The sequence below is a fragment of the Duganella sp. sic0402 genome, assembly GCF_019219065.1.
Lineage (GTDB): Bacteria > Pseudomonadota > Gammaproteobacteria > Burkholderiales > Burkholderiaceae_D > Rugamonas.
The window spans coordinates 1-57,072 of the sequence record NZ_JAHUWK010000005.1 but is presented as its reverse complement, the minus strand read 5'-3'; the positions used below and the strand labels follow the sequence as shown (position 1 = coordinate 57,072).

At 63.0% G+C, this 57,072-nt stretch carries 52 protein-coding genes (1 of these 52 only partly in view); 26 read left to right on the top strand and 26 right to left on the bottom strand.

Annotation, left to right across the window (positions count from 1 at the left end; translation table 11 throughout):
- The 5 genes from KW842_RS14255 to KW842_RS14235 all read right to left on the bottom strand — a co-directional run.
- Positions 1-244: the beginning of a tetratricopeptide repeat protein gene (locus KW842_RS14255; RefSeq protein WP_218304774.1), read on the bottom strand. It extends 728 nt beyond the left edge of the window; 244 of the gene's 972 nt are visible here — the first part of the coding sequence; the start codon lies at positions 242-244; the stop codon falls past the left edge of the window.
- A 48-nt stretch (positions 245-292) separates the two neighbouring features.
- Positions 293-1,129 (bottom strand): phage tail protein, encoded by an 837-nt coding sequence (locus tag KW842_RS14250; RefSeq protein WP_229223697.1) that lies wholly within the window; start codon positions 1,127-1,129, stop codon positions 293-295.
- A 35-nt stretch (positions 1,130-1,164) separates the two neighbouring features.
- Positions 1,165-1,929, bottom strand: a complete 765-nt coding sequence (locus KW842_RS14245; RefSeq protein WP_218304773.1) for an efflux RND transporter periplasmic adaptor subunit — start codon at positions 1,927-1,929, stop codon at positions 1,165-1,167.
- Entirely contained in the window at positions 1,926-3,473 is a 1,548-nt protein-coding gene (locus KW842_RS14240) for a TolC family protein (protein WP_218304772.1), read from the bottom strand. The genes KW842_RS14245 and KW842_RS14240 overlap by 4 nt, the downstream gene beginning before the upstream one ends.
- A gap of 344 nt (positions 3,474-3,817) precedes the next feature.
- Positions 3,818-6,988, bottom strand: a complete 3,171-nt coding sequence (locus KW842_RS14235; protein WP_218304771.1) for an Rne/Rng family ribonuclease — start codon at positions 6,986-6,988, stop codon at positions 3,818-3,820.
- A gap of 666 nt (positions 6,989-7,654) precedes the next feature.
- Here KW842_RS14235 and KW842_RS14230 point away from each other — a divergent pair.
- From KW842_RS14230 to KW842_RS14215, 4 genes are read left to right on the top strand one after another with little or no spacing between them, the layout of a single operon-like run.
- Entirely contained in the window at positions 7,655-8,638 is a 984-nt protein-coding gene (locus KW842_RS14230) for an RluA family pseudouridine synthase (RefSeq protein WP_218304770.1), read from the top strand.
- Positions 8,639-8,648: 10 nt separating this feature from the next.
- Positions 8,649-9,308 carry an HAD-IIIA family hydrolase gene (locus KW842_RS14225; protein WP_218304769.1) on the top strand — a complete coding sequence of 220 codons (660 nt, stop codon included), beginning with the start codon at positions 8,649-8,651 and terminating at the stop codon, positions 9,306-9,308.
- Positions 9,308-9,673, top strand: a complete 366-nt coding sequence (locus tag KW842_RS14220) for a Rieske 2Fe-2S domain-containing protein (RefSeq protein ID WP_218304768.1) — start codon at positions 9,308-9,310, stop codon at positions 9,671-9,673. The genes KW842_RS14225 and KW842_RS14220 overlap by 1 nt, the downstream gene beginning before the upstream one ends.
- Before the next feature lie 24 nt (positions 9,674-9,697).
- A complete protein-coding gene (locus KW842_RS14215) occupies positions 9,698-10,696 on the top strand; it encodes a S49 family peptidase (RefSeq protein WP_218304767.1) in 999 nt (332 codons plus the stop codon).
- Between the two features lie 174 nt (positions 10,697-10,870).
- On the opposite strand, the gene KW842_RS14210 is transcribed toward KW842_RS14215, so the two are convergent.
- Positions 10,871-11,167, bottom strand: coding sequence for a hypothetical protein (locus tag KW842_RS14210; protein ID WP_229223696.1), 297 nt, complete (start codon positions 11,165-11,167; stop codon positions 10,871-10,873).
- 124 nt (positions 11,168-11,291) lie between these two features.
- Between KW842_RS14210 and KW842_RS14205 the strand changes: the two genes are divergently transcribed.
- The 10 genes from KW842_RS14205 (at position 11,292) to motD (ending at position 22,009) form a co-directional block, all read left to right on the top strand.
- Positions 11,292-12,008, top strand: coding sequence for a pseudouridine synthase (locus KW842_RS14205; RefSeq protein WP_218304766.1), 717 nt, complete (start codon positions 11,292-11,294; stop codon positions 12,006-12,008).
- Positions 12,005-12,982, top strand: coding sequence for a fumarylacetoacetate hydrolase family protein (locus KW842_RS14200; protein WP_218304765.1), 978 nt, complete (start codon positions 12,005-12,007; stop codon positions 12,980-12,982). The genes KW842_RS14205 and KW842_RS14200 overlap by 4 nt, the downstream gene beginning before the upstream one ends.
- 118 nt (positions 12,983-13,100) lie before the next feature.
- Positions 13,101-14,291 (top strand): flagellar biosynthesis protein FlhB, encoded by a 1,191-nt coding sequence (gene flhB, locus KW842_RS14195; RefSeq protein WP_218304764.1) that lies wholly within the window; start codon positions 13,101-13,103, stop codon positions 14,289-14,291.
- Positions 14,288-16,411, top strand: coding sequence for a flagellar biosynthesis protein FlhA (flhA, locus tag KW842_RS14190; protein WP_218304763.1), 2,124 nt, complete (start codon positions 14,288-14,290; stop codon positions 16,409-16,411). Before flhB ends, flhA begins: the two co-directional genes overlap by 4 nt.
- A gap of 43 nt (positions 16,412-16,454) precedes the next feature.
- Positions 16,455-17,396 carry a transposase gene (locus KW842_RS14185; protein WP_218304762.1) on the top strand — a complete coding sequence of 314 codons (942 nt, stop codon included), beginning with the start codon at positions 16,455-16,457 and terminating at the stop codon, positions 17,394-17,396.
- Positions 17,397-17,525: 129 nt separating this feature from the next.
- On the top strand, positions 17,526-18,977 hold the full coding sequence (gene flhF, locus KW842_RS14180; RefSeq protein WP_218304761.1) for a flagellar biosynthesis protein FlhF: 1,452 nt from the start codon (positions 17,526-17,528) through the stop codon (positions 18,975-18,977).
- Positions 18,970-19,767, top strand: coding sequence for an antiactivator of flagellar biosynthesis FleN protein (locus tag KW842_RS14175; RefSeq protein WP_218304760.1), 798 nt, complete (start codon positions 18,970-18,972; stop codon positions 19,765-19,767). Before flhF ends, KW842_RS14175 begins: the two co-directional genes overlap by 8 nt.
- 19 nt (positions 19,768-19,786) lie before the next feature.
- Positions 19,787-20,518 carry an RNA polymerase sigma factor FliA gene (locus tag KW842_RS14170; RefSeq protein ID WP_218304759.1) on the top strand — a complete coding sequence of 244 codons (732 nt, stop codon included), beginning with the start codon at positions 19,787-19,789 and terminating at the stop codon, positions 20,516-20,518.
- The gene (locus KW842_RS14165; RefSeq protein ID WP_218304758.1) at positions 20,500-21,246 is read left to right on the top strand and encodes a flagellar motor protein; all 747 of its coding nucleotides are present in this window, start codon (positions 20,500-20,502) and stop codon (positions 21,244-21,246) included. Before KW842_RS14170 ends, KW842_RS14165 begins: the two co-directional genes overlap by 19 nt.
- Before the next feature lies 1 nt (position 21,247).
- On the top strand, positions 21,248-22,009 hold the full coding sequence (gene motD / locus KW842_RS14160) for a flagellar motor protein MotD (protein WP_218304757.1): 762 nt from the start codon (positions 21,248-21,250) through the stop codon (positions 22,007-22,009).
- A 69-nt stretch (positions 22,010-22,078) separates the two neighbouring features.
- Here motD and KW842_RS14155 read toward each other — a convergent pair whose 3' ends face one another.
- The 3 genes from KW842_RS14155 to flgA all read right to left on the bottom strand — a co-directional run bounded on the left by KW842_RS14155 (position 22,079) and on the right by flgA (position 23,674).
- The gene (locus KW842_RS14155) at positions 22,079-22,555 is read right to left on the bottom strand and encodes a flagella synthesis protein FlgN (RefSeq protein WP_218304756.1); all 477 of its coding nucleotides are present in this window, start codon (positions 22,553-22,555) and stop codon (positions 22,079-22,081) included.
- A 7-nt stretch (positions 22,556-22,562) separates the two neighbouring features.
- Positions 22,563-22,880, bottom strand: coding sequence for a flagellar biosynthesis anti-sigma factor FlgM (gene flgM / locus KW842_RS14150; RefSeq protein WP_218304755.1), 318 nt, complete (start codon positions 22,878-22,880; stop codon positions 22,563-22,565).
- A gap of 86 nt (positions 22,881-22,966) precedes the next feature.
- A complete protein-coding gene (gene flgA / locus KW842_RS14145; protein WP_218304754.1) occupies positions 22,967-23,674 on the bottom strand; it encodes a flagellar basal body P-ring formation chaperone FlgA in 708 nt (235 codons plus the stop codon).
- 154 nt (positions 23,675-23,828) lie between these two features.
- Here flgA and flgB point away from each other — a divergent pair, with 154 nt between their 5' ends.
- The 11 genes from flgB (at position 23,829) to flgL (ending at position 34,657) form a co-directional block, all read left to right on the top strand.
- Entirely contained in the window at positions 23,829-24,257 is a 429-nt protein-coding gene (gene flgB, locus KW842_RS14140; protein ID WP_218304753.1) for a flagellar basal body rod protein FlgB, read from the top strand.
- A 2-nt stretch (positions 24,258-24,259) separates the two neighbouring features.
- Positions 24,260-24,670: a flagellar basal body rod protein FlgC gene (flgC, locus tag KW842_RS14135; RefSeq protein ID WP_160990680.1), complete on the top strand. Its 411-nt coding sequence runs from the start codon at positions 24,260-24,262 to the stop codon at positions 24,668-24,670.
- A gap of 22 nt (positions 24,671-24,692) precedes the next feature.
- The gene (locus KW842_RS14130) at positions 24,693-25,388 is read left to right on the top strand and encodes a flagellar hook assembly protein FlgD (RefSeq protein ID WP_218304752.1); all 696 of its coding nucleotides are present in this window, start codon (positions 24,693-24,695) and stop codon (positions 25,386-25,388) included.
- Between the two features lie 29 nt (positions 25,389-25,417).
- Positions 25,418-26,968 carry a flagellar hook protein FlgE gene (locus tag KW842_RS14125; RefSeq protein ID WP_218304751.1) on the top strand — a complete coding sequence of 517 codons (1,551 nt, stop codon included), beginning with the start codon at positions 25,418-25,420 and terminating at the stop codon, positions 26,966-26,968.
- A gap of 8 nt (positions 26,969-26,976) precedes the next feature.
- Positions 26,977-27,717 carry a flagellar basal-body rod protein FlgF gene (flgF, locus tag KW842_RS14120; RefSeq protein ID WP_218304750.1) on the top strand — a complete coding sequence of 247 codons (741 nt, stop codon included), beginning with the start codon at positions 26,977-26,979 and terminating at the stop codon, positions 27,715-27,717.
- Between the two features lie 69 nt (positions 27,718-27,786).
- Positions 27,787-28,578, top strand: a complete 792-nt coding sequence (gene flgG, locus KW842_RS14115; RefSeq protein ID WP_218304749.1) for a flagellar basal-body rod protein FlgG — start codon at positions 27,787-27,789, stop codon at positions 28,576-28,578.
- An 11-nt stretch (positions 28,579-28,589) separates the two neighbouring features.
- Positions 28,590-29,246, top strand: a complete 657-nt coding sequence (locus KW842_RS14110; RefSeq protein WP_218304748.1) for a flagellar basal body L-ring protein FlgH — start codon at positions 28,590-28,592, stop codon at positions 29,244-29,246.
- Positions 29,247-29,251: 5 nt separating this feature from the next.
- A complete protein-coding gene (locus KW842_RS14105) occupies positions 29,252-30,370 on the top strand; it encodes a flagellar basal body P-ring protein FlgI (protein WP_218304747.1) in 1,119 nt (372 codons plus the stop codon).
- Positions 30,371-30,381: 11 nt separating this feature from the next.
- Complete coding sequence (flgJ, locus tag KW842_RS14100; protein WP_218304746.1) at positions 30,382-31,350, top strand: flagellar assembly peptidoglycan hydrolase FlgJ; 969 nt, start codon at positions 30,382-30,384, stop codon at positions 31,348-31,350.
- Positions 31,351-31,402: 52 nt separating this feature from the next.
- Positions 31,403-33,358, top strand: a complete 1,956-nt coding sequence (gene flgK, locus KW842_RS14095; RefSeq protein ID WP_218304745.1) for a flagellar hook-associated protein FlgK — start codon at positions 31,403-31,405, stop codon at positions 33,356-33,358.
- Positions 33,359-33,394: 36 nt separating this feature from the next.
- On the top strand, positions 33,395-34,657 hold the full coding sequence (flgL, locus tag KW842_RS14090) for a flagellar hook-associated protein FlgL (RefSeq protein WP_229223695.1): 1,263 nt from the start codon (positions 33,395-33,397) through the stop codon (positions 34,655-34,657).
- Positions 34,658-34,728: 71 nt separating this feature from the next.
- Here the strand turns inward: flgL and KW842_RS14085 are convergent, their stop codons facing one another.
- From KW842_RS14085 to fliF, 14 genes are all read right to left on the bottom strand, one after another.
- The gene (locus KW842_RS14085) at positions 34,729-42,675 is read right to left on the bottom strand and encodes an iron-regulated protein frpC (protein WP_218304744.1); all 7,947 of its coding nucleotides are present in this window, start codon (positions 42,673-42,675) and stop codon (positions 34,729-34,731) included.
- 86 nt (positions 42,676-42,761) lie between these two features.
- Positions 42,762-43,604 (bottom strand): flagellar biosynthetic protein FliR, encoded by an 843-nt coding sequence (gene fliR / locus KW842_RS14080; RefSeq protein ID WP_218304743.1) that lies wholly within the window; start codon positions 43,602-43,604, stop codon positions 42,762-42,764.
- A gap of 9 nt (positions 43,605-43,613) precedes the next feature.
- On the bottom strand, positions 43,614-43,883 hold the full coding sequence (fliQ, locus tag KW842_RS14075) for a flagellar biosynthesis protein FliQ (RefSeq protein WP_218304742.1): 270 nt from the start codon (positions 43,881-43,883) through the stop codon (positions 43,614-43,616).
- 9 nt (positions 43,884-43,892) lie between these two features.
- Positions 43,893-44,678, bottom strand: coding sequence for a flagellar type III secretion system pore protein FliP (gene fliP, locus KW842_RS14070; RefSeq protein ID WP_218304741.1), 786 nt, complete (start codon positions 44,676-44,678; stop codon positions 43,893-43,895).
- A complete protein-coding gene (gene fliO / locus KW842_RS14065; protein ID WP_218304740.1) occupies positions 44,668-45,270 on the bottom strand; it encodes a flagellar biosynthetic protein FliO in 603 nt (200 codons plus the stop codon). Before fliO ends, fliP begins: the two co-directional genes overlap by 11 nt.
- Positions 45,267-45,704, bottom strand: coding sequence for a flagellar motor switch protein FliN (gene fliN / locus KW842_RS14060; protein WP_218304739.1), 438 nt, complete (start codon positions 45,702-45,704; stop codon positions 45,267-45,269). Before fliN ends, fliO begins: the two co-directional genes overlap by 4 nt.
- Positions 45,705-45,719: 15 nt before the next feature.
- Positions 45,720-46,703 carry a flagellar motor switch protein FliM gene (fliM, locus tag KW842_RS14055; protein WP_218304738.1) on the bottom strand — a complete coding sequence of 328 codons (984 nt, stop codon included), beginning with the start codon at positions 46,701-46,703 and terminating at the stop codon, positions 45,720-45,722.
- Between the two features lie 25 nt (positions 46,704-46,728).
- Positions 46,729-47,244, bottom strand: a complete 516-nt coding sequence (fliL, locus tag KW842_RS14050) for a flagellar basal body-associated protein FliL (RefSeq protein ID WP_218304737.1) — start codon at positions 47,242-47,244, stop codon at positions 46,729-46,731.
- 202 nt (positions 47,245-47,446) lie between these two features.
- Entirely contained in the window at positions 47,447-49,072 is a 1,626-nt protein-coding gene (locus KW842_RS14045) for a flagellar hook-length control protein FliK (RefSeq protein ID WP_218304736.1), read from the bottom strand.
- Between the two features lie 59 nt (positions 49,073-49,131).
- Positions 49,132-49,572 carry a flagellar export protein FliJ gene (fliJ, locus tag KW842_RS14040; RefSeq protein ID WP_218304735.1) on the bottom strand — a complete coding sequence of 147 codons (441 nt, stop codon included), beginning with the start codon at positions 49,570-49,572 and terminating at the stop codon, positions 49,132-49,134.
- Between the two features lie 34 nt (positions 49,573-49,606).
- Complete coding sequence (fliI, locus tag KW842_RS14035; RefSeq protein ID WP_218304734.1) at positions 49,607-51,034, bottom strand: flagellar protein export ATPase FliI; 1,428 nt, start codon at positions 51,032-51,034, stop codon at positions 49,607-49,609.
- 4 nt (positions 51,035-51,038) lie between these two features.
- A complete protein-coding gene (locus tag KW842_RS14030) occupies positions 51,039-51,806 on the bottom strand; it encodes a flagellar assembly protein FliH (protein WP_218304733.1) in 768 nt (255 codons plus the stop codon).
- Positions 51,806-52,804 carry a flagellar motor switch protein FliG gene (gene fliG, locus KW842_RS14025; protein ID WP_110844722.1) on the bottom strand — a complete coding sequence of 333 codons (999 nt, stop codon included), beginning with the start codon at positions 52,802-52,804 and terminating at the stop codon, positions 51,806-51,808. Before fliG ends, KW842_RS14030 begins: the two co-directional genes overlap by 1 nt.
- Positions 52,797-54,539, bottom strand: a complete 1,743-nt coding sequence (fliF, locus tag KW842_RS14020) for a flagellar basal-body MS-ring/collar protein FliF (RefSeq protein WP_218304732.1) — start codon at positions 54,537-54,539, stop codon at positions 52,797-52,799. Before fliF ends, fliG begins: the two co-directional genes overlap by 8 nt.
- 184 nt (positions 54,540-54,723) lie before the next feature.
- Here fliF and fliE point away from each other — a divergent pair, with 184 nt between their 5' ends.
- Positions 54,724-55,068 (top strand): flagellar hook-basal body complex protein FliE, encoded by a 345-nt coding sequence (gene fliE, locus KW842_RS14015; RefSeq protein ID WP_218304731.1) that lies wholly within the window; start codon positions 54,724-54,726, stop codon positions 55,066-55,068.
- A 29-nt stretch (positions 55,069-55,097) separates the two neighbouring features.
- Here the strand turns inward: fliE and KW842_RS14010 are convergent, their stop codons facing one another.
- The 3 genes from KW842_RS14010 to KW842_RS14000 all read right to left on the bottom strand — a co-directional run.
- Entirely contained in the window at positions 55,098-55,856 is a 759-nt protein-coding gene (locus tag KW842_RS14010) for a flagellar brake protein (RefSeq protein ID WP_218304730.1), read from the bottom strand.
- Between the two features lie 15 nt (positions 55,857-55,871).
- A complete protein-coding gene (locus tag KW842_RS14005) occupies positions 55,872-56,204 on the bottom strand; it encodes an EscU/YscU/HrcU family type III secretion system export apparatus switch protein (protein ID WP_218304729.1) in 333 nt (110 codons plus the stop codon).
- Positions 56,201-57,072, bottom strand: an 872-nt coding sequence (locus KW842_RS14000; protein WP_218304728.1) for a flagellar hook-length control protein FliK, incomplete at its 5' end; no start/stop codon positions are given. The genes KW842_RS14005 and KW842_RS14000, both read right to left, overlap by 4 nt.

Sequence of the window (57,072 nt, the reverse complement as noted above, 5' to 3'; positions counted from 1 at the left end):
CGCGGTCGGCCGGACGGCCCCAGCCGTTTTGGTGGAACAGGCCCAGGCTGAACTGGGCCAGCGGATTCCTGGCGCTCTGGCGCAGGAAGGCGGCGTAGGCGCGGGGGTAATCGCCCTGGTCCAGCAGCGCGTAGGCGGAACGCAGCGGTTTGGCGGGATCGTTCGATGGGACGCCGGCGGCGTGGCTGGTCGCGCACAGCAGCACGAGCAGGAACAAGGTCGGAAGGTGGCGTATCGACTGCATGGTGACTCCGGCGGCCGCGCCGTTGGGCGGCGGCCGCACAACAATGGCTTAGTTTGAACTAGGGAAGATGCCCTGGACGGCGATGAAGTAGTACATCGCCAGGTACGGTTGCATGATGCTGAAGGCGGTGCTGCCGCCGGTCGCGCCGGTTACGCCGGCGGGAATGCTGCCGCCGTTCAGTGTCAGCGGAGCGGAACCGCTCAGCGTCACGGTCGGCGAGCCGACGGCGGTGATGGCGATGCTGCCACCGAAGGAGCCCGCCTTGAGCTCCACGTCCGGCGAGACGGCGCCGTAGATCTTGGACGCAGGTGGTGGCGACGTGGCCAAGGCCATGCCGGCGACCGGCGAGGTGGAGGTGCCGGCGCCGACGCTGGCTTTCAGCGTCAACGCGGAGGTGTTGGCCGTATAAGTTACCGGCGTCATGTTGACGGTGCTGGTTACTGCGCTGAGGTCGACGGCGCCGGTGACGCCGGTCAGGGGGATTACTGGCGTGGCGTGGTTGTGCTGCGGCAGGTTGTTAATAGTCAGCGTGGTGCTGGAAGTGCCGGCGCGCTGGCCGACCACATAGCTGATGCCGTCGCTGCCGGTGCCAGCGCCGATGATGGTGCGGCCGCGCAGGTCGGGCAGCTGGAAGGTGCTCTGGCCGTTGCCGCCGTAGGTGGTGCCGAGCAGCGCGAACAGCGCGCTGTTCTGCGAGATCGACAAGGTCTGGCCGTTGGCCGGCAGATAGCCACGCAAGTCGTTGCGGCCCCAGGCCAGCACGCAGACGGTGGACATATAGGTATCCGAGGCGCCGCAGGCATAGCTCGGCGTGACCCAGGCGCAGGACGCGGCGGCGACGGCCAGGGCCAGGTAGCGGTGGCAGCGGTTGGTGCGTGACTTCATTTGATCCCCTTTGCTTTTAGTGTGGGTGGAAAAAACTACTTTGGTGGTGGCACCATCAACACCTTGCCGCTCATGCCGGCGACCAGCTCGCCGAATCGGCCATCGATGACAGCGCTCAGCTTGACCGACTGGCTGACCGGATCGACGCGGGCGCCGATGCGCTGCACCTTGGCCGGATAAGTTTTGCCGGTTTCGTCGATGCTGACCTGGAACGGCGCGCCGCTGCGCACCCATGCCAGCCAGCGCGACGGCACAATGAACTCCAGCTCCAGTTGGCTGTCGTCGAGGATTTCCATCAGCGCCTGGCCGGGCTGCACGTATTGCTGTTCGCGCGCCTTCTGCTCGGCGATGCGGCCGGCGAACGGCGCGGCAATGCTGCACTTGCCCAGCAGCGCGCGATTGGCCGCCACCTCTGCCTGGGCTTTTTGCGCTTCGGCCTTCGAGACGTCCAGCTCGACCTGGCCGACTGAATTCAGCTGCGCCAGCTTCTGGTTGCCTTTCCAGTTGGTCTCGGCCGCCATCAGCGCGGCGTCGGCCTTGGCCAGCTGCGCCTGCTGCAGCACGCAGTCGAACTGCACCAGCAACTGGCCCTGGCGGAACGACGCGCCCTCGGCCAGCGGCAGGCGGTTGATCTTGGCGCCGATCTCGGCGGCCAGCGTGGTGTAGCGGCGCGGCGCCAGCTGGGCGCGGATTTCACGGCTGTCCAGCGCACCGGCAGCCGGTACAGCTGGCTGTGGCGCTGCGTGGACGGGCAGCGCAGACAACAAGGTCAGGCTCAACAGGGACAGCACACGCTTCATTGACCGCCCTCGATGGCCGGCAACTGGCCGCGATTCCAGGCTTGCAAGGACTGGCCGACTGCGCTGGTCAGTTGTTCCAGCGGCATGCTGGACGAGCCCGTGATGGCGGGTTCCATGCCCAGCGTGGCTTGCAGCCGCGATGCGGCGGCCTGCGCGTTGGACAGCGCCTGGTAGCGGCGCAGTTGCGACAGCACGGCCGTGCTTTGCTGCGAAATACGGTCCAGCGCCGACTGTTTCTGCGCTTCGGCCTGGTTGGTGATGTGGTTGGCGATGCGGGTGTCAACGCCGGCGATGGCGTCGGCGCGCTGGTACTGGCGCGCAGTGTTGGCGTATTGCAGGCGGGCGATGTGCAGCTGGCTCAGCACCGCCATCTGGGTCGCCATGCGGCGCTGGTTGGCCAGCGACACGCCGGCATCGGCCAGGCGCATCTGCGCCGGTGCCGACAGCAGGCCCAGCAGGTTAAACGAGATCTGCGCGCCGGCTTCATTCCAGTTCTGGTGGATCAGATAGTCGTCGTTGCTGTGCTTGACGCCATAATTGAACGACAGGCCAGGGAAGATCTTCAGCAGCGCGCGGCGGGTTTCCTGCTGGGCGATGCGGGCGTTGTAGATGCCTTCGCGCAGATCCGGATTGCGCAGCAGTGCATATTCTTCCAGCCGGTCGACCGGCTGCTCCAGCCACACGGTGCTGAGTTCGCTGGACGGCTCGACCACGGTATAGTCGGCGGTCAGCGGCAGGTTGGCCAGCGTTGCCAGTTCGATCTTACCAGTCGACAATTCCTGCTCGATGGTTTCCAGCAGGCGCAGGTTTTCCAGCAGCTGGCGCTGGTAGCGCAATGGCTCCAGCGGCGAGCGGATGCGGTCATCTTCGGCCTGGCGCGCGTCTTTCAGTGCGGCTTCGGAGTCGGCGATGGTCTGGCGCAGCTGCGGCAGCAGCTTTTGCGCCGCCACCACGCGCCAGTAGGCCGAGCGCACATCCTGTACCAGGTTGTTCAGCGCCTTGCGGTGGCGTTCGCTGGCGATCAGCACGCGGTCGGCGTTTTGCTGGGCGGCATAGTAGCTCTGGCCGAAGTCGAGCAGGCTCCAGGAGATGCCGACTTCGGTGGTCAGCACCTCGCGGCTGGAGGAAATGTATGGGTTGGCCAGCGACGGCGCACCGGTGACGGAATCGACGCTGCGCGTTACCAGGTCGTTATTGCGGTCGCGGTAGCCGGCCGAGGCGACCAGCTTGGGCAGCATGTCGAACTTGCCGGCCTCAAAGGTGCCGAGGGCAACCGCTTCTTCCATCGCGCGGAAGCGGCGGTCGGCATTGTATTTGATGGCGCGGGCGATGGCGTTATCCAGCGTCAGCGGGCCGGCCAGCGGTTCGACGTCCTTGGTCAACGCGGCTTTATCTTCTTGCAATGTGGCGCGGACTTCGGGCAGCGTCAGTTTGGCGTTTTCCACATTCAGCGTTGAGCAGCCGCTGAGTACCAGCAGACTGACAGCCGCCAGGCCTAGTGTTTTGGCGGTGGCGCCATGATTAAGTTTTTGGTTTGAGCGCATTAATAGTGGAGTGAATCTAGTTAATGATGGTCAATAAGAGTTTGCCAGTGTAAGCGGCGTAATTGCCCCGGAAATCGCGATATTGGCTGCTGTTGCTGATTTGGTACTGCAACTATATCCTATCATCAATTTACAATCCTTCGGGAAACCTTCTGAATTCTTCTTCATGTGGCTGTAGGCTTACTTTCGTATGCTGTGTGATTATTCGTGACAATTGAATTAATATTTAATTAATAAAGTATTCAATCAATGTGATTATTGGCGATAATTTCCAGACTGAGCAATTGCTCGCAAATAAAAAAAGGGAAGCATCAAGCTTCCCTTTTTTTATTTGCTGGACCGGACTATCGGCGCGTATCGACCTGGATCAATGGCTCGTCAATTTGCGGTGGCAGCGGCTTGCGTTCGCGTGGTACGCGGGCAGGCTGCACGACCTGCGCAGCGGCTTCCTGGGCGGCGCGCAGCTTGGCTGGGTCGGTTGCCGCCAGCGTCAGACCGGCGGAGCCGAGCACTGCTTGCAGGTCAACCGGCGCAGTTGCTGCCGGTGCTGTCACAGGCGCCGGTGCTGGCTGGGCTGCAACTGGCGCCGGGGCCGGCGCTTCCACGACCGGGGCGGCAGCCGCTACAGCGACTGGCTCGGCTGGGGCAACCGGCGCTACCGGAGCGGCTAGCGGCGCGGCAATCGCGACTTCCGTCACGGCTGGCTCGGCTGCCGGTGCTGCCACCGCTGGTGCGGCTTCCACTGGAGCAACTGCCACGGCAGCGACCGGCTCGGCGCCCACAACTGGCGCTGCGGCTGCCACAGGGGCGGCGGCTGCCACCGGTTCAGCAGCGATTACAGGCTCGGCAGCGACCACCGGTGCGGTGGTGACGACCGGCGCGGTAGCAGCGACTGGTTCAGCGACGACGACTGCTTCGGCGGCGGCAACTGGCGCGGTGGCTGCCGGTTCAGCGGCGGCGACTGGCTCGGCGGCAGCAACGGATTCCGCTGCAGCGACCGGTGCTGCGCTGACGACTGGCTCGGCGACTGGCTCGGCTGGCGCCACTTCCGCTGCGGCGGTTACGGTCTCGGCAGCAGCTACGGCAGGTGTTGCGACGGGTGGAGCAAAGCTCAGTTCCGTCTGCTCACCCGCTTCGCCTGCGACTTCTTCCTGACCTTCGACGCCTTCAACGCCTTCGCGTTCACGGCGATTGCGGTTGCGGCCACCACGGCGGCGACGGCGGCGTGGCTCATCGCCTTCACCTGCGACGTCGTTGTCATCACCCTCAGGACCGGCGTTGGGCGCCGATTTCAGGATGCTGGCGGCAGCGTCAGTTGCCGGACCGGTCGACGCGACGGCGGCGTTCAGTGCCAACTCTTCCACTTTGGCTTCGACTGGCGCCTTGTCGCCGCGCGGTTCGCGTGGCTGACGTGGTGGGCGCTCGCCGCGCTCTGGACGCTCGGCGCGTTCCGCGCGCTCGCGGCCCTGGCCTTCGACGGCCGGGTCACGCGGCTCGCGCGGTTCACGTGCCTCGCGGCCCTCGCGTGGTTCACGGCCTTCGCGTGGCTCGCGTGGTGGACGCGGCTGGCGTGGCGGACGGCCATTGGCGTCCGCTGCCTTGCCTTCTTCCTGGCCAGCAGCAGCGCCAGCGCGGGTGGCGCCGGCTTCTTTCTCTTCGCGCTCGCCACGGCCACCTTTGCCGTTGCGGTTGCGGCCGCGTGGGCCACGGGCGTTGCGGTCGCCACGCTCACCGCCAGCAGGTGCTTTGACCACGATGGTCGGCTGTTGCGGCAGGGTAGGGGTGGCTGGCTTGCCGGTGAAGAAACCGATCAGCTTGGCGAAGAAGCCTTGCTCGGCCGGCGTAGGCGCTGGCGACGGTGCTGGCTTGATGACGGTTTCGCTCGGCTTGCGCTCAACCAGCGGTGCTGGCTGGTCAGGGGTGATGGTCTTGACCATGGCTTCCTGGCGCGGTTTGGCTTCTTCCTTCTGGCGCTTGCTGTAGGCCATATCGGTTTCGGCGTGCTCGGCCAGCGAGTAGCTGGTGGCACTGTCTTCCAGGCGTGGATCGTCGTGCTTGATGCGTTCCAGCTTGTAGTGCGGGGTTTCCAGATGCTTGTTCGGCACCAGAATGATGTTGATGCGATGGCGGGTTTCGATCTTCAGCACTTCGCCGCGCTTTTCGTTCAGCAGGAAAGCGGCTACGTCCACCGGCACTTGCACGTGGATGGTGGCCGAGTTTTCCTTCATCGCCTCTTCCTGGATGATGCGCAGGACTTGCAGCGCCGACGATTCGGTATCGCGGATGTGGCCGGTGCCCGAGCAGCGTGGGCAGGTCACGTGCGAGCCTTCCGACAGCGACGGACGCAGACGCTGGCGCGACAGTTCCATCAGGCCGAAGCGGGAAATCTTGCCCATCTGGACGCGGGCGCGGTCGTGGTGCAGCGCGTCTTTCAGGCGCTGTTCCACTTCGCGCTGGTTCTTGGCCACTTCCATGTCGATGAAGTCGATCACGATCAGGCCGCCCAGGTCGCGCAGGCGCAGCTGGCGGGCTACCTCTTCGGCAGCTTCGCAGTTGGTGTGGAAAGCGGTGGTTTCGATGTCGGAACCGCGCGTGGCGCGGGCCGAGTTGACGTCGACCGAGACCAGTGCTTCGGTGTGGTCGATGACGATGGCGCCGCCCGATGGCAGCGGCACGGTGCGGCTGTAGGCGGTTTCGATCTGGTGTTCAATCTGGAAGCGCGAGAACAGCGGTACGTCGTCGCTGTAGCGTTTTACACGGTGCACCATGTCGGGCATCACGTGGCTCATGAACTGGTGGGCCTGCTCGTAGATCTCGTCGGTGTCGATCAGGATCTCGCCGATGTCCGGCTGGAAGTAGTCGCGGATCGCGCGGATCACCAGTGACGATTCCTGATAGATCAGGAACGCGCCGGAAGCCGACTTGCCGGCGCCTTCGATGGCGCGCCACAGTTGCATCAGGTAGTTCAAGTCCCACTGCAGTTCATCGACGTTGCGGCCGATGCCGGCGGTGCGGGCAATCACCGACATGCCTGGCGGCAGGTCCAGCTTGTCCATGGTTTCGCGCAGTTCCTGGCGCTCTTCACCTTCAACACGGCGGGAAACACCACCACCGCGCGGATTGTTCGGCATCAGCACCAGGTAACGGCCAGCCAGCGAGACGAAGGAGGTCAGGGCGGCGCCCTTGTTGCCGCGCTCTTCCTTTTCCACCTGGACCATGATTTCCTGGCCTTCGCGCAGCGCATCCTTGATGGTGGCGTTGCGGACATCCACACCTTCGCGGAAGTAAGTGCGTGCTACTTCCTTGAATGGCAGGAAACCGTGGCGATCTTCGCCGTAGCTGACGAAGCAAGCTTCCAGCGACGGTTCGATGCGGGTGATCACGCCTTTGTAGATGTTGGACTTGCGCTGTTCGCGTCCGGCGGTTTCGATGTCGATATCGATCAGTTTCTGACCGTCGACAATGGCTACGCGCAGCTCTTCTTGCTGCGTAGCGTTAAACAACATGCGTTTCATTTTTTTAACTCCGCGACCCTTGGGCCATCGATGCTGTCCGGTTTCTTAGGACCGTTACAGCAAGCTACAGGGATATACGCGAGAATCGGAAGGATTGTGGGGGTGTGCCCATCCTGTGTGGCCACCTAAGCGGCCGCAACTGGGCGCATGAGGCTGATCGACATGCCGAGTGCTCGCTTCATCTGTCCTTCTCCATGCGGCCCCAACGGACGGCAGAAAAGAACAGACGGAGAGCAGCGTCTTAAAGGCCAGATCTCGACCATGCTTCTTACTACAAGTATTGCAACTTCGGTAACCAGGCTGGTTTCAGCCTTCCGTCGAGCTTGCAGTGAGCATGGGGTCTGGCGAAAACGGCAAGCGTTATCAACTTCTCATCAACCGGCTAGCCTGACTATGAACTGGCTAACCGGACTTTATCCTTACTATCCAATCATTCTTCTTCAGCACCCCTGCCGTCATCCGATTACAACTACGGTGCAACCTTGATTCCCGCAGGGATGGTGCGTATACATTTTTTCCTCTGAATTTGCAATTTGGCGAGGCCAGTGGAGACGCCCCTGTGTAAAATGTGCTTTTATTCTTACACTTGCCGCAGTTTGAACCGCAGCGAAACAATTATATATTCAAAATGAAGGACTTAGAGAGATTTCTGGGAAGACAGAGCAAATGAAGATGCAAAATGATGTTGTTCCCGCTTCAACGTCCGCCCCGCTGCAAGCCCAATTCGTCACCATCACTGAAGAAGAAGCCGGTCAACGGATCGATAACTACCTGTTGCGTGTTTGCAAAGGCGTGCCAAAAAGTCACGTTTACCGCATCCTGCGCTCGGGCGAAGTGCGCGTTAACAAAGGTCGTATCGACCAGCTGTACCGCCTGGTACAAGGCGATGTGGTGCGGATTCCGCCGATCCGCCTGGCGGAAAAACCGGAAAACCACGTGCCGGCCGCCGAATTCAAGATTATTTTCGAGGATACCCACCTGCTGGTGATCGACAAGCCGGCTGGCGTGGCCGTGCACGGCGGTTCCGGCGTGTCGTTCGGCGTGATCGAGCAGCTGCGCGCCTCGCGCCCGGACGCCAAGTTCCTGGAACTGGTGCACCGCCTGGACCGCGAAACCTCGGGCCTGCTGTTGCTGGCGAAGAAACGCACGGCGCTGACCAATCTGCACGAACAGATGCGCGACGGTGAAACCGACAAGCGCTATCTGACCATGGTGGCCGGCGACTGGAAAAACGCGCGCCAGCACATCAAGCTGGCGCTGCACAAGTACACCACGGCTGACGGCGAACGCCGCGTTACCGTATCGGAAGAGGGTGGCCAGCCGTCGCACACCATCTTCTCGCTGCTGAAGAAGTTTGACGGCTATGCGCTGCTGGAAGCCGAGCTGAAGACTGGCCGTACGCACCAGATTCGCGTTCATCTGTCATCGTCTGGCTTCCCCATCCTGGGTGATGACAAATACGGCGATTTCCCGCTGAACAAGGCACTGCAAAAAGCCACTGAGACGCGCGGCGCGCTGAAGCGCATGTTCCTGCACGCGCATCAAATTACGTTTACCCATCCTGATTCCGGTAAAAAAATGACGCTCAATGCGCCATTGGCCGCCGAATGTGAGCGATTCTTGGTAAGCTTGGGCAAACCTCTTAACTAATCGCAAACACATGGCAAGAAAGCAATTTGATCTGATCGTCTTCGATTGGGACGGCACCTTGATGGATTCGACGTCTACCATCGTCAAATGCATCCAGGCGGCGGCGCGTGACTTGTCGCTGCCGGTGCCGCGCGATGAAATGGCCGCGCATGTCATCGGCCTGGGGTTGCACGAGGCGATGCAGGCGGTGTTGCCGGAAATTGATCCGGCTTACTATCCGCGCATGGTCGAGCGCTACCGTTATCACTTCCTGTCGCGCGACCACGAGATCAGCCTGTTCCCCGGCGTGCACGACATGCTGGAAGACTTGTCGCAAAATGGCTATTTTCTGGCAGTGGCTACCGGCAAGAGCCGGGTCGGCCTGAACCGGGCGATGAATGATGTGAAAGTGCTAACGCTGTTTGATGCAACCCGTTGCGCCGATGAAACCTTCTCCAAGCCGCACCCGGCCATGTTGCAGGAACTGACGCGCGAATTAGGGCAGGACATGCGCCGTACCGTGATGATTGGCGATACCACCCATGACCTGTTAATGGCCAACAATGCGGGCGCGGCTGGCATTGCGGTCGAGTACGGCGCTCATCCGGTCGACCAGCTCAACGCCTGCGCGCCGCTGTATTCGGCTAAAACGGTGTCCGAACTGCATCAATGGCTGAGCGAGCACGCTTGATGGACGAGATCCTGATCTGCGCCTCGGACGCTATCGAGGATGGCGGCAAGGGCGTGCGGTTTGCATTGAGCGCCGGCGGCGATGACGCCACCGGCTTTGTGGTGCGTCACGGCGGCAAGGCCTACGCCTACCTGAACCGCTGCGCCCATGTGCCGATCGAGCTGGACTGGGCTGAAGGCGAGTTTTTCGAGTCCAGCAAGCTGTATTTGATGTGTTCCACCCACGGCGCAGTGTATGTGCCTGAAACCGGCCAGTGTGCCGGCGGTCCGTGCCGTGGCGGGCGCTTGCGTCCGATTACCGTGGTGGAACGCGACCAGCAGATTTACTGGCAGCCAGACGACTATGTGCGCCCCGCGCGCGCCTGATTTGATACCAAGAAGAAGCACTCAATGAGCGATAACCTCGACCCGACGCCCCCACCACAGCCGGCCAAGCCGGTCGCCGCCGCTTCCAACTGGGAGCGCGAGGTGCTGGAAAAACTGGTGTTTGCCACACTAAAAGAGCAGAAGGCGTCGCGCCGCTGGAGCATCTTTTTCAAGGCGATGACCTTGCTGGTGATCGTGTTCGCGCTGAGCGTGTATTTCGATTTCAGCTGGACCGGTTCCGACAGCGAAACTCTGGGCCGCCACACGGCGCTGATCGAAGTCGAGGGCGCGATCGAGTCGGAAGGCAGCGGTTCGGCCGGGGTGGTGATCCCGGCGCTGAACAAGGCGTTTTCCGACAGCGGCTCGGTGGCGGTGGTGCTGCATATCAATAGCCCTGGCGGCAGCCCGGTGCAGGCCGGCATGATCGTCGATGAAATGGTGCGCCTGCGCAAAGGCTATCCGGGCAAGCCGCTGTACGTGGTGGTGGACGAAATCTGCGCCTCCGGCTGCTATTACATTGCCGCCGGCGCCGACCGCATCTATGTCAACAAGGCCAGCATCATCGGCTCGATTGGCGTGCTGATGGACGGCTTCGGCTTTACCGGCGCGATGGAAAAACTGGGTGTCGAGCGCCGCTTGCTGACGGCTGGTGAAAACAAGGGCTTTATGGACCCGTTCAGCCCGGTGACGGAAAAGCACAAGCAGCATGCGCAGGAAATGCTGAACGAGATTCACCAGCAATTCATCCAGGTGGTGCGTACCGGCCGCGGCAAGCGCCTGAAGGAAACGCCGGAAATGTTCTCCGGCCTGTTCTGGACCGGCGCCCGCTCGATCGACCTGGGCCTGGCCGACGCCTACGGCAGCGTCGATTCGGTGGCGCGCGATGTCATCAAGGCCGAGGATATCGTTGACTACACCCAGCATGAAGGGCTGCAGGAGCGCGTGCTGAAGAAATTCGGCGCTGCCATGGGCGCGGGCGCGATGAAGTCGGCGGTGGACTCGGTGCGGCCCAGCCTGCGTTAGTCTGCGTTGGAGTATGACTGGCTCAGCGATAAACATTATCAATCCGGCCTTCTTTTCACTTGCATATCCGAGGTGTTGAACTATATTGATGTTGTAGTTCTTTCCAAGGGGGGGCCGATATAAACAGTTTAGCTTGTTGTCAGCACGTTCTTGACTCAGTTTAATTTGACGGAACTACTCCACCGCATCATCGATGCGGCTCAGAGAGAATTTCGATTCCTCGTTCAAGTCCCCCTGTGGGACTGAAAGCAGCGGCTCCGTGCCGCTGTTTTCTTTTGCTGTTTCTTTTTCCGGCTCGCCCTGCGTAAAGCCGCCGGCCTCCAGCCAGGCGATCAGCGCGGTCTGTTGCGCGGCGTGCCAGCGTGCTTGGGGGCTGTCGCCGGACTGGCCGTTGCGGCTGCGTTCCAGCAAGAGGGCGGCACGGTGCATGGCGGCCTGGGCTTGCGCCACTGGGTTGGCGATATCGGTCATGGTGAATCCTGCTGAGTATTCCTAGTCGCAGTAGGGGGATTCCTAATGCAGTTTCAGTCTATCAATAGAATCTGAACGCGGCTTGATATGCGTCAATATGCTGACATCCTGTAAAATCGCGGCCATGAGTAAATTATCCCTGGACCGCATCCTGCAATCGCAGGGCTATGGCACCCGCAAATATTGCCGTTCGCTTATCGAAGATGGCGAAGTCAGCATCAATGGCGAGGTGCATGACAACTATAAAGCATCGATCGATACTGATGGACTGATATTCCGCCTGTTCGACGAGGACGTGGTGTACCGTGAACACGTCTACATCGCCCTGTTCAAGCCGCAGAACTACGAATGTTCGCGCAAGCCCAGCCACCATCCGGGCGTGCTGACCCTGCTGCCGGAAGAATTCACCTGGCGCGAAGTGCAGCCGGTGGGCCGGCTTGACCACGACACCACTGGCATGCTGCTGATGTCCGACGACGGCGCCTTTATCCACGCGCAATCGTCGCCGAAGCGCCATGTACCGAAGATTTACCAGGCCACCACCGCTGAACCGGTGACCGACGCGCTGATCGCCGAGCTGCTGGCCGGTGTCAAGCTGCACGACGAACCCGAGCCGCTGGCGGCGCAGACCTGCATCAAGCGCGGCGAGCACCAGCTGGAAATCGTGCTGGAGCAGGGCAAATACCATCAAGTCAAGCGCATGCTGGCGGCGGCCGGCAACCACTGCGCGGCGCTGCACCGCTCCGCCATCGGCGGGCTGGAACTGGCCTCGCTGAATATCGAAGAGGGCGACTGGTGCTACCTGACGCCTGAACAACTTGGCTTGCTGGCCCCCGCATGAAACTCGCTACCCTGAAAGACGGCAGCCGTGACGGCCAGCTGATGGTGGTGTCGCGCGACCTGAAAACCGCGCAGCTGGCCGACGGCGTTGCCCGCACGCTGCAGCGTGCGCTGGACGACTGGAGCTTTATCGCGCCGCAGCTGGACGCCATCTATCAGGAACTGAACCGGGGTGGCGGCCGCCGCAGCTTCGACTTTGAACCGCAGAACTGCATGGCGCCGCTGCCGCGCGCCTTCCAGTGGGCGGACGGTTCGGCCTACGTCAACCACGTCGAACTGGTGCGCAAGGCACGCGGCGCCGAGATGCCGGCCTCGTTCTGGGAAGAGCCGCTGATGTACCAGGGCGGCAGCGACGACCTGCTGGGCGCCACCGACGACATCGTGCTGGCGCGGGAGGAATGGGGCATCGATTTCGAGGCGGAAGTCTGCGTGATCACCGACGATGTGCCCATGGGCGCCAGCGCCGACCAGGCGCACCAGCGCATCCGCCTGCTGATGCTGGCCAATGACGTGTCGCTGCGCAATCTCATTCCGGACGAACTGGCCAAGGGCTTCGGTTTCCTGCAATCCAAACCGGCCACCAGCTTCTCACCGGTGGCAGTGACGCCGGACGAGCTGGGCGATGCCTGGAAGGGCGGCAAGGTGCACCTGCCGCTGCTGTCCACCTGGAACGGCAAGCAGGTCGGCAAACCCCACGCCGGCGTGGACATGGTGTTCAACTTCCCGCAACTGATCGCCCACCTGGCCAAATCGCGTCATGTGCGCGCCGGCTCCATCATCGGCTCCGGTACCGTGTCCAACAAGGACAGCAAGCGCGGCTATTCCTGCATCGCCGAACAGCGCTGCCTGGAGACCATCGCCGGCGGCGCGCCAGTGACGCCGTTTATGGCGTTTGGCGACACCATCCGCATCGAGATGCTGGACGACGGCAAATCGGTGTTTGGCGCCATCGAACAGAGCGTCAAACAAGCTTAAGTTTCCTCGTGGAATCGTGGATATGGCGGTGAAAACCCGCCGTATTCCAGCGATGACACGCCTGCGCGGCCATTGATAATGGCATGGTCGAAGATTAACCCACGCAGCAGGCAGACCCATGGCAGAAGACAGCGACGCAGAAAAGACCGAACCCGCGTCAGCGAAGCGCCTTGAGCAGGCGCGTGAAGAAGGCGACGTTCCCCGATCGCGGGAAGTAGCGACGTTTACCGTGCTGATGGCAGCTGGCGCTGGCCTGTGGGCGACTGGCGACGGTCTGATCCGTCAACTGGAAGCGGTGCTGGTGTCCGGCCTGAAGCTGGACCAGGAACAGATTTTCAATCCCGATGTGCTGTTTCACCGTATTGCGGTCGACCTGGTGCAGGTGCTGATCGCCTGTCTGCCCTTGGGCGTGGCGGTGATGATTGTGGCGCTGGCTTCGCCGCTGCTGGTCGGCGGCTGGCTGTTCAGTGCCAAGGCCTTTACACCGAATTTCAACAAGCTTAATCCCATCAACGGCATCAGCAATATGTTCTCCAAGAACGCGCTGGTGGAACTGGTCAAGGCCATCCTGAAAACCGTGGTGGTGGGTTTTGTTGCCTACCTGGTGGTGCTGAAGTACAAGGACGCGGTGATCGGCCTGTCGGTCGAGCCGCTCAAGCTGGGCATGGCGCACACGCTGAACATGCTGGCGGCAACCTTTATGTTCATCGTCGGCGCGCTGGGCCTGATCGCCGCCATCGACGGCCCGTATCAGATGTGGCACTACGCCAACAAGCTGAAGATGACCCGCCAGGAGCTGATCCAGGAGTCCAAGGAATCCGACGGTAATCCGCAGATCAAGGGCAAGATCCGCCAGCTGCAGCGCGAGATGGCCAAGCGCCGCATGATGGCCGACGTGCCGACCGCCGACGTGATCGTCACCAACCCGACCCACTACGCGGTGGCGCTGAAGTACAGCGACGGCATGCGCGGCGCGCCGAAACTGGTGGCCAAGGGTACCGACGAGGTGGCGGCCAAGATCCGCGAACTCGGCAAGGAACACAAGGTCACGCTGCTGGAAGCGCCGGCGCTGGCGCGCGCGCTGTACAAGCACACCGAGATCGGCGACGAGATTCCGGAGCAGCTGTATGCGGCGGTGGCCGAGGTGCTGGCGTATGTATTCCAGCTGCGTGTGTTCAACCGTGGCGGCGGCAACCGTCCGGTGGAACCGAAACAGCTTGATGTGCCGCCAACCATGGACCCGCTGAACCCGGCCTATATCCCGAAAAACGGCAAGAAACCAGATTTGAATAACGGAGCACCCGCATGAACGCCCTCAGCAACGTGAAGTTACCGCCATGGATGCAAGGCCTGGCCAATGCGCAGAACAAGGCCAGCCTGGCGGCGCCGATTCTGATCATCATGCTGCTGGCGATGATGATACTGCCGTTGCCGGCGTTTGTGCTGGACCTGTTCTTCAGCTTTAATATCGCGCTGTCGGTGATTGTGCTGCTGACTTCGCTGTACACGGTGAAGCCGCTGGACTTCATGTCCTTCCCGACCATCCTGCTGGTGTCGACCATGCTGCGCCTGTCGCTGAACGTGGCCTCGACCCGTATCGTGCTGACCGAAGGCCATACCGGCGCCGATGCGGCCGGTAAAGTGATCGAGGCGTTTGGCCACTTCCTGATCGGCGGTAACTACACGGTCGGTATCGTGGTGTTCATCATCCTGACCATCATCAACTTTGTGGTGGTGACCAAGGGTGCGGGCCGTATCGCCGAGGTGGGCGCGCGTTTCGCCCTGGACGCAATGCCGGGCAAGCAGATGGCAATCGACGCCGACCTGAATGCCGGCCTGATCGGCGAAGCCGAGGCGAAAAAACGCCGCAGCGAAGTGTCGATGGAGGCCGAGTTCTACGGCGCGATGGACGGTGCGTCCAAGTACGTGCGCGGCGACGCCATCGCCGGTATTCTAGTGACGGTGATTAACGTGGTCGGCGGCCTGCTGGTCGGCGTGATCCAGCACGACATGGCGTTTGGCGACGCGACCAAGAACTACACGCTGCTGGCCATCGGTGACGGCCTGGTGGCGCAGATTCCATCGCTGATCATTTCGATCGCGGCCGGTATCGTGGTGTCGCGCGTGGCCAACGACAAAGACATCGGTTCGCAACTGGTGAGTGAGCTGTTCGCCAAGCCTGAGGTGCTGTATATCACCGCCGGCATTATCGGCGGCATGGGCCTGATTCCAGGCATGCCTAATCTGGTGTTCCTGATGCTGGCTGGCGCGCTGGGCGGCGCCGGCTACCTGATGTCGAAGAAAAAAGTCAGCAAGGTTGCGGCGGAAAGCGCGGCGGCCGAGGCGGCTGCACCGGCTGCCGCTGCGGCGGCCGAGCAGGAAGAGGCCAGCTGGCAGGACGTGATGCCGGTCGATACGCTGGGTCTGGAGGTTGGCTATCGTTTGATCCCGCTGGTGGACAAGACCCAGGGCGGCGAGCTGCTGAAACGCATCAAGGGCATCCGCAAGAAATTTGCGCAGGAAGTAGGTTTCCTGGCGCCGCCGGTGCATATCCGCGACAATCTGGAACTGAAACCGTCGGCTTACCGCATCACGCTGAAAGGCGTGGAAGTGGGCACCGGCGAGGCCTTCAACGGACAGTTCCTGGCGATCAATCCGGGCATGGCGAGCGGTACTTTGCAAGGCATGGTGACCAACGATCCGGCCTTCGGCCTGCCGGCAGTGTGGATCGACGCCAGCCTGCGCGACCAGGCGCAGGGCATGGGCTATACGGTAGTCGATGCCGGCACCGTGGTGGCGACCCACCTGAACCACCTGATCACCACGCACGCTTCGGAACTGCTGGGCCGTGCGGAAGTGCAGTCGCTGCTGGATCACCTGAGCAAGGAATCGCCGAAACTGGTCGAGGATCTGGTGCCGAAGATGGTGTCGATCTCGACCTTGCAGAAAGTGCTGCAGAACCTGCTGACGGAAGGCGTGCACATCCGCGACATGCGCAGCATTATCGAAACGCTGGCCGAGCATGCGGTGCACACGCAAGATCCGGGCGACCTGACGGCGCTGGTGCGGATCGCGCTGGGCCGGGCGATCGTGCAGCAGCTATTCCCTGGCGCCGGCGAGCTGTCGGTGATGACGCTGGATAACCGTCTGGAACGCTTGCTGATGCAGGCGCTGGCGGCCAGCGGTCCGGACGGCGCCGGCATCGAGCCGGGCCTGGCCGATACCATCGCCCAACAGGCTGCTGCGGCGGCGCAGCAGCAGGAAGCGCTGGGTCTGACGCCGGTGCTGCTGGTGCCGGGGCCGCTGCGCGCCTTGCTGTCGCGCTTCCTGCGCCGTTCGCTGCCGCAGCTGAAGGTGCTGTCGCACGCGGAGATCCCGGAAAGCAAAACCATCCGCGTGACTGCACTGGTCGGCCAGCAGCCGGCTTGATCCAGCGCGCGGCGCGTTCATGCAGGCAGTCTAGACTGTTTGCATGAATGACGACTACGACACGCCGTGGAAGGAGGTGGTCACCGGCCACTTCGCCGAATTCATGGCCTTTTATTTCCCGCATGCGCATGCGGCCATAGACTGGTCGCGCCCGCATGATTTTCTCGACCAGGAACTGTCCGCCTTATCGCGTGATGCCGAGCTGGGCCGCCGCCTGCTGGACAAGCTGGTGCGGGTGTGCCTGCTTGACGGCAGCGAGCAGTGGGTGTTGTTGCATCTGGAGGTGCAAGGCTGGCGCGATCCCAAGTTTGCCGAGCGGATCTTCACCTATCATTATCGCGTGTATGACCGTTATTTTCAGCCGGTGGCCAGCATGGCTGTGCTGGCTGACCGCAGCCGGCAGTGGCGCCCGTCGAGTTTTAGCTACCGCCTGTTGGGTTGTGAGCTGCGCTTGGATTTTCCTGTGGTCAAACTACAGGATTATGCGCCGCATATGGGTGCGTTGCTGGAGGATCCGAATCCATTTGCCCTGGTGACCGCTGCGCATCTGCTGACGCAGCAGACCCGGCACAGGCCTCACCAGCGGCGGCGCGCCAAATGGCGCTTGACCAAGCTTCTGTATCAACGAAAATGGGACAAGCGGCGTATCATCGATTTCTTCTGCATGATCGATTGGCTGATGCGCCTGCCTGAGCCGCTGGACACTTTGTTCCAGCGTGCCATTTTTCAGTTGGAAAGGAGAGAGACCATGGTGTATATCACTTCCGTTGAGCGCTACGGCATGAAACTCGGCTGGAAAAAGGGACTGCAGGAAGGGCTGCAAGAAGGGCGGGGCGCGCAGCTGGTTGCGCAATTGGAAAAGCGCTACGGGCCGCTGGATTCGGCGGTGGTCAAGCGGGTGGCGGGCGCGGATGTGCGGCAGCTGGCGCAGTGGGCGCTGAACTTTGTTGACGCCCGCTCGCTCAAGGAAGTTTTCGGCGACTGAAATACGGCCCATTTCTGCCCTTGTTCATCAGATCGTTTCCAGAGTGCATCGTCAATAATGGAATCATTGGAGTAAGGCGTTTGCTATTGGCGGACGTGCTGCTCAACCTGGTTCCCTTGAGAGACGGTCATGAACGTTAAAAAATTTACCGCACCGACTTCCCGCGAAGCGCTGCGCAAAGTCCGCGAATCCCTCGGCCCTGACGCCGTGATCCTGTCCAACCGTCAATCCGACGGTATCGTCGAAATTCTCGCGCTGGCCAATGACGACGCCGCCTCGCTGGCCATGCCAGCCCCACATTCGCCGATGGCCGAGCCGGCGCCATCGCTGGACCTGGGCGCTGCCGCCATCGTCAGCCATCGCGTTGAACCGCGCTTTGAAGACGAACTGCCGCATATGTCGCCACCGGTGGCCGCCAAGCCAGTCAGCATGCAGCCTCAATCTCAGCCACAGCCGCAGCGCCGTGTGGTCGCCTCGCACTCGTCGCTGGCCAGCAAGGTCGCCGCCGCCGTGCCTGCACCCGCAGCGCAGCCGAAAGCCGCACCGTCGATCGACGCCAGCCAGATCGCCGCCATGGTCAGTGCCGCCGTCGCCAGCGCCAAGGAATCCGCCGCCGTCGAGATGAGCGGCATGATGAATGAGATCCGCGCCATGCGCGGCATGATGGAAACCCAGCTGGCCGAGCTGTCCTGGGGTGCCACCCAGGCGCGCGAGCCGCAGAAAACCGCCGTGCTGCGCGAAATGCTGGCGGCCGGCTTCTCGGCCAGCCTGGCGCGCTACCTGATCGAAAAACTGCCGGCCGGCCGCGACGCTGCCGACAGCCTGCGCTGGATTAAAACGGTGCTGACCCGTAACCTGCAAACCATGGCCAACGAAGACGCGCTGATCGACCAGGGCGGTGTGTTCGCGCTGGTCGGCCCGACCGGCGTCGGCAAGACCACCAGCACCGCCAAGCTGGCGGCCCGCTGCGTGATGCGTCACGGCCCGGACAAGCTGGCGCTGATCACCACCGACGCCTACCGTATCGGCGCGCATGAACAACTGCGCATCTACGGCAAGATCCTCGGCGTGATGGTGCACTCGGTGAAAGATGAAGCCGACCTGCGCATCGCGCTCAAGGAACTGAAGAACAAGCACACCGTGCTGATCGACACCGTCGGCGTCAGCCAGCGCGACCAGATGGTGACCGAACAAGTGTCGATGCTGCAAGGCGCCGGCGCCAACGTCAAGCGCCTGCTGTGCCTGAACGCCACCGCCACCCAGGAAACCCTGAGCGAAGTGGTGCGCGCCTATCAGGGCAGCGGCCTGGCCGGCTGCATTATGACCAAGCTGGACGAGGCGGCCGCGATCGGCAACGCGCTGGACGTGGTGATCCGCCACAAGCTGAACCTGTTCTATGTATCGAACGGCCAGCGCGTGCCGGAAGACCTGCACCTGGCCGATCCAGCCTACCTGATCGACCGGGCTTTCAAATTGAAGCGCGATATCGTCAATACCCAGTACCAGGATGCGGAACTGCCGCTGCTGATGAGTGGCGACATGGGCGGCTTTGGCGCCGCGCGCGAGGTGCACCTTGGCTAACTTCAATTTTGACCAGGCGGAAGGCTTACGCCGCATGCTGGCGGGGCCGCAGCCCCGCATCGTCACCTTCCTGTCGGCCGCGCCGCAGGATGACAAGGGTTCCATGCTGGTCAATCTGGGCGCTTCGCTGGCCCGCGCCGGCAACGACGTGCTGATCGTCGACGCCTGCGCCAGCGCCCACGGCGTGGCCAGCCGGCTTGGCGTCGACGGTGGCCACAGCCTGCTGAACGTGGCGCGCCAGGAATGCGCGCTGAACCAGGTGATCCATCAGGCGCCGCAGGGCTTTGCCGTGGCGTCGATGACGCGCGGCGCGGCGCGTACCGGTCCGGACGAAACCCGGCGCCTGGCCAAGGCCTTTGATGTGCTGGTCAAGCAGACCGGCATGGTGCTGGTGGACGGCGAATTCGACGGTGTCGCCTTCCCGGTGCCGATCATGGCCAGCTCGGATATCGTGGTACAAGTTGCTAATAGCGCTACCTCGATCAAGGCCGCGTACAGTATGATTAAGCGGCTGAACCAGGAACTGGGCCGCCGGCCATTCGGTATTCTGGTCACCGGCGCCTCTGAAGACGAGGCAAGAGTGGTTTACGATAATATGGCACAAGCGGCAAGCCGTTACCTGGCCGTCAACCTGGTTTCGATGGGCTCGGTGCCTGCGGATGAGTACCTGCAACGCGCAGCGCGCTTGGGGCGCGCGGTGGTCGATGCGTTTCCGCTGGCCGGGGCTTCGGTCGCATTTCGCCAACTGGCAGGGCGCTTCACGCTGGGGGGTAACAGCCTCAGCGCTTGATTAAATAATAAATATTCGAATGTATACGGTAAAAGGGAAAGCGGACAAGGATACCTTACTGACGGAGCATATGCCGTTGGTCAAGCGCTTGGCCCACCACATGAAGGCGAAATTGCCGCCCAGCGTCGAAGTGGACGATCTGGTGCAAGCCGGAATGATCGGCCTGTTGGACGCCATCAGCCGTTACGAAGAAACCCACGGCGCGCAATTTGAAACCTATGCGGTGCTGCGCATTCGCGGCGCCATGCTGGACGAGTTGCGCAGCAGCGACTGGCTGCCGCGCTCGCTGCGGCAGAATATGCGCAAGGTCGAGGCCGCGATGTCGACTTTGCAGCAGCGCCTGGGCCGTCCGCCGAGCGAATCGGAAGTGGCCAAGTCGCTCAAGCTGTCGCTGGCCGACTACCAGGAGCTGCTGGGCGACGGCGGCGGCCACCAGCTGGTGTATTACGAGGATTTCCACGACGACGACGGCAACGACAGTTTTCTTGATCGTTATGCGTCGGACGAAGACGCCGACCCGCTGCGCTCGCTGCTGGACGGCGACTTCCGCCAGGCGGTGATCGACGCCATCGACATGCTGCCGGAGCGCGAGAAGATGCTGATGGGCTTGTACTACGAAGAGGAGCTCAACTTGAAAGAAATTGGCGCCGTGATGGGCGTATCCGAATCGCGCGTATCGCAATTGCATACGCAGGCCGTGGCGCGCTTGCGCGCCTCACTCCGGGAGCGGTCTTGGACTGGGCCAGTGTAGCCGGGGTGCTCCTGGCGCTGGCCGGCATCATCATCGGCCAGACCATGGAAGGCGGCAAGATCAGCTCCTTGCTGCAACCGGCGGCGTTCGCGATCGTGGTGATCGGCACCTTTGGCGCCGTGCTGCTGCAAACCCGTTTCAAGACTTTTGTGCGCGGCATCCGCATGCTGCGGCTGGTGTTCGCGCCGCCGCAGGACAGCCGCGCCGCATTGGCGCGCGACATCAATGCCTGGAACCAGGCGGCGCGCCGCGACGGCCTGCTGTCGCTGGAGCGCTATATGCTGGCCTCCAAGGACCAGTTCAACACCAAGGGCCTGCGCCTGATCGTCGACGGCATCGCGCCGGAAAAGCTGCGCCAGCTGCTGGACACCGAAATCACCGCTTATGAAACGGCGGAGCGGCAGGCGGTGCGCATCTGGGAATCGGCGGCCGGCTATTCGCCGACCATCGGCATCCTGGGCGCCGTGCTGGGCCTGATCCACGTGATGGAAAACCTGACCGATCCCAGCAAGCTGGGTTCCGGGATTGCGATCGCCTTCGTCTCAACCATTTACGGCGTTGGCCTGGCCAATCTGTTTTTCTATCCGATCGCCAACAAGCTGAAAGCCATCGTCACCCAGGCCGTGCACCAGCAGGAGATCGCCGCGCAGGTGTTCTACGATATCGCCACCGGCGACCACACGCGCGTCATCGAGGAGCGCATCGCCACGCTGATGCGGGAGCATTGACATGCAATACCGGCGCGCCCGCAGGAAGTTCGACGACGAACCGGAAAACCATGAGCGCTGGCTGATTTCCTACGCCGACTTCATCACGCTGCTGTTCGCCTTCTTCGTGGTCATGTATGCGATTTCGGCGGTCAATATTGGCAAGTACAAAGTGTTTTCCGATGCGCTCGGCAACGCCTTTGGCGGCCAGGGTTCGGCCACGCCGGTCAATACCCAGGTGCAGAACCTGCCCATTCCGAATCCCGGCCTGAAGCGCCGCACCGAGCTGCTGCGCAAGGAAAAAGAACAGATGACCAAGCTGGCGCAGGATCTGCTGTCGACCATGGCGCCGCTGGTCAAGGAAGGCAAGGTGCGGGTGACGCAGAACAGCCGTGGCGTCAGCGTCGAGATCAATGCCTCGGTGCTGTTCGATCCGGGCGATGCGCGGCTGATGCCGGCCTCGGTGGAAGCGCTGCGCGCGGTGGCCAGCCTGCTGGCGGTGGACACCCATGATGTGCAGGTGGAAGGGCATACCGACAACCAGCCGATCGCCAATCCGCGTTATCCGTCCAACTGGGAGTTGTCGTCGGTGCGCGCCAGCAGCGTGGTGCGCCTGTTCATTGACGCCGGCGTGGCGCCGGGCCGCCTGACGGCGGTCGGCTACAGCGCCAACCAGCCGGTCGCCGACAACGCCACGGCCGAAGGCCGCGCACGCAACCGTCGCGTGGCGGTGACCATACTTTCAGGGATACCCGATCCGGGCCGTGAATTGCCGACGCAGTAAGCCTGTGCAAACAGGGTCTGCCCCCTGCGGGCTCAGACCCTTGGTATGCGAAGTGCCGGGGGGGGCTATTTAGCCAGCCAGGAAACCGCGGCTGCGCGGCACGCTGGTGGCGATGCCGCCAGGGCTGTAGAAATTGTTGGCGGTGGCGTTGTGCGGACGCAGCGACTGCAGCGCATCCTGGGTATGACCCATCTGCTTATTGATCAGCATGCCGTTGACGCGGTTCAGCTCCTTGGCTGCGCGCGTGTGTTGCAGCAGCGCCTGCCACAGGCTTGCCGATTCCTCGCGCGCGTCGCCGCTGGCGGCGATCCACGCGTCCATGCCGGCTTCTTCGGCGGGAAAGCCGCATTTGCCCAGCGAGCGGTGGCGTTGCGCGGACAACAGGGTCATTTGCGTGACCAGCGCGGTCTTGCGGGTGGTGATGGCCGGCAGGCCTTCGATTTCCGCCGTCACCAGCAGTTGCTGTTCCTGGCGCAGCAAGTCCAGCAAGGTGGACATGATCTGTTCTTCTTCGCGCAGGCTGTTCAGCGGGGTGACGGTGCTCATGCTAGTCCTATCGTTTTCTTGAGTGCAGCAGATCCTTGACGGTATCCAGCAAGCCATCCGCTACTTTTTCCGAGTTGACCGAGAACTGACCATCGGCGATTGCCAACTTGATGCGCTCGACTTTCTTGGTGTCGAACACGGCGTTGGCGCCGCTGGCCGAACTGGCCGCCATTGCCTGGCCTTGCGAGGACAGGCGTACATTATCTGACGCGACATTGGTCGACGCAGTTTGCGCCGCTTTTTCCGCGCCGCGTGCGGTAGCACCCGTGGCTGCCGGCGTCGACGGCAGGCCAGGCGTGCTTTTGACAGAGTCGTTAATTTTCACAGCATTTCCTTCTCAGCTAGGAGTACGAAACTCCGGGATCTGAGTCGGTAACGGCGGCCTGGCGGGAAACTTTAGCTGCTTGTTGCTCAAAATGCTACCTCAACCATACCGCCACTCTTGGCGATGCCGGTGATCTGCTGGCCGTTGCCGGTTCTCACCTGCACCACCTGGCCGTCGCCGGCCGTGCTCATCGCCCGGCCCTCGGCCGATACGCTGAAGCCGCTGCCGCTGGACACCAGCCGCACCAGCTGGCCCGACTGCACCACCGGCTTGCTGCGCAGCGTATCCAGCCGCAACGGTGTGCCGGGCGGCAGCGACACGCTGGCGCTGCGGCCGATCACCTGGCTGGCGTCGGTAGCTATGCCGGCAGGCAACATTGTCAAATCACCCTTGAGTACCGTCAGCTGGGTGGCGTCGATCGGCTGGCCCTGCACCAGCGGCGCGGCGGCGGCGATGTAGTCGCCCACCACCGTGACGTTGGCCTGAATATATACCGTCCAGGCGGAAGGCGTCGCACAGCGCACGCCGACCGTGGTCTTGCCCCAGGCGCGCGCGCCTGGCATGAAGAAAGCTTGTGGTTCGGGGCATTGGGCCAGGCTCATGCGCTGGTCAATGGCGCCGACGGTGACCGTGACCTGGCCCGGCAGACCGCCAGCCTGCACCTGCAGGAATTGCTCAACCGTGCTCTTCAGCGTGGCCAGGTCCTGGCGCCCGGTTTGGGCCATGGCGCTGGCGCCTAAGCTGGTGCTCAGTATCCCGGCCAGCAGCGTAGTAAGTAGCAGAGGTGGTTTCATGGTGTGGGTTTCCCGTTCAATGTTGCCATCATAGAGCGGTGGGCGGAACTCGAAGCGCTGAATAAGGCGGGAAAAACCGGGCTTATCGGCCGATGGCGTAGCAGCCCAACTCCGTATCATCGATCCTGTCATCAATGTGGAAGGGGAGCGAATCATGCTCGGCAGCAAGTTAGACGATTATATGCGCTTCAATGAAACCGCTCTGAGCCTGCGCTCGTCGCGCCAGAGTGTCATTGCCTCCAATATTGCCAACGCGGATACACCGAATTACAAGGCGCGCGATATTGATTTCACCAGCGCGCTGCAGGCGGCGATGGACAAGTCCGATCCGAACGCCCAGCAGTCGCTGAAGACCACGGCCGCCAAGCATTTCCCCAACCCTCTGCAAGTCGCCGGTACGCTGGCCGACGGCACGCCGCTGCTGTACCGCGGCGTGGTGCAGGGCGCGGTGGACGGCAACACGGTGGACATGGATGTCGAGCGCAACCAGTTTGCCGACAACGCCATCCGCTACGAGGCCGGGATTACCGCGATTAATGGCCAGATCAAGTCGATGCTGGCCGCCATCCAGCCTGGGAACTAATCATGTCGCTCTTTAAAATTTTCGATGTGTCCGGTTCGGCCATGAGCGCCCAGGCGCAGCGGCTGAACGTGGTGGCCTCCAATCTGGCCAATGCCGATTCCGCCACCAGCGCCAGCGGCGAAGCCTACCGCGCGCGCCAGGTGGTGTTCGAGGCGCAGACGCCAACCAACGGCGGCACCTCGACCGGGGTGCGGGTCAAGCAAGTGGTGGAAGACCAGTCGCCGATGAAAATGATGTACGACCCCAAGCATCCGGCCGCCGACGAAAACGGCTATGTGACGATGCCGAACGTGAATGTGGTGGACGAGATGGTGAATATGCTGTCGGCCTCGCGCTCCTACCAGACCAACGTGGAAACCATGAACGCGGCCAAGACGCTGCTGTTGAAAACCCTGACCATCGGTCAAACGTAATTAAGACAAATAAGAGGCCATCATGAGCGTTAGCGGCATTATCGATACCCCGGTCAACCTGAACAGCACGACCACCACCAAGACCACCACCGACACCGACAGCGTGCAGGCGGACCAGGATAAATTCATGAAGCTGCTGGTGACCCAGCTGAAGAACCAGGACCCGCTGAATCCGATGGACAACGCGGCCATGACCAGCCAGCTGGCGCAGCTGTCGACCGTGACCGGCATCAACAAGGTCAACGCCACGCTGGAATCGCTGCGCTCGGATGTGGCCGCGACCCAGTCGTCCACCGCGATCAACCTGATCGGCAAAGGCATTCTGGTGGAAGGCAAGGGGCTCACGCTCAGCAGCACCACCGATGAGGACGGCAAGACCACCAGCTCCAGCGTGTTCGGCGTCGAACTGGCGTCGGATTCGCAAGCGGTGGCGATCGCCATCCAGGACAGCACGGGCAAGACCGTGCGCACCATGAGCATGAGCAACGCCGAGGCCGGCACTTACCCGATTACCTGGGACGGCACCATGGATGACAAGACGGCTGCGCCGGCCGGCAACTACACCTTCACTGTCAGCGCCACCACTGCCGGCAGCAAGCTGACCGCCACGCCATTGCAACTGGCGGCGGTGGCCAGCGTGTCGACCGGCACCAGCGGCGTCAAATTGAATACCTCGCTTGGGCATTTCAGCATGAGCGACGTCAAGGAAGTTCTGTAAGCAGTATCACACCTAGATAGGGGAATAGCATGTTCCAACAAGGACTGAGCGGTCTGAACGCCGCATCCAAATCGCTGGACGTCATAGGCAACAACATCGCCAACGCCAGCACCGTCGGCTTCAAGAGTTCGCAAGCGCAGTTTGCCGACCTGTACGCCAATTCGCTGAACGGCGTGTCGGGTAACAACCCTGGCATTGGTGTGACTGTTTCCAAACTGGCGCAGCAATTCACGCAAGGTAACCTGGAGAGCAGCAGCAATCCGCTCGACGTGGCGATCAATGGCGGCGGTTTCTTCCGCCTGGTGGTCAATGGCGCGGTGCAGTATTCGCGTAATGGCCAGTTCCACGAAGATAGCAACCACACGCTGGTCAACGCCCAGGGCGCAGTGCTGACGGGTTATCTGTCCAACACCGCCGGCGTGATCCAGCTGGGCGCGCCAGTGCCGCTGACGCTGGACAAGTCGGACCTGAAACCGGTGCAAACCACCGAGGCCAACTTCCAGCTGAATCTGAGCTCGGCCTCGCTGGTGCCGGCCAAAAGCCCGTTCGACGCCAACAATCCGGAAACCTATAACAAGCAGACCGTGCTGAATGTATACGATTCGCTGGGCACCTCGCACATCATGACGACCTACTACGTCAAGACCGATGCGAACACCTGGGATGTGTACGCCGCCGCCGACAACAAGGAAGTGGTGTCGGCCGGCGTGGCTGCGGCGCTCAACAACAACACCGATGTGGTGGCGGCCCGTCTGGCCTACAACACTGCGGTCAAGACTGTGCCACCGGTGGATGCGGATATCGCTGTGGCTGCGGGCACCTATGCGGCCGTCGCGCGCGACGCGATTGTCGCGGCCGCCCAGGCAGCCGGCGGCAGTGAGGCCCAGATTGAAGCGATTAACGCCGCCTACGCGGCGATCGATCCGGGCCCGACCGGCTCGATCACCGGCAAGACGCCGGATGATATCAATGGCCTGCTGGCCGCCGCCACCACGGTGCCGGCAGTAAAAGTCGGTACGCTGCTGTTCACCAAGACCGGCGCGCTGGACCCGCAGGCGATGGCGCTGCTGGAGCCGCCGCAAACGCTGCCGTTCCAGATCCAGTTGCCGATCTTCCCGGCCACCGGCGCGGAGGAACCGATGACGGTGTCCACCACCTTCGAAAAAACCACCCAGTACGGTAGCGTGACCAATGACCTGGGCTCGACCCAGAATGGTTACTCGGCCGGTTCCTGGCAGCGTTACTCGATCGACGAGAACGGCGTCATCCTGGGCCAGTACAGCAACGGCAAATCGCGCGCCATGGGCCAGATCGCCATGGCCAACTTTGCCAGCGTGGATGGCCTGACACCATTGGGCAATAACGCCTGGGCGGAAAGCTCTACATCGGGTCCACCAACCATCGGCGTGCCGAACGCCGGTTCGATGGGGCAGCTGCGCTCCAGCATGGTGGAAACCTCGAACACCGACCTGACGGCCGAACTGGTCAATATGATCACTGCGCAGCGCGTCTACCAGGCCAATGCGCAGACCATCAAGACCGAGGACTCGATCCTGCAGACCCTGGTCAACCTGCGCTAAGGTAGAACATGGACCGCCTCGTCTACACCGCAATGACCGGCGCCCGGCACGTGATGGAGCAGCAGGCCACCGTGTCGAACAACCTGGCCAATGCCACCACCACCGGTTTCCGCTCGCAGCTGGATACCTTCCGCGCGGTGCCGGTGGTGTCCGAGGGCTTGCCGACGCGCGCCTTCGTGGTCGATTCCACCGTCGGCTCGGACTTCCGTTCCGGGCCGATGGAGACCACCGGCCGCGCGCTCGACATCGCCATCCGCGACCAGGGCTGGATCGCGGTGCAGTCGGCCGACGGTTCGGAAGCGTATACCCGCAACGGCAGCCTGAAAATCACCGAGAACGGCATCCTGCAAACCACCAGCGGCCAGACCATCATCGGCGACGGCGGCCCGATTGCCATCCCGCCCGACACCAAGATCGCCATCGCCAGCGATGGCACGGTGAGTGTGGTGAATGACAACTTCGAGCCTGGCCCGTCCAATGTGCTGGGCCGTATCAAGCTGGTCAATCCCGACGTCAACGGCCTGCTGCGCGGCGACGACGGCCTGTTCCGCCAGGCCGACGGCACGCCGGCGCAGAATGACCCGAATGTGCGCGTGGTGGACGGCGTGCTGGAGGGCAGCAATGTCAATCCGGTTGAATCCATGGTCAATATGATCAGCTTGGCAAGGCAGTTTGAAATGCAAATGAGCCTGATGAAGAACGCCGAGAATAACGCCGCAAAAGCCACCCAGATCCTCGCTTTGAGTTGACGGCCTCTCCCGCATAATGCTTGCATGGGATGAACAGGTGTATGTTCATCCGGCATTGGGAGAAGCAAGATGATACGTTCGTTATGGATCGCCAAGACCGGCATGGAAGCGCAGCAGACGCAGATGGACGTCACGTCCAATAATCTGGCCAACGTCAGCACCAACGGTTTCAAGAAGTCGCGCGCCGTGTTCGAGGATTTGCTGTACCAGAATATCCGCCAGCCGGGTGCGCTCTCGTCGCAGCAGACCAATCTGCCTTCCGGCATGCAGCTCGGCACCGGCGTGCGCCCGGTCGCCATCGAGCGCATCCACACCCAGGGCAACCCGCAGTCGACCGGCAATGATAAAGACATCATGGTCAACGGCAGCGGCTTCTTCACCGTGCTGCTGCCAGACGGCACCACTGCCTATACCCGCGACGGTTCTTTCCAGCGCGACCAGAACGGCCAGATGGTGACCTCGGAAGGCTTTGTGCTGCAACCGGCCATCACCATCCCGATCACCGCGCAATCGATCAGCGTGGCGCGCGACGGCACGGTCTCGGTCAACATCGCCGGCACCAATGGCGCCACCACCACCCAGCAGCTGGGCAGCCTGCAACTGGCCACCTTCATCAATCCGACCGGGCTGGAGTCCAAGGGTGAAAATCTGTATGTGGAAACCACCGCTTCCGGCGCGCCGCAGCAGAATACGCCTGGCACCAACGGCACCGGCCTGATCCTGCAAGGCTATGTGGAAACCTCCAACGTCAACGTGGTGGAGGAGATGGTGAATATGATCCAGACCCAGCGCGCGTACGAGATCAATTCCAAGGCCATCACCACCTCCGACCAGATGCTGCAAAAGCTGTCGCAGATGTAAGGAATGCCATCATGAAATACGCCCTCACCATCGCCGCCGTCGCCGCTGTCCTCAGCGGCTGCGCCGCCACGCCAAGCTCGATCGTCAATTCGCCCAAAACCGCGCGCCCGCTGACCAGCGAACAAATGCAGGCGGTGCCGAACAACGGCGCCATCTACCAGCCGTCCGCCTTCCGTCCGGTGTTCGAAGACCGCCGCGCGCGCCATATCGGCGACGTGCTGACGCTGGTGATCACCGAGCGTACTTCGGCCAACAAGGCTGGCACCGCCACCGGCAACAAGTCGGGCAGCGTCAGCGCGGCCATGCCGGCCAAGCTGCAAAGCACCTTCGGCAATCCGCTGGCGGTCAGCAGCACCAACACCTATACCGACGGCGACACCCAGACCGCCAGCAACGCCTTCACCGGCACCATGGGCATCACCGTGGTCGAGGTGCTCAGCAACGGCAACCTGATCGTTGCCGGCGAGAAGCAGGTCGGCATGAACAAGGGGACCGAATACATCCGCTTCTCCGGCATGATTAATCCGGACAGCATCGCCACCGGCAACACCGTGCAATCGACCGCCGTGGCCGACGCCCGCGTTGAATACCGTACCGCCAATTCGGTGGACCGCGCCGAGCTGTCATCGATGGCGTCGCGTTTCTTCCAAAGCCTGCTGCCGTTCTGATGATCATGAAAACTCCACTCAAAGCCGCGTTGCTGGTGTGCCTGGCGCTGTGGGCGCCGCTCAGCCAGGCTGAACGCATCAAGGACCTGGCCAGCATCGCCGGCGTGCGTAACAACCAATTGCTGGGCTATGGCCTGGTGGTTGGCCTGGACGGTTCGGGCGACCAGACCACCCAGACCCCGTTCACCGTGCAGAGCGTGATTTCGATGCTGCAACAGCTGGGCGTCAACCTGCCGCAGGGCGGTACCCAGCTGCAACTGAAAAACGTCGCTGCCGTGATGGTCACCGCGACCCTGCCGCCGTTCGCGCAGCCGGGCCAGCAGCTGGACATCACCGTGTCGTCGATGGGTAACGCCAAGAGCTTGCGCGGCGGTACGCTGCTGATGACCCCGCTGAAAGGCGCGGACGGCCAGGTGTACGGCATGGCGCAGGGCAATGTGCTGGTCGGCGGCGTTGGCGTACAGGCTGGCGGCGGTGGCGGCGGCAGTTCGCTGACGGTCAACCATTTGAGCGTCGGCAAGATTTCCGGCGGCGCCACCGTGGAACGCGCGGTCGCCACCAGCCTGGGCGAAGGCAATATGATCAAGCTGGAGCTCAACAATGCCGATTTCGCCACCGCCAGCCGCATGGTCGAGGCCATCAACGACAAATACGGCGCCGGCATCGCCTATGCGCTGGACAGCCGCGTGATCCGCGTGCAGGCGCCCAGCAGCAGCGACCAGCGCGTGAGCTTCATCGGTACGCTGCAGGACATGCAGGTCAATCCGGCCGAGCAGCCTGCCAAGGTGATCATGAACGCGCGTACCGGCTCGGTGGTGATGAACCGCACCGTGACGCTGGATACGTGCGCCATTTCGCACGGCAATCTGTCAGTATCGGTCAATGCCGACACGCAGGTGAGCCAGCCTAATCCGCTGTCCGGCGGCCGCACCGTGGTCACGCAAAACCCGCAAGTTGGCATCCAGCAAGGTAACGGCAAGGTAATGCTGGTCAAGGGCGGCGCTTCGCTGGCCGAAGTCGTCAAGGCGCTCAACGCCATCGGCGCCACGCCGCAAGACCTGCTGTCGATTCTGCAGGCAATGAAGGCCGCAGGTTCGCTGCGCGCCGAACTGGAAATCATTTAAGCAGGTGTCCCATGGCCAGCCAGACTTCGACCACTAATGACCTGAGCAACAAGTTTTCGCTGGACTTGCGCGATATGGGCAGCCTCAAGCAGTCGGCCCGCGCCGGCAGCCCGGAGGCCTTGAAAACCGCGTCGACGCAATTCGAAGCGATGTTCGTCAACATGATGATGAAAAGCATGCGCGACGCGACGCCGCAGGACGGCATGCTGGACAGCCAGCAAAGCAAGACCTTCCAGACCATGCTGGACCAGCAGACCAGCCAGAACATCGCCAAGAAGGGCATCGGCCTGGCTGACATGCTGGTGCGCCAGCTGTCTGCCAAGACCGACGCGCAGGCGCTGGCGATTGGCGGCGATGCCGGCGACAAGGCCAGCGGCGCCAATGCCGGCAGCTTTGCCGGCATGGCCAGCCTGATGGACGCCAAGCTGCAGCGTGCGATTGCCGCAGCCGGCGGCAATGCGGCCGCCAGCGTCACCAGCAGCACTGACGCAGCTGCCTCTGCCAACAAGGGCTCGCAGGCGCCGCATGTGCGCAGCTTCCAGGAAAAGCTGTCGGCGCACGCGGAAGAGGCCAGCAAGGCCACCGGCATCCCGGCCAAGTTCATGCTGGGCCAGGCGGCGCTGGAATCGGGCTGGGGGCGGCGCGAGATCAAGGCGCGCGATGGCAGCAGCAGCCACAACCTGTTTGGCATCAAGGCCGGCGCCGACTGGAAGGGCAAGGTGGTCGAGGCCACCACCACCGAATATGTGAACGGCAAGGCACAGACCAAGGTCGAGCGCTTCCGCGCCTACGACAGCTACGCGGACAGCTTCAAGGATTATGCGAAGTTAATTACCAGCAACCCCCGCTATGAAAAAGTACTGGCCAGCGCCGGCGACGCCGCCAGTTTCGCCCAGGGTTTGCAGAAGGCCGGCTACGCCACCGATCCGAATTACGCCAACAAACTGACCAGCATCATCAAGCGCTCGCTGGCGGGATGATCAAGTTTCGGCAAAAGCTGCCGTAAACCTCACTAATTAAAGCGAAATTATCATGAGTCTACTCAGCATCGGCAAAAGCGGTTTGTTGGCCGCCCAGGTCGGGTTATCCACCACCGGCAACAATATTACCAACGCCAACACCGCCGGCTATAACCGCCAGGTCGCCATTCAGGGCGATACCGGTACCCAGTACCAGGGCTTCGGCTATGTTGGCACGGGTACCGAGATCCAGGCTGTGCGCCGCTATTACGATAACTTCCTGTCTACCTCGCTGCGCAACGCCGAGGCCAACCAGGCGGCGCTGAATACTTATAGCCAGCAGATCGGCCAGATCGACAATCTGCTGTCCGACCCGACCGCCGGCCTGTCGCCGGCGCTGCAGGACTTCTTCTCCGGCGTGCAAGATGCCACCGCCAATCCGGCCTCGTCCGCCGCACGCCAGTCGCTGCTGTCGAATGCGCAGTCGCTGGCATCGCGCTTCCAGGCGATGAGCTCGCGCCTGACCGAGATGTCGGAAGGCGTCAACAGCACCATCAAGTCCAGCGTCAACGAGATCAATGCCTACGCCAACCAGATCGCCGACATCAACAACGCCATCGCCGGGCTGACCACCAGCACTGCCGCGCCCAACGACCTGCTGGACAAGCGCGACCAGATGCTGACCGAGCTGAACAAGCTGGTCAAGATCACCGTCACGCCCGGCGACAACAATATGTTGAATGTGCAGTTCGGCACCGGCCAGCCGCTGGTGGTGGGTAACAAGCCGTTCCAGTTGGCTACCTCGACCTCGGCGACCGACGTCAGCCGCCTGGTGGTCGGTTACCAGGCTGGCAATGGTAATTTCAGTGAGTTGCCGGACGCAGTGTTCACCGGCGGCCAGCTGGGCGGCATTATGGACTTCCGCAATGGCGCGCTGGACCGTGCGCAAAACGCGCTGGGCCAGGTCGCCGCCGGCATCGCCACCGCCTTCAACGCCCAGCACGTACTGGGCCAGGATCAGAACGGCGATCTGGGCACCAATTTCTTCAATCCGATCCAGGCCTATGTCGGCTACAACACGCGCAATTCGCCGGCCAGCACCGCTGAAGTCAGCGCGGTGGTGACCGACGCCAGTGCGCTGACCGCCAGCGATTACAGCGTCGATTACGACGGCACCAATTTCAACGTCACCCGCAAGAGCGATGGCAAGGTCACGCAGATCAATCCCTTCCCGCAGACTGAACCGCAGGTGATCGACGGCGTCGCCTACACCATCACTGGCACGCCGGCGGACAAGGACAATTTCCAGGTGCGGCCGACCTATAACGCCGCCAACAGCCTGACGGTGGCGATCAACGATCCCGCGAAAATCGCGCTGGCGGCGCCGATCTCCACCGCCGCGCCGACCACCAATGCCGGCAACGGCAAGATCACGGCCGGCAGCGTCGACAAGAATTATCTGACGGCTGGCAATGCGCTGACTGCGCCGGCCACGCTGACCTTTGACAAGGCCAGCGGCACCCTGTCCGGCTTCCCGGCAGACAAGGACGTGACGGTCACCGTTGGCGGCACCGCCACCGTGTATCCAGCCGGCACGCCGGTGCCGTACACGGACGGCGCCAACATCAGCTTCGGCGGCGTCAACTTCGCCATCAGCGGCACCCCGGCCGACCTGGATACCTTCACTGTCGGTCCCAACACCAGCGGTGTTGGCGACAGCCGCAACGGCGCACTGCTGGCCGGGCTGCAGACCAAGAACATCATGGACAACGGCAAGGCGACCTTCCAGACCACCTATGCACAGATGGTCAACTTTGTCGGCACCAAGGCGCGCGAATCGCAGATCGCCGGCACCGCCGCCGACGCGGCCGTCAAGCAGGCCACCAATTCGCAGCAAGCCGTCTCCGGTGTCAACCTGGATGAGGAAGCGGCCAATCTGTTACGCTATCAGCAAGCGTATCAGGCCAGCGGCAAGGTCATGCAGGTGGCCAGCCAGTTATTTGATACTTTGCTCAGCCTGGGCAATTAAAGCCAGGCAGGGTAACCGAGAGGATAGGGTAGCATCATGATTATGCGCATCAGCACCAAAACCATGTTTGACATCGGTTCGACGCAGATTACGTCGCTGTCGTCGGCCATGGCGCGCACGCAGCAGCAGCTTTCCACTGGCCGCAAGAACCTGACCGCCGCCGACGATCCGATCGCCAGCGCGCGCGCGCTGGAAGTGACGCAGTCGCAATCGCTGAACACCCAGCTGGCGACCAACCGTTCCAACGCCAAGGGCGTGCTGGGCACCGAAACCACGGCGCTGGCCAGCGTCACTGCCTTGTTGCAGGACATTAAGACCTCGGCGGTGCAGGCAGGTAACGGCTCGTACACGCCTTCCGACCTGGCCACCATCGCCACGCAGCTGGAGGCCAGCCTGGCCGATCTGCTGGGTGTGGCCAATACCGCCGACGGCGTCGGCGGCTATGTGTTTTCCGGCTACAAGTCGACCACCTTGCCGTTCACCAAAACCGCCACCGGCGCCGAGTACCAGGGCGACCAGGGCCAGCGTTCGCTGCAGGTGGGTTCGACCCGTACCATCCCGATCACGGATTCCGGCGCCTCGGTGTTTGAAGCGAACGTCACCGGCAACGGCACCTTTGTCACCACGCCGGACGCCGCCAATTACGATCGCGGCGGCAGCGGCATCATCAGCGCCGGTTCGGTCAAGGACGCCACGCTGCTGACTGGTCACAAGTACCAGATCAATTTCCAGGTGGTGCCGGAACAGCCTGGCATCCCCAAGCAGACCACCTACACGGTGACCGATATGACCACCGGCGATCCGGTGCCGCCAGCGCCGATCCCGGCCGAGCCGCAGCCCTATGTCAGCGGCCAGAACATCTCCTTCGACGGCGTCCAGTTCGATATCAAGGGCAGCCCGGCCGACGGCGACAGCTTCAATGTCGAGCCATCGACCAAGCAGTCGATCTTCAGCACCGTGCAGAGCTTCATCGATGCACTGCGCTCGCCGGGTGCCGCCGAGCCGGGCAATGCCCGTCTCAACAATATGCTCAACCAGCTGCAGGTGAACATCGACAACGCCACCGACAATGTGTTGTCGGTGCAGTCGGCGGTTGGCGCACGCCTCAAGGAACTGGATTACCTGGACAGCTCCGGCGATGACCTTGGCCTGCAATACGCCACCACGCTGTCGAACCTGCAGGATCTGGACTATACGGCGGCAATCTCGCTGTTCACCCAGCAGCAGACCACGCTGACGGCGGCGCAGAAGTCGTTCACCACCATGTCCGGCATGTCGCTGTTCAATTACATCAGCTGATTTTTTTCAGCGCATAAAAAAACGGCCAGCTTTTCAGCTGGCCGTTTTTATTTGTGCCTATGTGCCTGGCTTTACTTCGCCGCCAGGATGCCGTGGCTGGCGCTGGCCTGCTTGCGCAGCCAGTCGTCGTGCTGGGCGGTGGCAGAGCCGCTCAGCGGGCTGGCGGCATGGTATTGCTGCAGCTGGCTGGACAGGGCGGCCACCTGATTGTCGAGGCCGCTATCGCCCGGCATGCGCAACTGGCCGGCGGTGTGCGCCGCATTGACCGCCTGCTGGTAGCTGGACAAGGCTTGCGACAAGGCGCCCGGTGCCGGATTGCGCTCGGCCAGGAACCACACGTCGGCCAGCTCGTGGGTGCTGCCATCGGTGCTGGTGTAGCTCGACTGCAAGCCTACCCAGTTGCCCTGGTCGACCACGCTGACCTGCTGCGCCTTCAGATTGAAGCTGGCGATGTTCAGCGAGGCCAGTGTCTTCAGCTCGTCGGCCTGGCTGATGCCGTCGGCGTTGGCGTCCACCCACACGCGCAGATCGCCGTATTGCGCGTCCTGGCTGTCGATGATGCCGTCGTGGTTGGTGTCCAGCTCGGCCAGTGCGGTAAAGCCGTCCTGGGCCTTGCCGCCAGCGCTGCTATTGGTGGCGGTGCCGAATAGTTCGCTACCGTCGTTGATCAGGCCGTCCTGGTTGCGGTCCAGCACCAGCAGGCCGTCGCCTTTGCCGACCCAGCCGGTGTTGACCTTGCTGCCATCGGCGCGGATGTCGAACTGTACGCCGGCCGCGATGTCCAGCGTGCGCACGCCATTGCCGTCCAGATCCAGGATCAGCGGGCTGGCCGAAGGCAGCACCGCTTTCTGGTCGGCCGAGAAGGCGCTGATCTGCGCCGCCGTCAGGGCTTTCACCTGGTCCATGCTGAGGCCCGACACCTGGGCGGTGGTCAGCGCTTTCAGCACCGCCGATTGCAGTGTGCGTACCTGCGCCGTGGTCAACGCAGCAATCTGGGTGGCGCTCAGCTGCTGCACGGTGGTGGATTTCAAGCCTGCCAGCTGGGTTGCCTTCAGCGCGGCGATGTCGATCGCGTCCAGCGCCTGCCACTGGGCGGTGCTGAGTGCGTTCAAAGTGGTCAGCGACAGTGCGCCGATGTCCGCTGTGCCCAGGCTGTTGATCTGTTCCTCGGTCAGCCCGGCAACCTGGATGGTGGCCAGCGCCGCCAGCTGCCTGGTGCTCAGCGTAGCGAACAAAGTACCGCTGAGGGCGCTGACTTGCTGCGACGTGAGCGCCGTGACCTGGGCGGTGGAGAGTGCCGCCAGGGTATTCAGGCCGTCCAGCTGCGCGGTGCTCAGCGCTTTTACCTGGTTGGCGTTCAAGCCGCCCAGTGCGCGCGTCGACAGGGCGTTCAGCTGGGTAGCGGTCAGTGCGTTGACCTGGACGGTGGTCAGCTTGCTAATCTGCGCCGAGGTCAGGCTGGCAAAGGCGCCGGCGCTCAGCTGTGGCAATTGGACCGTGGTCAGGTAGGCCAGGGGCAGGCCGCCGATCTGCTGTGTGCTGAGGTTGCCCAACTGGGCGGTGGACAGCTGTGCCACCTGGGAGGCGGTCAGTGCAGCAATCTGTGTCGAGCGCAGCGATGCGAAGCTGTCGTCGTCCAGCGCGCCCAGCTGTGCCGATGTCAGTGCGCCGATTTGCTTGGAGTTCAGCGTACCCAGCGTTGCCAGCGCGTTCACCTGGTCCGCGCTGAAGGCCTGGATATCCTCGACGCCGAGGCCGACCAGCTGGCCGGTCTTGAGCGCAGCCAGCTGATCCAGCGACAGGGCGGTGATTTGCGACGTTTTCAGCGCCGCCAGTTGGGCGCTGCTGAGTGCTTGCACGTCTTCGATTTCCATCGCCAGCATTTGCGCACTGCTCAGGCCGGTGACGGCAGACAGCGACAAGGAGCGTACCTGCGCGGTGGTCAGCGCGACGATTTGTGCATTGCTCAGGGTGGACAACTGGGTGTTGCTCAGCGCTGCGATCTGACTGGTTTTCAGCGAGGCGATATGGGCGTCGTCCAGCGATTGCAGCTGGTTGCTGGACAGCGCTGCGAACTGCGCCGTGCCCAGCGGGCCCAAGGTGCTCAGGCCGGCCAACTGCGCGGTGCTGAGCGCCTTGATCTGCGCTTGCGTCAGCGAACCGATTTCAGCGGTGCTGAGCTGGCCCATCTGATCGACGCTCAACTGGGCGATCTGTTCGCTGGCCAGTGCCGCAAACTGGCTGGTCTTGAGACCGGCCAGGTCTTCCGCTTCCATCGAGCGCAGTTGTGCGCTGGTCAGCGCGCGCAGTGCGGCGGTGCTGACCGCGCGCCATTGCGCCGCGCTCAAGGCCTGGATCTGGTGCGTGGTGAGCGAGCTGAGCTGAGTGCTCGACAAGATAGCCATTTGTCCCGTGCTGAGCGAAGCCAGCTGGTCATCGGTCAGCGCGGTCAGGCTGTTACCGGTCAGCGAGACGATCTGCTTGGTGCCGAGCCAGCCGAGCGGGAACAGCGCCAGCTGGGCCGAGGTCAGCGCGCCGACCTGGGCGGAGTTGAATGCGCCGACCTGACTTGAGGTCAGACCTTGCAGCTGCGCATTGCTGAGACCAGCGATATCGGCGGTGTTCAGGGCACCGATTTGCCCGGCGCTGAGGAAGCGGATGTCGTCGGCCTCGATGGCGCCGACCTGGCTGACGCTGAGCGAAGCAATCGCCTTGGTGCTGAGCGCGCGTACCTGGCTGCTGGTCAGTGCCACGATTTGCGCGGTGGTCAGCGCTTGCGCCAGCGGGGTGGACAGCGCCGCGATAGCGCTGCTGCTTACCGCGCCGATCTGATCGACCGTCAGCGCCTGCAACTGGTTGGTGCTGAAAGCCTGCAACTGGCTGGATTTCAGCGAGCCCATGTCGACCACTTCGATCGCCGCGACCTGGCTGGCGGACAGGCCCGCCAGCGCCTTGGTGCTGAGCGCGCCGATCTGGGTATTGCTGAGTGCCACCACCTGGCTGGTGCCCAACGCCGCCACCTGGGCGGAGTTGAGGTAGCCGATCTGGCGCGTGCCCAGCACAGCCAGTTCATCGGCGGTCAATGCGGCGATGCGTGCGGTCGACATGCCGGCGATCTGGCCACTGGTGTAGTCGGCCAGGTTGCCCAGCGCCGCCAGCTGGGCGTCGCTGAGTGCGTCCAGCTGGGCGTTGGTCAGCGCTGCAATGCTGGCGCTGCTCAGCGCATGCAGCTGGGCGGTCTGCAATACCGCCATCTGCGCGGTGGTCAGCGCGCGTAGTTGCGCCGTGTTCAAGGCCGCAAAGTCCTCGACTTCCATGGCGACAATCTGCACCGAGTTCAGATGCGACAGCAGGGCGGTGGACAGCGCGCGCGTCTGCGCAGTCGACAGTGCCACCACCTGAGCGCTGCTCAGGCCTTCAGCCTGGCTATCGTTCAGCGCGGCGATCTGGCTGGTCTTCAGCGCGGCCAGCTGGTCCAGCGAGAGTTGCGGCAGCTGGGTGGTGCTCAGCCCGCGGATCTGTGCCGTGTTCAGGCCGGCAATCGGCAGCGCGTTCAGCTGTGCGCTGGTCAGCGCCGGGATCTGGCTGGACTTGAGGCCGCTCAGGCTCTGGGTACTGAGGGCGCCCAATTGGGTCAGCGTTAGCGCCTGCAGCTGGTTGCTGCTGAAGGCTTGCAATTGCGTCGATTTGAGCGCGCCGACATCTTCAATCTCGATGGCTGCCACCTGGCTGGCGGACAGGCCCGCCAGCGCCTTGGTGCTGATTGCGCCGATCTGGGCGCTGCTCAGCGCCACGACCTGGCTGCTGCCCAGCGCCGCCACCTGATTCGAGCCGAGCGCGGCGATCTGGCGCGTGCTGAGCGAGGCCAGCTCATCGGCGGTCAGCGAGGCGATGCGGGAGGTCGACAGGCCGGCGATCTGGCTGCTGGTGTAGTCGGACAGATTGCCCAGCGCCGCCAGCTGGTCGTTGCTGAGCGCGCCCAACTGATCGGCGGTCAGCGCGGCGATGCTGGCGCTGCGCAGCGCATGCAGTTGCTCGGTCAGCAATACCGCCATCTGGGCGGCGCTCAGCGCGCGCAGTTGCGCCGTGCTCAAGGCAGCGAAGTCTTCGGCTTCAATCGCCACCACCTGGCCGGTGCTCAACTGCGACAGCAGTGCGGTGGACAAGGCGCGCGCCTGGGCGGTGGACAGGGCCACCACCTGGGCGGTGCTCAAGCCGTCCGCCTGGTCGCCGCTCAGCGCGGCGATCTGGCTGGTCTTCAGCGTCGCCAGATCGCTCAGCGTCAGGCCTTGCAACTGGGCGTCGCTGAGCGCACGCACCTGGCGCGTGGTCAGTGCGCCCAGTGTGCTGAGCGCGGCCAGTTGCGCGTTGCTGAGCACGCCGATCTGTTCGGTACCCAGCGCGGCGATTTCCTGTGTGGTCAGCTTGCCGTACTGGCTGGTGGACATCGCTACCAGCTGGTTGCTGCTTAGCGCGGTGATCTGACGCGAAGTCAGCGCGCGCAGGTCTTCCTCTTCCAGCGCATTCAACTGGTTGGAGGTGAGTGCGCCGATCGCGGTGCTGGACAGCGAGCGCACTTGCGCCGTGGTCAGCGCGGCGATCTGCACGGTAGTCAGGTATTGCAGCTGCTGGCTGTTCAGCGCGGCCAGCTGCGCGGTCTTGAGCGAGGCGATCTGCGAGGCGGTCAGCGCCACCAGCTGCGCCGACGACATGCCGGAGATCTGGCGCGTGCCCAGGTTGGCCAAACCACCCAGGGCGGCCAGTTGAGCATTGCTCAGCGCGCCCATCTGGTCGGCGGTCAGCGCGGCCACACCCTGCGAGGTGAACGCACCCAGCTGGTCCAGCGTCAGCGCGGCGATCTGGTCGGTACGCAGCGCCGAGACCTGGCGACTGGTCAGCGCCGCAATGTCCACTGCCTCAATCGCCGCCACCTGATTGGTGCTGAGCGCCGCCAGCGTGGCGGTGGTCAGGCTGCGTACCTGGGCGGTGCTGAGATCAACGATCTGCTCGCTGGTCAGTGCGCCGATCTGGCGGCTGGTCAGGCCGGCGATCTGATTGGTTTTCAGCGTGGCGACATTGCCCAGGCTGGCGATTTGCTCGGTCGACAGCGCGCCGATCTGGGTGCTGCTGAGCGGCGCCAGTGTGCTCAGCGCGGCCAATTGGGCGGCGGTCAGCGCCTGTACCTGCTGCGTGGCCAGGGCGGCGATCATCTGCGTGCTGAGCCCGGCGACCTGGGCCAGTTGCAGGTGGCTGATCTGATCGGTGGTCAGCGCCGTCACCTGGCGCGTGCTCAAGGCTTTCAGGTCCACCAGTTCAACCGCCTGGATCTGGTTGGTGGTCAGTGCGGCCAATTGGGTGCTGGTCAGCGCGCGCACCTGCGCAGTGGTCAGCGCGACGATTTCATCGGTGGTCAGCACTGCCGCCTGGGTGGTGGTCAGTGCGGCGATCTGGGTGGTGGTCAGCGCGGACAGGATGTCCAGGGACAGCGATACGATCTGTGCCGTGGTGAGCGCCGCGATGGCGGCGGTCGAGAAGCCAGCCAGCGATGGCAGGGCGCTGATCTGCGCCGCGCTCAACACCGATTTTTGCAATGGCGTCAGGGCCGCGATATCCTGGCTGCTCAACCAGCCAATCTGGTTGGTGCTGAGCGCCACCACCTGGTCGGTGGTCAGCGACGCCACCTGGCGGGTGCTCAGGCTGTCCAGCACGCCGTTGCTCAGGCTGCTGATCTGTTCGGTGGTCAGATATTGAATCGCTTGCGAGCTCAGCGCACGCACCTGCGCGGTTTGCAGGCCGTCCAGCTGGTTGGTGGTCAGCGCCTGCAGTTGCTGGCTGGTCATGGCGGCGATCTGGCCGGTTTTCAGCGAACGCAGGTCGGCCAGGTTCAGGTGGGCAATCTGCTCCGTGCTGAGCGCGGTCAGCTGGCGCGTGCTCAAGGCAGCCAGCGTGCTCAGCGCATCCAGCTGGGCGTCGTCCATGCTCTGCAACTGCGCGGCGGTCAGGGCGGCGATTTCCTGCGTCGTCAGCGCCTGCATCTGCTCGCTGCTGAGCGCCTGGATCTGCTCGGTGGTCAGCACACTCAACTGGCGCGTGGTCAGCGCCGCCAGGTCCGCCTTGCTGAGCAGGGCGATCCGGTCGGTGCCCAGTGCGGCCAGGGCGCTGGTGCTGAGTGCGCGGGCCTGGGCAGTGCCCAGCACGCTGATCTGTTCGGTGGTGATGGCTGCCGCCTGTTCGGCGCTGAGTGCGGCCACCTGGGCGGTTAGCAGGCCGGCAAAGTCGGCGCTGCCCAGGCTGGCTACCTGTTCGGTGGTCAAGGCGGTGATCTGGCGCGTGCCCAGCGCGCTGAGCGTCAATGCGCCGATCTGCACGCTGTTCAGGGCCGCCAGCTGTTGTTGCGTCAACGCACGTACTTCGGCGGTGGTCAGTGCGGCCAGCTGGTTGCTCGACAGCGCCATCACCTGTTCGCTGCTGAGGCTGGCGATTTGCGCGGTGCGCATGGCGCGGATGTCGCGCGTTTCGATCGCCGCGATGGCGTTGGTGCCGAGGGCGGCCAGCGCGGCCGTGCTGAGCGCGGCCACCTGGTCGGTGGTCAGTGCCACGATGTGTTCGGTACTCAGCAGCTGCAATTGTTCGCTGCTGAACGCGCCCAGCTGGCGCGACGTCAGCGTGACCAGGTCGTTGGTGGTCAGGCTGCTGATTTGCTGCGTGGTCAGCGCGCGTACTTGCGCGGTGGTCAGCACATTCAGGGCGCGCAGTGCATCGAGCTGGGCAGTGCTGAGCGCGGCGATCTGGTCGGTGGTCAGCGAGGCGGTTGCCGCCGTGCCCAGTGCGTTTACCTGCTCGGTCAGCAGGGCGCGTACCTGGCCGGTACTCAGCGAGCTGACCTGGCTGCTGCTGAGAGCGGCCAGGTCGCCAGTTTCGATGGCGCGCACCTGGTTGGTGCTGAGAGCGGCCAGGGCGGCGCTATTCAGGCCGCGGAACTGGTTGGCGGTCAGTGCGACGATCTGGTCGGTGGTCAGTGCGCTCAACTGACTATTGTTGAGTGCGCTCAGTTGCGCGGTGCCCAGCGCGGCCACGATATCGGTATGTAGCGCGGCGATATGGTTGGCGGTCAGACCGGCCAGCTGGGCCGAATTGAGCGGCGTCAGCGTGCTCAGCGCCGCCACCTGATCGGTGCTTAGCCAGCCCAGCTGGGCGGAATTCAGCGCGGCAATTTCGCCGCTGGTCAGTGCATTGGCCTGCTCGGTGCTCAGGCCGGACAGCTGGGTCAAGCCCAGTGCGCGGATCTGCACGCTCGACAGCCCAATCAGGTCGCGCGTTTCCAGCGCCTGGAACTGGGCCGCGCTCAGGGATTGCAGCGCCAGCGTGCTCAGCGCGCTGACCTGCAGCGTGCTCAGGTCCGCTATCTGGTTGGTCGACAGCGTCGCCAGCTGGTCCAGGCTCAAGGCATTGAGCTGGCTGGTGGTCAGCTGTTGCAACTGGTCCGACACCAGGGCCGCCAGCTGGGTGCCGTTCAGCGCGCCGATGGCACGGGTATTGATCGCGCGCAGCTGATCCGAGCCCAGCGAAGTCAATTGGTTGGTGGTGATATTGCTCAGCTGGTCGGAGCCAAGGATGACAATTTGCCGCGTTTGCAGCGCGCGCACATCTTCGGTTTCCAGCGCGGCGAACTGATCCGGCCGCAGCGAAATCAGCTGGGTACTGGTGAAGCCGGCCATTTCCTGCGTACTCAATGCCACCAGTTGATTGCTGCTCAGCGCCTGGATTTGCGCGGTGGACAATATGCTGATCTGCGCCGTGGTGAAGGCCGGGATGGCTTCGGTGCTCAGGCCTGCAATGCCGTTTGAGCTCAGCCGCGACAGTTGCAGGGTTGTCAGCGCGCGCGCGTTTTCCGACGATAAGGCACTGATTTGCAAGGAATTAAATGCCGCCATGTCCTCGGTGGTCAACGCCGCGACATTCTGGGTCATCCAGAGCGCGATGTCTTCGGTAGTCAGAGTAGGGACGATGGTGGTCATTGCAGGGTTCTCCTTGGGGAGCTTCCATGATACGCGTTAAATTGCCACGCGGAAACCAAAATATGCTGCTTGCCGATGAATTTTTGCTATGGCCTCAGTGCCGGCTGGGGTACTGCTGGTTGTATCGGTTTTGCAACAGGCGGTCGCTCCGACCAGGTGCGCGGCATCAGCCGGGCCCGCTCTATGCCATCCAGGAATAAATTCTGGATCGGCATGCCGAGATAGGGCAGGGTGACCGCGACCACCAGCAGGCCGACCCCCAGCGTAATCGGGAAGCCTATGCCGAACAAATTCAGCTGCGGCGCGGCACGGGTCAGGATGCCGAGCGCCACGTTGGTAATCAGCAGCGCGGCGACGATGGGCAGCGATAGCTGCACGCCGACGCTGAAAATCTTGCCGCCCCAGTCCGCCAGTTGCTTGAAACCGCCACCGTAGACCGGGATCGAGGACACCGGCAGCGTGGAAAAACTCTCCACCAGCGCCGACAGCAGCACCAGGTGGGCGTTGGTAGCCAGGAAAGCCATGGTCGCCACCAGCGACAGGAACTGGCTGATGGCCGACGAACGGCCCTGGGTATTCGGATCAAAAAACGTGGCAAAGCCCAGGCCCATGGTCAGGCTGGAAATCTCGCCGGCCATTTCCACCGCCGCGAACAGGATGCGGATGGTGAAGCCCATGGCCAGCCCGATCAGCATTTCTTGCATTACAATCAATAGCCCGGCATACGACATCGGATCGACCGCTGGCCAGGCCGGCACCGCCGGCGCCACGATCACCGCAATCGCCACCCCCAGCGCTATCTTGGTGCTGATTGGCACCGCCTTGTTGCCGAAGATCGGCGCGGAGGTAATCAGCGCCAGAATGCGGGTCAGCGGCCACAGCAGGCCGGCGATCCACATATTGATGTCGGCGGACGACAGGCTGAGCATACGGAACCGCTAACCCACCAGCATCGGGATGCCGGTGAACACTTCGCGCATATAGTCGAGCATCACCGACAGCATCCACGGCCCGGCGATCACCAGCGCGACAAAGATGCCGACCAGCTTGGGAATGAAGGACAAGGTCTGTTCATTGATCTGGGTGGCGGCCTGGAAGATGCTGACCACCAGGCCGATCGTCAGCGCCACCAGCAGCATCGGGGCGGCCACCATCAGGGTGATTTCCATCGCGTGCTTGCCGATGCTCATGACGCTTTCGGGTGTCATCGCGTCCTCCTAGTAGAAACTCTGGGCCAGCGAGCCGAGCAGCAGTTGCCAGCCATCCACCAGCACAAACAGCATCAATTTGAACGGCAGCGAAATCACCGCCGGCGACATCATCATCATCCCCATCGACATTAATACAGAGGCGACCACCATGTCGATAATCAGAAATGGAATGAAGATGGCAAAGCCGATCTGGAACGCGGTTTTCAGCTCGCTGGTGACAAAGGCCGGCACCAGGATGCGCAGCGGTACGTCTTCCGGCCCCTGCAGCGCCGGTCCGCGCGACAGTTTGACGAACAGCGCCAGGTCGGCCTCGCGGGTCTGTTTCAGCATGAAAGTTTTTAACGGCGCTGCGCCCTTGTCCAGTGCCTGGCTCATGGTCAGCTTGTTTTCCTGTAGCGGCAGGTAGGCTTCGTTGTAGATTTTGTCGAAGGTCGGGCCCATGACGAACAGCGTCAGGAACAGCGCCAGTCCGACGATCACCTGATTCGGCGGCGCCGACTGCGTGCCCAGCGCCTGGCGCAGCAGCGACAGCACGATGATGATGCGGGTGAAGCAGGTCATCAGCAACAGCGCGGCCGGGATGAAGCTCAGCGCCGTCATCAGCAGCATGGTCTGGATCGGCAGCGTGTAATTGGTGCCGCCGCCAGGCGCTGGCGTCGAGGTCAGGGCCGGGATGCCGATATTGGACTGGGCGCTGGCCGCCAGCGGCAAGGCCAGCACTGCCAGCCACAGCAGCGATTTGGCGGCTGCCGGAGCCGCTTTGGCAACGCCAGCGAACAACTTATTTGCCATTGCGTTTGTCTATCGTTTGTTTGAACCATTCGGCGAAATTGGCGCCCGGCACAGTTGCCGGAACGGCCACTTCGCTGCTTTCCTGGCGCGGCATGGTGGCCAGCGCGTTCATGCGGCCGGGCGAGGCGCCGACCACAATCCATTGCTCGCCGACTTCCACCACGAGAATGCGCTCGCGCGTGCCGACGCTCAGCGAGCCGACCAGCTTGACGTTGCTGTTGGCGCCGCCGAAGTTGCGCGGGCCGAAACGCTTGGTCAGCCAGGCCAGGCCCAGCATCAGCGCGATGACGAACAGCAGCGCTACCGAAGTTTGCAGCAGGCTGCCGCCGGTCGATGGCGTGCTGGCCTGCGGGGTAGGGATGGTCATCGCCATGGCGCCGGCCGGCTGGGCTGGCGCTGCAGCGGCAGGAGCGGTAGAAGGGACCGCAGCAGGCGCTTCGGCAACTGCCGAAGCCGCCACTTCGGCGGCGGGCGCTGCGGCGGCCTGGGCGGCAACCGGCGCAATGCTGCCCGACAGCGTGTGCTGGGCCATCGCAGGCGCGGCGGCCAAGGCCGCCGCGATCAACAGAGAGGAAATCAGTCCGTGCTTCATTTATTCAATTTTCGGATACGTTCGGACGGCGTGATGATGTCGGTCAGGCGGATACCAAACTTGTCATTCACCACCACCACTTCGCCTTGGGCGATCAGGCAGCCATTCACCAGCACATCCATCGGCTCGCCGGCCAGGCCATCCAGTTCGACTACCGAACCCTGCGCCAGTTGCAGCAGGTTCTTGATGGCGATCTTGGTGCGGCCCAGTTCCACGGTCAATTGCACCGGGATATCGAGGATGAAGTCGATATCGTTGTGCGTCTCGGTCTTGCTGGGGGTGCTGGAAAAATCCTTGAACACGGCGGCGCTGGCCGCCTGCGAGGCTGCCTGCTGTTTTTCCAGCGCGGCCGCCTCGGCCTGCGCTTGTTCAGCGATCGCCGCACCCCATGGATCGTCTTCGTCCAGCGCTTGATCGTCTTGATTGTCCGACATGTTTCTCTCCGGTGTTTACTTGTTAAGGTTATCGGCGTTGGTCAGCAGTTTCTCGACCTTCAACGCGTATTGGCCATTCATCACGCCATAGCTGCAATCCATGACCGGCACGCCGTCGACCGTGGCCGAGATGAATTCCGGGATCGACAGCGGGATGATGTCGCCCGCGCGCATATTCAGGATCTCGTCGAAATTGACCTTGGCCGTGCCCAGCGACGCCACCAGTTCGACCTCGGCGATCTGGATCTGCTGCGTCATCAGGCGTATCCAGCGCTTGTCCACTTCCAGCGCCTCGCCTTGCAGGCTGGAGGTCAGCGAATCGCGGATCGGCTCGATCATCGAGTACGGCATGCAGAAGTGGATCTGGCCCGATACCGAACCCAGCTCCACGGTAAACGTGGACGCCACCACCACCTCGTTGGGCGTGGCGATATTGGCGAACTGGGTGTTCATTTCCGAGCGGATGTATTCAAACTCGACCGGGTAGACCGGTTCCCACGACTTGGTATAGGCCTCGAACACGATATCCAGGATGCGCAGGATGATGCGCTGCTCGGTCTGGGTAAAGTCACGGCCCTCGACGCGGGTGTGGAAACGGCCATCACCGCCGAACAGATTGTCCACCAGCAGGAATACCAGGCCCGGATCGAACACCATCAGCGCCGTGCCGCGCAGCGGCTTCATGTGCACCAGGTTGAGGTTGGTCGGCACCACCAGGTTGCGGATGAATTCGGAATACTTGGACACCCGCACCGAGCCGACTGACACCTCGGCGCTGCGGCGCAGGAAGTTGAACAGGCCGACGCGCAGCAGGCGGGCGAAGCGTTCGTTGATAATCTCCAGCGTCGGCATACGGCCGCGCACAATACGTTCCTGGGTGGCCAGGTTGTAGTTGCGGACGCCAGCGACATCTTCTGTCGCCGCGACATCGTCCTGGTCGCCGTTGACGCCCTTTAGAAGGGCATCGACTTCTTCCTGGGAGAGAAAATTATCAGCCATGGCTTATCTGCTTATCTGCTTCTGCTTACTGAATGATGAATGACGTGAACAATACGTCTTCGATTTCCTGCTGGGCGCCACGATCTTCAAATGGTTCTTTCAGGGCGGTGATGATTTCCTTGGCCAGTTGCAGCTTGCCTTCCGGCGTATTGATATCGCTGGCGTGCTTGCTCGACAGCAGCAGCAAGATGCGGCTGCGCACCTTGGCCATATTCTTTTTCACTTCTTCCTGGGTTTCCGGATCGCCCAGCTGCAGCGAGAATGCCACTTGCAGGTACTGGTCGGCGCCGTTCTCGCCCGGTTGCAGGTTGACGGTGAAGGGCTCGACGGGCTCGTAAATCACCGGGCCGGCTGGCTTTTTGGACTTTTTCTTCTTGGCGGGCGCGTCGTCATGCTCCTCCGCGTCGGCTTTGCCGTGCATCAGGAACCAGGCCGCGCCGGCGCCACCGCCGCCCAGCAGCAACACCAGCACGACGATGATGATGATCAGTTTTTTGCTGCCACCGCCTGCTGGCGCTTCAACTTTCTGATCGGCTTTCATTTTTGGATTCGCTTTCAAAGTAGCCCTTCACACTGCGGATTGGATCACGCCGCCATTATGTCATTATCGGTTGTGGGCAGGCATACAGAAGCGCCGAAAAGAGGGGCGTTCCCGGTGCTGCTTGACGTTTCCTTAGTGTAACAGACAACAAAACCGGGAGGGCGGTAAGGCCGGTCCCGGTTTTTAAGGCGGCCCTCGCCGGTCAGGCGAAGGTATCGACCGCGCCGGCCGGCAAGCGGCGCTGCGGCGGTGCGCTGCGTACCGCTTCGGCTTCGCCGCCCTTGTCACTACCACGGCCATAGCCGCCGGAACGGCCGCCGCTGCCATTCTGGGACGAACCGGCCTGCTGGCTGTATGCATTGTTGTTCTGATCCGGCGTGCCGGCCGAGACGGTGGCGCTGCCCAGCTGGATGCCGGCTTCGCTCATCATTTCCTTCAGTTTCGGCAGCGCGTTTTCCAGCGCCTGGCGCACTTCCGGTGCGGCCGAGCTGAAGGCGGCGGTGGCCTGGTCCTTGTTCACGCTCAGTACCACTTGCAGCGGGCCGAGGTCGGGCGGATTCAGTTCCATGGTGGCGCTTTGCTCGCCGCCGGCCGCCATGAAGATGATTTTCTGGCCCAGTTGCTGGTCCCAGGCCTGGGTGCCGACGCGGCTGCTGAGCTTGTCGGCAGGCACGGCGGTGGCGGCCTTGGCGATTTCCTGCGCCGCATGGGTGGCGGTCGGCGCGATGGTGATGCTGGCCTGTTCCTTCAACGCGGCGGCAGCCTCGGCATTGACGGTGGTGGCTTTGGGCGCGGCGGCCAGCTGTGCCGGATCGGCGGGGTCCTGTTGCTGCTGTTGGGTCTGCGACACTTGCGGCTGGGTGTCGGCCGCTGGCGTGGTCTTGGTGGCGACCTGGGGCAGGGCGTCGGTATCGGCCTTGGCGGCCGTGCCGGCTGCAGCGTCGGACGGTAGGGCGGCGCTGGCGTCGGCAGGCGCGTCTGCGTCGCCGGCGGCTGGGGTCAGCGCGGCAGTGTATGGTTTGAGCTGGTCGGCGGTATCGCTTTTGCCGACGGCGGCTTGGGCGGCGGCGGTATCTGCGCCTTGGTTGGCGGCGCCGGCTTTGCCCAGCGCATCCTTGAAGCCGGCAGCGCCGGCAGCCTGTTCCAGCGCGGCTTTGAGTGTGGCTTCGTCTACCTCGGCGCTATCGCTGGCGGCGGCCAGCGCGGCGGCGGCATCGGCTGGGATGGCGGAGCTGGCACCCGCGTCGGCCGCGTTGGCTGCGGCCGTAGCCAAGGCGGCCGCCGCGTCGGCGGCGCTGCTGCGATTCGCGCCCACGGCTGACACCGCCGCTGCTGCTGCATCGGTATCGGCGGCCACCGGTGTGCTGGCTGGCGCGACTGGCTGATTAAAGGCGGCAACCAGGGCCAGCATGTCGGCCATCGGATCAGCTGCTTGGGCGGCCTGAGCGTCGCTGCTGGCGGCCTCCTGGCTGCTGCTGTTTTCGCTGTCGCTGCCGGCGGTTTTGGCTGGCGCAGGCGCAGTGGCTTGCGTGGTGGTGCTGGCACTGTCCGGGGCTGGCGCGGCATCGGCTTGCTGATTTTGCGGCTGCCTGGCCGGCGCGGCCTGTTGCTGCTTGGGCGCGGAGGCGCGCGATGCAGCGGTATTTGCGGTATTCGGCCGCTCGGCCACCTTGGCCGGCGGGGTGCTCGTATTGGCCTGGCGCTGATCCATCTGGCGCGACAAAGCCTGTTTGAAGGCATTGTTGTCGCCGCCGGCGCTGAGGTTCAAATTGACTTTGGGCGCGGCAACCGCATTCGCGTTGAGGTTCGGAGTCTGAATATTTTGCATGGTTGGCGCCGTAATGATCTGGTTAATGCCTAATTAATGCCTACTTAATGCCTGATGTGTCAGCGTTTGTAGAACGCGCCGCGTGCCGCGTGCTCGTCCATGGCTTTCTGGTCGCGCTTGTTTTCCAGCTTGAGCGCGGCCGCATCTGCCCGGTCGTTCAGCGTGGAATACGACATGCGCTTGCGCTCGGCAGCCTGCCAGGCGGCTTTTTCCTGCGTGCTGCGGTACTCGGCGTGCTTGATCATGTCCAGCTGGCCCTTGACCGCTGTTTCCAGCTTTTCAATGAACGCCACGAAATTACGGTAAGCCATGGGCGTGATCCCGGCCAGCTGCGCCGCTTCAAATTTCTTGATGTATTCATCCTGGAAACCCACCAGCATCTCGTGCTTCTGCCTGGCTTCTTCGACCTGCTTCAGGGACGCGCCCAGCCGCTTGGCAGCGTCGTCTGTTTCACGCTGCGCCAGGTCCATCAGGGTTTCTAATTGCGCTTTGGAAGCCATATTGACAATTATAGGCAGCGTGCCGCCAGATCAATCAGTCGAATAGAGAGGTCAATTGCCCTAAACTCTCGCCCATGGTGACGCGTTCGGTGATTTGTTGCTGCAAGAAATTTTCTATCTGATCATGCAATTGGATAGCCTGATCCAATACGGGATCGGTGCCGGCGGCGTAGGCGCCCACGCTGATCAGGTCGCGGCTGCGCTCGAAACGCGAGAACAGCTGCTTCAGCTGGCGCGCCCTGGTCTGGTGTTCATGCGAGGTGATCGAGTGCATGGCGCGGCTGATCGACTGCTCGATATCAATCGCCGGGTAATGGCCGGCTTCGGCCAGCCGGCGGTTCAGCACGATGTGGCCGTCCAGAATCGCCCGCGCCGAGTCGGCAATCGGGTCCTGCTGGTCGTCGCCCTCGGTCAGCACGGTGTAGAAGGCGGTGATTGATCCGCCGCCCAGCTCGCCGTTGCCGGCGCGTTCGACCAGCACCGGCAGCTTGGCGAACACCGATGGCGGATAGCCCTTGGTGGCCGGCGGCTCGCCGATCGCCAGCGCGATTTCCCGTTGCGCCATCGCGTAGCGGGTCAGCGAGTCCATGATCAGCAATACATTCTGGCCCTTGTCGCGGAAGTGTTCAGCGATGGCGGTGCAATAGGCCGCGCCTTGCAAGCGCATCAGCGGCGGCGTGTCGGCCGGGGCCGCCACCACCACCGAGCGCGCCAGGCCTTCCTCGCCCAGAATCTGCTCGATGAATTCCTTGACTTCCCGTCCCCGCTCGCCGATCAGGCCGACGATGATGATGTCAGCCTCGGTATAGCGCGCCATCATCCCCAGCAGCACGGATTTGCCGACGCCCGAGCCGGCGAACAGGCCCATGCGCTGGCCACGGCCCACGGTCAGCATGGCGTTGATGCAGCGCACGCCGACATCCAGCGTTTCGACGATGGGCGCGCGGCCCAGCGGATTGGCGGGGCGGGTGTTGATCGGTGCGCTGTCGATGGCGTTGATCGGGCCTTTGCCGTCCAGCGGGCGGCCGGCCGCATCGACCACGCGGCCGAGCAGTTCGACGCCGACCGGCAGGTGGCGCGCGCGGTCGCTCGGGCGGCGGCGCGGGTGGGCGACGCTGCCCGGTTTCGGTATCGCCGGCTCGACCGGGAATACGCGCGTGCCGGGCACCACGCCTTCGACGTCGGATTGCGGCATCAGGAACAGCTTGTCGCCTTCAAAGCCGACCACTTCGGCTTCAATCTTGCCGCCGCTGGCCAGCGGTACGGTGCAGGCGGCGCCGACGGCCAGGCGCAGGCCGACTGCTTCCATCACCAGGCCGGCGACGCGGGTAACGCGGCCCGATACCTGCATAGGTTCGACCATGCTGACCAGTGTGGCGCAATCGTTCAGATAGGATTTCCAGCGCCCGGCGTGCGGATTGGCGAGGCTGCCAGGGGCGGGCTGGTGTTCGACGGTATCCATGGGGTCAATCCAGCCAGTCGGCTTCCTTGCCGAGCGCGTTGCTCAGGCGCTGCCAGCGCGCGGCGGCGCTGGCGTCGATGGTGTTGCTGGCGGTGTCGACCTTGCAGCCGCCACGGCCGACCGAAGCATCTTCGACCACGCGCCAGCCGCCTTTGTCCAATTCCTCGCCGATGCCGGCGCGCACGGTCGGCGCGTCGTCCGGATGCAGCACCAGCAGCGCCGGCTGTTGCAGCACCGGCAGGTATTCGATGGCGTCGCGCACGATCGGCAGTATCAGTTCCGGTTTGACCTGCAATGCATTCTTCAGCATGCCCTTGGCCAGTTGCAGTGCCAGTTCCAGCACTTCGTTGGCGATTAGCTGGTCAGCGTCGTGCAGGGCATTGCTGAAGTTGTCGGCCAGCGTGTGCACGTTTTGCAAGGCTTCTTTGAGCGCCTCGTCAGCGGCTTTACGCACTTCTTCGGTGGCGTCGGCGTGGCCGGCCGCATGGCCTTCCTGGTAGCCGTCCTGGCGCGCATCCTCGCGGATCGCTTCCAGTTCCTCGACGGTCGGGTATTCGATCGGCGGCGGCGGCGGCGGCCCCATTTCCATCTGTTCCTGCTGCGCCTCCAGCGCCGCCTGCACCCGCTGCTCGGCTTCGAGACGGGCGTTCTCGGCGTCGATTTCGCGCTGTTCCGCCTCGCGCAGCGCCAGCGTGCTGGGGCGCTCGTCGCCAAACGAGGTCATTTCCCAGCGCTGGAATGCCGGCTGCGATTCTTTGCTGTGGATAGCCATTAAACGAAGGAATCCTCACCTTTGCCACCGAGCACGATCTGGCCTTCGTCGGCCAGGCGGCGCACGATTTGCAGTATCTGCTTCTGTTGCGTTTCCACTTCGGACAGGCGTACCGGTCCTTTCGACTCCAGGTCTTCGCGCATCATTTCCGATGCACGCGCCGACATATTCTTGAAGATCTTGTCGCGCAGTTCCTGCGACGCGCCTTTCAGCGCCACGATCAGCATTTCCGACTGCACTTCGCGCAGCAGCAGCTGGATGCCGCGGTCGTCGATATCGATCAGGTTGTCGAACACGAACATCTCGTCCATGATCTTCTGCGCCATGTCGTTGTCGTAGTTCTTGATGTTGTCCATGACCGAGCTTTCCTGCTCGCCGGACATGAAGTTGAGGATCTCGGCCGCCGCGCGCACACCGCCCAGGGTCGATTTCTTGATGTTTTCATTACCCGACAGCAGTTTGGTCAGCACGTCGTTCAGCTCGCGCAGCGCGGCCGGCTGTACGCCGTCCAGCGTGGCGATACGCAGCACCACGTCGTTGCGCAAACGGTCGGTAAAGTTGCCTAGAATCTCGCAAGCCTGGTCGCGCTCCAGGTGGACCAGGATGGTGGCGATGATCTGCGGGTGTTCGTTGCGGATCAGCTCGGCCACGGATTGCGAATCCATCCACTTCAGCGATTCGATGCCGGACGCGTCCTTGCCGCCCAGAATCCGCGACAGCAGCACCGAGGCCTTGTCGTCGCCCAGCGCCTTGGTCAGCACCTGGCGGATGTACTCGTCGGAGTCGAGGCCCACGGTGGAGGCGGCCGCGACCATGTCGCGGAAGTTGTCCAGCGTGCCGACCACTTCCTCGTGCGGCACGTTTTTCATGGTGGCCATGGCGGCGCCCAGCTTCAGCACCTCGCGCGGGCCGAGGAATTTCATCACCTCGGCAGCCTCGGTCTCGCCCATCGCCAGCATCAGGATGGCGGCTTTTTGCAGTCCGGTATTCTCAGTCATTGGCGCCTATCCATTCTTTAATCACGTTGGCCACAATGCGTGGATCTTCCACCGCCAGTTTCTTGGCCATGGCCAGGTTTTCGCGGTAGCCACGCGCGGTGTTTTCTTCCATTTTGCGCAATTCTTCTTCGGCGATAAGGGCCTCGTCCGGACCTTCGTCGACTTCTTCTTCCGGTACTTCCGGTTCCTGCTCCGGCGCATTGATCTCGTCGATTTTCTTGAACACCGGCCGCATCATCGGACGGACGATGCGCATCACAATGTACAGCAAGATCAGGGCGGTGATCAGGAACTTGGCCAGATCCTTGGCCATCGGCAAGTTTGCCGGGTCGCGCCACCATTCCGGCGGCGCTTCGTACGGTTTGTCGACGCCATCGAACGGCGAGTTGGCAACGCTGACGGCGTCGCCGCGATCCTGGTTGTAGCCCATCGCCTGCTTGACCAGATCATTGATCTTGGCCATTTCTTCAGGAGTATAGGCTTTTACCGTGACTTTGCCGTCCTTATCGACCAGGCGTTTGTAATTCACCACCACCGCCACCGTCATGCGGCGCAGGCCGCCCATGCCGCGTTGCTCGTAGCGCACGGTTTTGTCGACTTCGTAATTGGTGGTTGATTCCTTGTGGCTGGGGCTGCCAGCGGCGCCGCTGGCGGGCAGGGCGCCCGGCGGCGTGCCGGGGGCTGGCGCATTCGGGCCGTTGGCGGCGGCGGTCTGGTTCAGCGGCGCGGTGGCGGTGCCGGGCGGCTGGTTGGACAGCGCGCCGGGAATCCCGCCCGGATTGGCGTTATTGCCGTTGCCATTGGTTTCGCTGGTCTGCTGGCTGCGGATGGCCGAGGCAGCCGGCGGCGAGTTCGGCTTGTAGTTTTCCGACGCCTGCTCGATCTGCGCAAAGTCGACATCGGCCACCGCCTCGGCGCGCACATTGCCCTCGCCGACGATAGGGATGATGATCGATTCCACCTGCTTGATCACCTGCGTTTGCAGGTTTTTGACGTATTTCAGCTGCTGCTCGTCCAGCTTGGCGTTGCCGGCGCCCGGCTTGTCCTGTTCGGAAATCAGGTTGCCGGCCTGGTCGACCACGGTGACGTTGGCCGGCATCAGTTCCGGCACGCTGGAGGCGACCAGGTGCACGATGGCGCCGGTTTGCTGCTTGTCCAGCATGCGGTTCGGGTGCAGCGTGACGATCACCGAGGCGGTTGGTTTCTGCTGGTCGCGCACGAATACCGACGGTTTCGGCAGTGCCAGGTGGACGCGGGCGTTCTCGACCGGCGCCAGCGACATCACCGAGCGCGCCAGCTCGCCTTCCAGCGCGCGCTGGTAATTGACCTGTTCGAGGAACTGCGATACGCCCAGTTTCTGGTTTTCCATCAGCTCAAAGCCGACGTTGCCGCCTTTAGGCAAGCCTTGGGCGGCCAGCTTGAGGCGGATATCGTGCACTTGCTCGGCCGGCACCAGGATGGCGGTGCCGTTGTCCGAGAACTTGTGCTTGACATTCATCTTGTCCAGTTCGGCCGTGATGGCGCCGCCGTCGCGGTCCGTGTAATTGGAGAACAGCACCGCGTATTCCGGCGGCTTGTTCCACAGCCACAGGCCGATCAGGATCGCGACGATGGCTGCCGCGCCGGCGGCGCGCACGAAGTTGCGGCCCATCGGCGTCTGGATGAAGGGCAGTTTCTCGGCGTCGTCTGCTGTGCCGGCTGCTGTGGCGTTATCGATTTCTTCCGCTACGGCCATGATGGTTGGGTCCCGAATACGAGGGTTCTTGAAGGAATACGGCCATTATTACTTGTAATCAGGAAATTCAATAGCCCGAACAGCGCGCCCTTTACGGTCCTGCTCCGTGCAGGAGACTGGTGTTCTGCTTGGTATTCTGTCAGCACTGATAAAGCCTTGCCGTATTGTAACAAGAGGAGCAGCAATGAGAACAGGTGGAATAGACAGCAGCCAGATCCAGTCGATGATCGCGCAGCTGAAGGCCCACGCTACGCGGCCGAGCCTGACGCCGCCGGTCATCCAGACCGAGGCGCCGGCCACGCCCAAGGCGGAATTTACCGACGCCCTGAAAACCGCGCTGGATTCGGTCAACGCCAGCCAGCGCACGGCCGAGGGGCTGAGCAAGCAGTTTGCGTCGGGGGACGACAGCGTCAGCCTGTCGGACGTGATGATCGCCCAGCAGAAATCCAGCATCAACTTCCAGGCCACCATCCAGGTGCGCAACAAGCTGGTGTCGGCCTATCACGAGATCATGAATATGCAGGTGTAAAAAAAGGAGCTCCGGCTCCTTTTTTTTTATTAGCTCAGGCCGGCGATGCGGGCGTTGCGTTCGCGTTCCAGCTTGGTGATGTAGCGCTGCACCGCGGCCAGCGAGCCGCGCGGGATGCCGATGAATTCGCAGCCCAGGCGGCGGTTGCTTTTGTTGTTGAGCAGCGTCATGTCCAGCGAATTGCGCACTTGCAGCGCGGTCGCCACCTGGCCGATCTCCGGCAGATCGATGCGGCAATCGTTGTATTGCTTGCCGATCGAATTGGCCAGGATCATTTTGTTGTCGAGGATGGAAATGCCGCCGCAGCTGATGTCGGCCAGCGGGAACGTGGTCGGGCCGCCCAGGTCGGCCGGCAGCGGTATCATCACCCGCACCGGGTTGGTCACCGGCGTGGCGATGCGGTAATACTCGCGCCGCTGCAGCCGGATCAGCGAGGCGGGCAGGGCGATCCTGAACGCTGGCGTGCCTTCAAAGGTGGCCGCCTCGACCTGTTCGGCGCCAAACAGGATGCGCACCTTGTCGAGCGTGGTTTCAAAGGTCAGCTGGCGCGCCGCCAGCACGCGCCGGTTCTGCGCCTGGTCGATCGAACAGTCGAGGTAGACGGTGTCGCTCGCGTCATCGACGTCGAGGATGGAGGTCACGCAGACGTCGGATTCGCCCTTGATCAGCATGCGTATCAACTGCTTTTTCTCGCCGATGCCGCGCAGCAGGGCATAGACTTCCCTGCGCGATCCGACTTCAAAATCGTGCCAGTTTTCTAATTCCGCATCCGGAAGGTGTGAATACATCTAATGCCAGTCGAGTCAAATTTCGGTCAAGGGGATGCTGGTGTCCGGTGCTGGAGGCAAGGGTGAACCAGATTTTTGCGCTGCTTCAATATGATATAGCCAGGCTAATAGTTCCGCAATCGTACGATAGAGTATAGGCGGAATCTGTTGATCCAGGTCAACATCCATAAGCAGCGAGACAAGCTCCTTGGACTCGTGTATGGCTACCCCGGCTTCCTGCGCGACGTGGATAATCTGCTCGGCGATCAGGCCGCGGCCCTTGGCCACCACTTTGGGCGCCGGCTGGCCGCTGTCGTAGGCCAGCGCCACCGCCTGCTGCAGCGGCTTGCGCGGGGCGTCATCGTTCATGGCTGGGCCTCGTCGTCCTGGCTGATGGTCAGCGACGACAGCTGGGCGCCGGCCGCTGCCATCGCGCTTTCCAGCTGGCCGGCCCAGGCGCGCAGCGTGACGGCGCTGCCGTCGCTGTCGGTCTGCACCTGGATGTGGACCTGCTCGCCGATCAGCGTCACCGCTGCCGACACCGCGCCCAGCAGCGGCAGCCGGAAGCGGACGCCGCTGCGCCAGACCGGTTCGGCCTCGGCGTCGCTGTCGCCGCCGCCCTTGCTGCCTTCGCGCTGCTCGCGCCTTACGTCCCACTGCATTTCCTGGCCCGGCCAGGCCTGGCCGTTCCACTGCACGCGCTGCTGTTCCTGCGTGTGCAACTGCTGGTTGATCATTTGCGCTGCGCTGAGGTCGGGACCGTTGGCGGCGGCGCGCGCTGCGCTTTCATTGCCCTGCTGTAGCAGGCGCTGCATTTGCGGCTCACGCAGCAGCTCGGCCAGCGGACGCTCGCCCTTGGCCCATTCGGCGACATGCGATTCGTAGAACAGGCCGCTTTTGGAGATGCTGTCGTGCAGCTTGAGCGCCAGGTCGGCGGTGTCCGGCGCGGCATTGCCGAACAGCGCGGTCTTGCCGATCAGCGCCAGTTGGCCCGCCTGGCCGGCCTGGCCCGCAAGCGCCGTGCTCAGCACATTGGTCAGCACGCGGGCGGCGCTGCTCAGTGTCGGCTGCGGCGTGTTGGCGCCCAGTTCGGGCAATTCATGGGCCGGCGTCAGCGGCGCCTTGCCCAGCAGCGTGGCGGCCAGGCTAGGCGGTTTGGCGGCGTCGGCCGGTGCGGCGCCGCTTGCGGTCCCGGCTGCCAGTGCGGCGGCGGCGGACTGCGCGCCTGCCGCCGGCG

What these genes read in the sequence shown, in the direction of transcription:
- KW842_RS14250 (WP_229223697.1), bottom strand. Translation starts at nt 1,129, where the DNA reads ATGAAGTCACGCACCAACCGCTGCCACCGCTACCTGGCCCTGGCCGTC.
- KW842_RS14245 (WP_218304773.1), bottom strand. Translation starts at nt 1,929, where the DNA reads ATGAAGCGTGTGCTGTCCCTGTTGAGCCTGACCTTGTTGTCTGCGCTG.
- KW842_RS14240 (WP_218304772.1), bottom strand. Translation starts at nt 3,473, where the DNA reads ATGCGCTCAAACCAAAAACTTAATCATGGCGCCACCGCCAAAACACTA.
- KW842_RS14235 (WP_218304771.1), bottom strand. Translation starts at nt 6,988, where the DNA reads ATGAAACGCATGTTGTTTAACGCTACGCAGCAAGAAGAGCTGCGCGTA.
- KW842_RS14230 (WP_218304770.1), top strand. Translation starts at nt 7,655, where the DNA reads ATGAAGATGCAAAATGATGTTGTTCCCGCTTCAACGTCCGCCCCGCTG.
- KW842_RS14225 (WP_218304769.1), top strand. Translation starts at nt 8,649, where the DNA reads ATGGCAAGAAAGCAATTTGATCTGATCGTCTTCGATTGGGACGGCACC.
- KW842_RS14220 (WP_218304768.1), top strand. Translation starts at nt 9,308, where the DNA reads ATGGACGAGATCCTGATCTGCGCCTCGGACGCTATCGAGGATGGCGGC.
- KW842_RS14215 (WP_218304767.1), top strand. Translation starts at nt 9,698, where the DNA reads ATGAGCGATAACCTCGACCCGACGCCCCCACCACAGCCGGCCAAGCCG.
- KW842_RS14210 (WP_229223696.1), bottom strand. Translation starts at nt 11,167, where the DNA reads ATGACCGATATCGCCAACCCAGTGGCGCAAGCCCAGGCCGCCATGCAC.
- KW842_RS14205 (WP_218304766.1), top strand. Translation starts at nt 11,292, where the DNA reads ATGAGTAAATTATCCCTGGACCGCATCCTGCAATCGCAGGGCTATGGC.
- KW842_RS14200 (WP_218304765.1), top strand. Translation starts at nt 12,005, where the DNA reads ATGAAACTCGCTACCCTGAAAGACGGCAGCCGTGACGGCCAGCTGATG.
- flhB (WP_218304764.1), top strand. Translation starts at nt 13,101, where the DNA reads ATGGCAGAAGACAGCGACGCAGAAAAGACCGAACCCGCGTCAGCGAAG.
- flhA (WP_218304763.1), top strand. Translation starts at nt 14,288, where the DNA reads ATGAACGCCCTCAGCAACGTGAAGTTACCGCCATGGATGCAAGGCCTG.
- KW842_RS14185 (WP_218304762.1), top strand. Translation starts at nt 16,455, where the DNA reads ATGAATGACGACTACGACACGCCGTGGAAGGAGGTGGTCACCGGCCAC.
- flhF (WP_218304761.1), top strand. Translation starts at nt 17,526, where the DNA reads ATGAACGTTAAAAAATTTACCGCACCGACTTCCCGCGAAGCGCTGCGC.
- KW842_RS14170 (WP_218304759.1), top strand. Translation starts at nt 19,787, where the DNA reads ATGTATACGGTAAAAGGGAAAGCGGACAAGGATACCTTACTGACGGAG.
- motD (WP_218304757.1), top strand. Translation starts at nt 21,248, where the DNA reads ATGCAATACCGGCGCGCCCGCAGGAAGTTCGACGACGAACCGGAAAAC.
- KW842_RS14155 (WP_218304756.1), bottom strand. Translation starts at nt 22,555, where the DNA reads ATGAGCACCGTCACCCCGCTGAACAGCCTGCGCGAAGAAGAACAGATC.
- flgA (WP_218304754.1), bottom strand. Translation starts at nt 23,674, where the DNA reads ATGAAACCACCTCTGCTACTTACTACGCTGCTGGCCGGGATACTGAGC.
- flgB (WP_218304753.1), top strand. Translation starts at nt 23,829, where the DNA reads ATGCTCGGCAGCAAGTTAGACGATTATATGCGCTTCAATGAAACCGCT.
- flgC (WP_160990680.1), top strand. Translation starts at nt 24,260, where the DNA reads ATGTCGCTCTTTAAAATTTTCGATGTGTCCGGTTCGGCCATGAGCGCC.
- KW842_RS14130 (WP_218304752.1), top strand. Translation starts at nt 24,693, where the DNA reads ATGAGCGTTAGCGGCATTATCGATACCCCGGTCAACCTGAACAGCACG.
- KW842_RS14125 (WP_218304751.1), top strand. Translation starts at nt 25,418, where the DNA reads ATGTTCCAACAAGGACTGAGCGGTCTGAACGCCGCATCCAAATCGCTG.
- flgF (WP_218304750.1), top strand. Translation starts at nt 26,977, where the DNA reads ATGGACCGCCTCGTCTACACCGCAATGACCGGCGCCCGGCACGTGATG.
- flgG (WP_218304749.1), top strand. Translation starts at nt 27,787, where the DNA reads ATGATACGTTCGTTATGGATCGCCAAGACCGGCATGGAAGCGCAGCAG.
- KW842_RS14110 (WP_218304748.1), top strand. Translation starts at nt 28,590, where the DNA reads ATGAAATACGCCCTCACCATCGCCGCCGTCGCCGCTGTCCTCAGCGGC.
- KW842_RS14105 (WP_218304747.1), top strand. Translation starts at nt 29,252, where the DNA reads ATGAAAACTCCACTCAAAGCCGCGTTGCTGGTGTGCCTGGCGCTGTGG.
- flgJ (WP_218304746.1), top strand. Translation starts at nt 30,382, where the DNA reads ATGGCCAGCCAGACTTCGACCACTAATGACCTGAGCAACAAGTTTTCG.
- flgK (WP_218304745.1), top strand. Translation starts at nt 31,403, where the DNA reads ATGAGTCTACTCAGCATCGGCAAAAGCGGTTTGTTGGCCGCCCAGGTC.
- flgL (WP_229223695.1), top strand. Translation starts at nt 33,395, where the DNA reads ATGATTATGCGCATCAGCACCAAAACCATGTTTGACATCGGTTCGACG.
- KW842_RS14085 (WP_218304744.1), bottom strand. Translation starts at nt 42,675, where the DNA reads ATGACCACCATCGTCCCTACTCTGACTACCGAAGACATCGCGCTCTGG.
- fliR (WP_218304743.1), bottom strand. Translation starts at nt 43,604, where the DNA reads ATGCTCAGCCTGTCGTCCGCCGACATCAATATGTGGATCGCCGGCCTG.
- fliQ (WP_218304742.1), bottom strand. Translation starts at nt 43,883, where the DNA reads ATGACACCCGAAAGCGTCATGAGCATCGGCAAGCACGCGATGGAAATC.
- fliP (WP_218304741.1), bottom strand. Translation starts at nt 44,678, where the DNA reads ATGGCAAATAAGTTGTTCGCTGGCGTTGCCAAAGCGGCTCCGGCAGCC.
- fliO (WP_218304740.1), bottom strand. Translation starts at nt 45,270, where the DNA reads ATGAAGCACGGACTGATTTCCTCTCTGTTGATCGCGGCGGCCTTGGCC.
- fliN (WP_218304739.1), bottom strand. Translation starts at nt 45,704, where the DNA reads ATGTCGGACAATCAAGACGATCAAGCGCTGGACGAAGACGATCCATGG.
- fliM (WP_218304738.1), bottom strand. Translation starts at nt 46,703, where the DNA reads ATGGCTGATAATTTTCTCTCCCAGGAAGAAGTCGATGCCCTTCTAAAG.
- fliL (WP_218304737.1), bottom strand. Translation starts at nt 47,244, where the DNA reads ATGAAAGCCGATCAGAAAGTTGAAGCGCCAGCAGGCGGTGGCAGCAAA.
- KW842_RS14045 (WP_218304736.1), bottom strand. Translation starts at nt 49,072, where the DNA reads ATGCAAAATATTCAGACTCCGAACCTCAACGCGAATGCGGTTGCCGCG.
- fliJ (WP_218304735.1), bottom strand. Translation starts at nt 49,572, where the DNA reads ATGGCTTCCAAAGCGCAATTAGAAACCCTGATGGACCTGGCGCAGCGT.
- fliI (WP_218304734.1), bottom strand. Translation starts at nt 51,034, where the DNA reads ATGGATACCGTCGAACACCAGCCCGCCCCTGGCAGCCTCGCCAATCCG.
- KW842_RS14030 (WP_218304733.1), bottom strand. Translation starts at nt 51,806, where the DNA reads ATGGCTATCCACAGCAAAGAATCGCAGCCGGCATTCCAGCGCTGGGAA.
- fliG (WP_110844722.1), bottom strand. Translation starts at nt 52,804, where the DNA reads ATGACTGAGAATACCGGACTGCAAAAAGCCGCCATCCTGATGCTGGCG.
- fliF (WP_218304732.1), bottom strand. Translation starts at nt 54,539, where the DNA reads ATGGCCGTAGCGGAAGAAATCGATAACGCCACAGCAGCCGGCACAGCA.
- fliE (WP_218304731.1), top strand. Translation starts at nt 54,724, where the DNA reads ATGAGAACAGGTGGAATAGACAGCAGCCAGATCCAGTCGATGATCGCG.
- KW842_RS14010 (WP_218304730.1), bottom strand. Translation starts at nt 55,856, where the DNA reads ATGTATTCACACCTTCCGGATGCGGAATTAGAAAACTGGCACGATTTT.
- KW842_RS14005 (WP_218304729.1), bottom strand. Translation starts at nt 56,204, where the DNA reads ATGAACGATGACGCCCCGCGCAAGCCGCTGCAGCAGGCGGTGGCGCTG.